The sequence below is a fragment of the Arenibacter algicola genome (genome assembly GCF_018860365.1).
GTDB classification, from domain to species: domain Bacteria; phylum Bacteroidota; class Bacteroidia; order Flavobacteriales; family Flavobacteriaceae; genus Arenibacter; species Arenibacter algicola_B.
The window spans coordinates 57672-115342 of record NZ_JAHKPO010000029.1 but is presented as its reverse complement, the minus strand read 5'-3'; the positions used below and the strand labels follow the sequence as shown (position 1 = coordinate 115342).

60 protein-coding genes (2 of these 60 cut by a window edge) are annotated in these 57671 nt (G+C 36.7%); 16 read left to right on the top strand and 44 right to left on the bottom strand.

Translation table 11 applies throughout. The features are described 5' to 3' along the window. The 8 genes from gapS4b to mobC form a co-directional block, all read right to left on the bottom strand. A protein-coding gene (gapS4b, locus tag KO529_RS22425; RefSeq protein WP_215950090.1) for a GapS4b family protein crosses the window boundary here: on the bottom strand, window positions 1-1069 show its 5' portion. Its footprint begins 53 nt before the window's first position; the window shows 1069 of its 1122 coding nt (coding positions 1-1069); its start codon is at window positions 1067-1069; its stop codon lies beyond the left edge, outside the window. 3 nt (window positions 1070-1072) lie between these two features. Further along, window positions 1073-2017, bottom strand: a complete 945-nt coding sequence (gene gapS4a, locus KO529_RS22420; protein ID WP_215950089.1) for a GapS4a family protein — start codon at window positions 2015-2017, stop codon at window positions 1073-1075. 150 nt (window positions 2018-2167) lie between these two features. Further along, the gene (locus KO529_RS22415; protein WP_215950088.1) at window positions 2168-2845 is read right to left on the bottom strand and encodes an SLATT domain-containing protein; all 678 of its coding nucleotides are present in this window, start codon (window positions 2843-2845) and stop codon (window positions 2168-2170) included. A gap of 60 nt (window positions 2846-2905) precedes the next feature. Beyond that, window positions 2906-4711 carry a hypothetical protein gene (locus tag KO529_RS22410; RefSeq protein WP_215950087.1) on the bottom strand — a complete coding sequence of 602 codons (1806 nt, stop codon included), beginning with the start codon at window positions 4709-4711 and terminating at the stop codon, window positions 2906-2908. Between the two features lie 19 nt (window positions 4712-4730). Beyond that, entirely contained in the window at window positions 4731-7874 is a 3144-nt protein-coding gene (locus KO529_RS22405) for an Eco57I restriction-modification methylase domain-containing protein (protein WP_215950086.1), read from the bottom strand. 274 nt (window positions 7875-8148) lie between these two features. Beyond that, window positions 8149-9225 (bottom strand): Fic family protein, encoded by a 1077-nt coding sequence (locus tag KO529_RS22400; RefSeq protein ID WP_215950085.1) that lies wholly within the window; start codon window positions 9223-9225, stop codon window positions 8149-8151. A gap of 179 nt (window positions 9226-9404) precedes the next feature. Further along, the gene (locus tag KO529_RS22395; RefSeq protein ID WP_215950084.1) at window positions 9405-11699 is read right to left on the bottom strand and encodes a relaxase/mobilization nuclease domain-containing protein; all 2295 of its coding nucleotides are present in this window, start codon (window positions 11697-11699) and stop codon (window positions 9405-9407) included. A 1-nt stretch (window position 11700) separates the two neighbouring features. Further along, window positions 11701-12084 (bottom strand): plasmid mobilization relaxosome protein MobC, encoded by a 384-nt coding sequence (gene mobC / locus KO529_RS22390; RefSeq protein ID WP_215950083.1) that lies wholly within the window; start codon window positions 12082-12084, stop codon window positions 11701-11703. Between the two features lie 163 nt (window positions 12085-12247). Between mobC and KO529_RS22385 the strand changes: the two genes are divergently transcribed. The 14 genes from KO529_RS22385 to KO529_RS22320 all read left to right on the top strand — a co-directional run bounded on the left by KO529_RS22385 (window position 12248) and on the right by KO529_RS22320 (window position 25532). Then, the gene (locus KO529_RS22385; protein ID WP_215950082.1) at window positions 12248-12475 is read left to right on the top strand and encodes a hypothetical protein; all 228 of its coding nucleotides are present in this window, start codon (window positions 12248-12250) and stop codon (window positions 12473-12475) included. A gap of 607 nt (window positions 12476-13082) precedes the next feature. After that, the gene (locus KO529_RS22380; protein WP_215950081.1) at window positions 13083-13766 is read left to right on the top strand and encodes a ParA family protein; all 684 of its coding nucleotides are present in this window, start codon (window positions 13083-13085) and stop codon (window positions 13764-13766) included. An 11-nt stretch (window positions 13767-13777) separates the two neighbouring features. Further along, on the top strand, window positions 13778-14224 hold the full coding sequence (locus tag KO529_RS22375; RefSeq protein WP_215950080.1) for a hypothetical protein: 447 nt from the start codon (window positions 13778-13780) through the stop codon (window positions 14222-14224). 9 nt (window positions 14225-14233) lie between these two features. Then, window positions 14234-14584: a hypothetical protein gene (locus KO529_RS22370; protein ID WP_215950079.1), complete on the top strand. Its 351-nt coding sequence runs from the start codon at window positions 14234-14236 to the stop codon at window positions 14582-14584. Then, entirely contained in the window at window positions 14517-14876 is a 360-nt protein-coding gene (locus KO529_RS22365) for a TrbC/VirB2 family protein (RefSeq protein ID WP_110357174.1), read from the top strand. Before KO529_RS22370 ends, KO529_RS22365 begins: the two co-directional genes overlap by 68 nt. Before the next feature lie 12 nt (window positions 14877-14888). Next, window positions 14889-15212, top strand: a complete 324-nt coding sequence (locus KO529_RS22360) for a DUF4133 domain-containing protein (protein WP_215950078.1) — start codon at window positions 14889-14891, stop codon at window positions 15210-15212. Continuing rightward, window positions 15197-17731: a TraG family conjugative transposon ATPase gene (locus tag KO529_RS22355; RefSeq protein ID WP_215950077.1), complete on the top strand. Its 2535-nt coding sequence runs from the start codon at window positions 15197-15199 to the stop codon at window positions 17729-17731. Before KO529_RS22360 ends, KO529_RS22355 begins: the two co-directional genes overlap by 16 nt. Window positions 17732-17741: 10 nt before the next feature. After that, window positions 17742-18359: a hypothetical protein gene (locus tag KO529_RS22350; protein ID WP_215950076.1), complete on the top strand. Its 618-nt coding sequence runs from the start codon at window positions 17742-17744 to the stop codon at window positions 18357-18359. A 7-nt stretch (window positions 18360-18366) separates the two neighbouring features. Further along, complete coding sequence (locus tag KO529_RS22345; RefSeq protein ID WP_215950075.1) at window positions 18367-19278, top strand: type IV secretion system protein; 912 nt, start codon at window positions 18367-18369, stop codon at window positions 19276-19278. A gap of 46 nt (window positions 19279-19324) precedes the next feature. Next, window positions 19325-19942 carry a hypothetical protein gene (locus KO529_RS22340; protein ID WP_103441834.1) on the top strand — a complete coding sequence of 206 codons (618 nt, stop codon included), beginning with the start codon at window positions 19325-19327 and terminating at the stop codon, window positions 19940-19942. Window positions 19943-19952: 10 nt separating this feature from the next. Next, window positions 19953-20963, top strand: coding sequence for a conjugative transposon protein TraM (gene traM / locus KO529_RS22335; RefSeq protein WP_215950074.1), 1011 nt, complete (start codon window positions 19953-19955; stop codon window positions 20961-20963). A gap of 2 nt (window positions 20964-20965) precedes the next feature. After that, window positions 20966-21940 carry a DUF4138 domain-containing protein gene (locus tag KO529_RS22330; RefSeq protein ID WP_215950073.1) on the top strand — a complete coding sequence of 325 codons (975 nt, stop codon included), beginning with the start codon at window positions 20966-20968 and terminating at the stop codon, window positions 21938-21940. Between the two features lie 2 nt (window positions 21941-21942). Continuing rightward, window positions 21943-22482 (top strand): conjugal transfer protein TraO, encoded by a 540-nt coding sequence (locus tag KO529_RS22325; protein WP_215950072.1) that lies wholly within the window; start codon window positions 21943-21945, stop codon window positions 22480-22482. 11 nt (window positions 22483-22493) lie between these two features. Then, a complete protein-coding gene (locus tag KO529_RS22320; RefSeq protein WP_215950071.1) occupies window positions 22494-25532 on the top strand; it encodes a TraQ conjugal transfer family protein in 3039 nt (1012 codons plus the stop codon). Window positions 25533-25564: 32 nt separating this feature from the next. Here the strand turns inward: KO529_RS22320 and KO529_RS22315 are convergent, their stop codons facing one another. The 16 genes from KO529_RS22315 to KO529_RS22240 all read right to left on the bottom strand — a co-directional run bounded on the left by KO529_RS22315 (window position 25565) and on the right by KO529_RS22240 (window position 35953). Then, on the bottom strand, window positions 25565-26050 hold the full coding sequence (locus KO529_RS22315; RefSeq protein ID WP_117018614.1) for a hypothetical protein: 486 nt from the start codon (window positions 26048-26050) through the stop codon (window positions 25565-25567). A gap of 360 nt (window positions 26051-26410) precedes the next feature. After that, window positions 26411-26605, bottom strand: coding sequence for a hypothetical protein (locus tag KO529_RS22310; RefSeq protein WP_215950070.1), 195 nt, complete (start codon window positions 26603-26605; stop codon window positions 26411-26413). A gap of 82 nt (window positions 26606-26687) precedes the next feature. Further along, window positions 26688-27149, bottom strand: a complete 462-nt coding sequence (locus tag KO529_RS22305) for a JAB domain-containing protein (protein WP_215950069.1) — start codon at window positions 27147-27149, stop codon at window positions 26688-26690. Window positions 27150-27796: 647 nt separating this feature from the next. Further along, window positions 27797-28132: a DNA-directed RNA polymerase subunit alpha C-terminal domain-containing protein gene (locus KO529_RS22300; RefSeq protein ID WP_215950068.1), complete on the bottom strand. Its 336-nt coding sequence runs from the start codon at window positions 28130-28132 to the stop codon at window positions 27797-27799. Between the two features lie 7 nt (window positions 28133-28139). Continuing rightward, window positions 28140-28295 (bottom strand): hypothetical protein, encoded by a 156-nt coding sequence (locus KO529_RS22295; protein WP_215950067.1) that lies wholly within the window; start codon window positions 28293-28295, stop codon window positions 28140-28142. Window positions 28296-28401: 106 nt separating this feature from the next. After that, entirely contained in the window at window positions 28402-28695 is a 294-nt protein-coding gene (locus tag KO529_RS22290) for a type II toxin-antitoxin system RelE/ParE family toxin (RefSeq protein ID WP_215950066.1), read from the bottom strand. Beyond that, a complete protein-coding gene (locus KO529_RS22285) occupies window positions 28682-28924 on the bottom strand; it encodes a type II toxin-antitoxin system ParD family antitoxin (protein ID WP_103442986.1) in 243 nt (80 codons plus the stop codon). Before KO529_RS22285 ends, KO529_RS22290 begins: the two co-directional genes overlap by 14 nt. Before the next feature lie 82 nt (window positions 28925-29006). Further along, entirely contained in the window at window positions 29007-29318 is a 312-nt protein-coding gene (locus KO529_RS22280; RefSeq protein ID WP_215950065.1) for a hypothetical protein, read from the bottom strand. A 335-nt stretch (window positions 29319-29653) separates the two neighbouring features. Continuing rightward, entirely contained in the window at window positions 29654-30841 is a 1188-nt protein-coding gene (locus tag KO529_RS22275) for a Fic family protein (protein ID WP_215950064.1), read from the bottom strand. Window positions 30842-30920: 79 nt separating this feature from the next. Then, a complete protein-coding gene (locus KO529_RS22270) occupies window positions 30921-31358 on the bottom strand; it encodes an acyl-CoA thioesterase (protein ID WP_215950063.1) in 438 nt (145 codons plus the stop codon). A gap of 8 nt (window positions 31359-31366) precedes the next feature. Beyond that, on the bottom strand, window positions 31367-31576 hold the full coding sequence (locus KO529_RS22265) for a hypothetical protein (RefSeq protein ID WP_215950062.1): 210 nt from the start codon (window positions 31574-31576) through the stop codon (window positions 31367-31369). Between the two features lie 28 nt (window positions 31577-31604). Continuing rightward, the gene (locus KO529_RS22260) at window positions 31605-32123 is read right to left on the bottom strand and encodes a DinB family protein (RefSeq protein WP_215950061.1); all 519 of its coding nucleotides are present in this window, start codon (window positions 32121-32123) and stop codon (window positions 31605-31607) included. Between the two features lie 138 nt (window positions 32124-32261). Then, window positions 32262-32900: an FISUMP domain-containing protein gene (locus tag KO529_RS22255; protein ID WP_215950060.1), complete on the bottom strand. Its 639-nt coding sequence runs from the start codon at window positions 32898-32900 to the stop codon at window positions 32262-32264. Window positions 32901-33241: 341 nt separating this feature from the next. Then, window positions 33242-34321, bottom strand: coding sequence for a ligand-binding sensor domain-containing protein (locus KO529_RS22250; RefSeq protein WP_215950059.1), 1080 nt, complete (start codon window positions 34319-34321; stop codon window positions 33242-33244). Window positions 34322-34403: 82 nt separating this feature from the next. Further along, window positions 34404-35309, bottom strand: a complete 906-nt coding sequence (locus KO529_RS22245) for a WD40 repeat domain-containing protein (RefSeq protein ID WP_215950058.1) — start codon at window positions 35307-35309, stop codon at window positions 34404-34406. A 53-nt stretch (window positions 35310-35362) separates the two neighbouring features. Further along, window positions 35363-35953, bottom strand: a complete 591-nt coding sequence (locus KO529_RS22240) for a YceI family protein (RefSeq protein WP_215950057.1) — start codon at window positions 35951-35953, stop codon at window positions 35363-35365. A gap of 117 nt (window positions 35954-36070) precedes the next feature. Here KO529_RS22240 and KO529_RS22235 point away from each other — a divergent pair, with 117 nt between their 5' ends. Then, the gene (locus KO529_RS22235; protein WP_215950056.1) at window positions 36071-36934 is read left to right on the top strand and encodes a winged helix-turn-helix domain-containing protein; all 864 of its coding nucleotides are present in this window, start codon (window positions 36071-36073) and stop codon (window positions 36932-36934) included. A gap of 92 nt (window positions 36935-37026) precedes the next feature. On the opposite strand, the gene KO529_RS22230 is transcribed toward KO529_RS22235, so the two are convergent. Further along, on the bottom strand, window positions 37027-37518 hold the full coding sequence (locus KO529_RS22230) for a GIY-YIG nuclease family protein (protein WP_215950055.1): 492 nt from the start codon (window positions 37516-37518) through the stop codon (window positions 37027-37029). Between the two features lie 168 nt (window positions 37519-37686). Beyond that, on the bottom strand, window positions 37687-38469 hold the full coding sequence (locus tag KO529_RS22225; RefSeq protein WP_215950054.1) for a hypothetical protein: 783 nt from the start codon (window positions 38467-38469) through the stop codon (window positions 37687-37689). 536 nt (window positions 38470-39005) lie between these two features. On the opposite strand from KO529_RS22225, the gene KO529_RS22220 reads away from it, so the two are divergent. Continuing rightward, window positions 39006-39464 carry a hypothetical protein gene (locus KO529_RS22220; protein ID WP_215950053.1) on the top strand — a complete coding sequence of 153 codons (459 nt, stop codon included), beginning with the start codon at window positions 39006-39008 and terminating at the stop codon, window positions 39462-39464. 175 nt (window positions 39465-39639) lie between these two features. On the opposite strand, the gene KO529_RS22215 is transcribed toward KO529_RS22220, so the two are convergent. The 18 genes from KO529_RS22215 to KO529_RS22130 form a co-directional block, all read right to left on the bottom strand. Then, on the bottom strand, window positions 39640-40107 hold the full coding sequence (locus tag KO529_RS22215; RefSeq protein WP_215950052.1) for a DUF423 domain-containing protein: 468 nt from the start codon (window positions 40105-40107) through the stop codon (window positions 39640-39642). Window positions 40108-40241: 134 nt separating this feature from the next. Next, window positions 40242-40706, bottom strand: a complete 465-nt coding sequence (locus KO529_RS22210) for an N-acetyltransferase (RefSeq protein ID WP_215950051.1) — start codon at window positions 40704-40706, stop codon at window positions 40242-40244. Window positions 40707-40879: 173 nt separating this feature from the next. Beyond that, window positions 40880-41710: a dienelactone hydrolase family protein gene (locus tag KO529_RS22205; protein ID WP_215950050.1), complete on the bottom strand. Its 831-nt coding sequence runs from the start codon at window positions 41708-41710 to the stop codon at window positions 40880-40882. 695 nt (window positions 41711-42405) lie between these two features. Beyond that, window positions 42406-42762, bottom strand: a complete 357-nt coding sequence (locus KO529_RS22200; RefSeq protein ID WP_215950049.1) for a bleomycin resistance protein — start codon at window positions 42760-42762, stop codon at window positions 42406-42408. An 8-nt stretch (window positions 42763-42770) separates the two neighbouring features. After that, a complete protein-coding gene (locus KO529_RS22195) occupies window positions 42771-43421 on the bottom strand; it encodes a DUF4145 domain-containing protein (protein ID WP_215950048.1) in 651 nt (216 codons plus the stop codon). 14 nt (window positions 43422-43435) lie between these two features. Further along, the gene (locus KO529_RS22190; RefSeq protein WP_215950047.1) at window positions 43436-43690 is read right to left on the bottom strand and encodes a hypothetical protein; all 255 of its coding nucleotides are present in this window, start codon (window positions 43688-43690) and stop codon (window positions 43436-43438) included. Window positions 43691-44031: 341 nt separating this feature from the next. Continuing rightward, window positions 44032-45501 carry a tetratricopeptide repeat protein gene (locus KO529_RS22185; protein ID WP_215950046.1) on the bottom strand — a complete coding sequence of 490 codons (1470 nt, stop codon included), beginning with the start codon at window positions 45499-45501 and terminating at the stop codon, window positions 44032-44034. Between the two features lie 2 nt (window positions 45502-45503). Then, window positions 45504-46184 carry a recombinase family protein gene (locus tag KO529_RS22180; RefSeq protein ID WP_215950045.1) on the bottom strand — a complete coding sequence of 227 codons (681 nt, stop codon included), beginning with the start codon at window positions 46182-46184 and terminating at the stop codon, window positions 45504-45506. 261 nt (window positions 46185-46445) lie between these two features. Beyond that, entirely contained in the window at window positions 46446-48413 is a 1968-nt protein-coding gene (locus KO529_RS22175) for a heavy metal translocating P-type ATPase (protein WP_215950044.1), read from the bottom strand. A 41-nt stretch (window positions 48414-48454) separates the two neighbouring features. Continuing rightward, the gene (locus tag KO529_RS22170) at window positions 48455-48871 is read right to left on the bottom strand and encodes a Fur family transcriptional regulator (RefSeq protein WP_215950043.1); all 417 of its coding nucleotides are present in this window, start codon (window positions 48869-48871) and stop codon (window positions 48455-48457) included. Further along, window positions 48872-49258, bottom strand: coding sequence for a YkvA family protein (locus KO529_RS22165; RefSeq protein WP_354667790.1), 387 nt, complete (start codon window positions 49256-49258; stop codon window positions 48872-48874). It lies immediately after the preceding gene. A gap of 10 nt (window positions 49259-49268) precedes the next feature. Continuing rightward, window positions 49269-49988 (bottom strand): sulfite exporter TauE/SafE family protein, encoded by a 720-nt coding sequence (locus KO529_RS22160; protein ID WP_215950042.1) that lies wholly within the window; start codon window positions 49986-49988, stop codon window positions 49269-49271. 15 nt (window positions 49989-50003) lie between these two features. Continuing rightward, window positions 50004-51188, bottom strand: coding sequence for an efflux RND transporter periplasmic adaptor subunit (locus tag KO529_RS22155; RefSeq protein WP_215950041.1), 1185 nt, complete (start codon window positions 51186-51188; stop codon window positions 50004-50006). Between the two features lie 4 nt (window positions 51189-51192). Continuing rightward, window positions 51193-55557, bottom strand: coding sequence for a CusA/CzcA family heavy metal efflux RND transporter (locus tag KO529_RS22150; protein ID WP_215950040.1), 4365 nt, complete (start codon window positions 55555-55557; stop codon window positions 51193-51195). A 117-nt stretch (window positions 55558-55674) separates the two neighbouring features. Continuing rightward, on the bottom strand, window positions 55675-56070 hold the full coding sequence (locus KO529_RS22145) for a hypothetical protein (protein ID WP_252734521.1): 396 nt from the start codon (window positions 56068-56070) through the stop codon (window positions 55675-55677). A 364-nt stretch (window positions 56071-56434) separates the two neighbouring features. After that, window positions 56435-56692 (bottom strand): hypothetical protein, encoded by a 258-nt coding sequence (locus KO529_RS22140; RefSeq protein WP_215950039.1) that lies wholly within the window; start codon window positions 56690-56692, stop codon window positions 56435-56437. Between the two features lie 2 nt (window positions 56693-56694). After that, entirely contained in the window at window positions 56695-56964 is a 270-nt protein-coding gene (locus KO529_RS22135; RefSeq protein ID WP_215950038.1) for a helix-turn-helix domain-containing protein, read from the bottom strand. Window positions 56965-57093: 129 nt separating this feature from the next. Next, on the bottom strand, window positions 57094-57671 hold the end of the coding sequence (locus tag KO529_RS22130) for a tyrosine-type recombinase/integrase (protein WP_252734520.1). It continues 658 nt past the right edge of the window; the window shows 578 of its 1236 coding nt (coding positions 659-1236); its start codon lies beyond the right edge, outside the window — the gene reads right to left on this strand; it ends in the stop codon at window positions 57094-57096.

Here is a 57671-nt window from a genome sequence, read left to right as displayed (position 1 = left end):
TTAAAAACTTACGGACCTTTTGTTTATTGGCGTGCTGTCGGTAGGCTCTTTCTAGAGATATAGATTGAATATAAAACTGGAATTCTGCATCTTTATTTTGTTGATCTTCATAATCAGAAAAAACGAATTCTACTACGCAAGTGCCACGAGCTTCTGCAAACATGAATTTATATCTTATGGTTAAGGAGCTAAAAACTATTCTGTCATGATATTCTTTTTTTGATATCAACATATGTTGCTGTAGAGCTTCACCTTGTAGTCTTAGTTTGTTTATACCATCTAAAAATTCTTTAATTTCTTTAGGTGGGACTATTTTTGAATCTGGACTAACAGTCAAATCAGTAAGTTTGATAAAATCAATTGAACCGTGAAAAGGATTTGTAAAACCCACTAAAAATTGATATCTATTTTCATTAAGAAAATGATTGAATAGTATCCTTTCGAAATCATCCTCATTTGAAATATAATTTTCTTTTTTAAAATGAGATTTAAGATTTTTTAACACAGCCTCTCCTAATTCATTAGTCTCTTTAGCGGTATGAGTTTTTGTTAGAATAAGTTGAAGGCCACCATCTGAGGTTTTTTCAAGGGTAAGGCTTCCTTTATGTTGAGTTCGGAGCTCGTCCCACCCTTTGGTATTGTTTTGTCGTTCAACAATATATTCCAATAGTATCTTGTTTCTATCCCCATTAATTGGCTTAAATTGAGGTGAACCAATAACTTTAAATGTTGGACTATATGAAGTGCTTTCTTTAATTAGCTTATTTAGGTTAAAGTTTTCAGGGATATTCTCTAATAAATCAGTATTACTCTTCCACGGTAATTTTAAGGTTCTAAATTTTTCATTATCCTCTTTTGAGGATTGGAGGTCAATCAATTCTTGAAATTCTGAAGGATCCAGTAAAAGCTTCATTAGCGCCGGTACAGTATTATTCTTATCATAATCCCCTAAAAAGATTCCTTTATTGTTTAAAATTGATCTATGGTTGGAAGCAGACAATTCTGAGTGTGCAATTAATACTCTTAGACTATCTCCGTAAGGTAAAAATGTTCTGTTTTGAGATTCCATAAATTAAATATTTCTAAAGTCTGTATTGTAATTAATTACTTTTATTTGAGAATAAAAACTGCTATCAGCTAGTCCCATCAATACTGAATTAATTTCGTCTGAGTTATCAATTTTATTATAGTCTGGAAATCCAATGACAGTTTCAGATGTTGCTTCCAATTGATTAAAACTTTTTGCTAGACCAACAATTTGAACAAGTTCATTTTTATCGTATGGCTTTCTACAAATCAGAAATAAAGAAATTCTTTTGTTTTCATCAACAATCCTTAAAGGAAGAATATCGTAAGAGAAAAAATCCATTGGAAATTGTTTTCCGAAATTCTCATTATGCTCAGGATAAAGATTACGTCCTGTTTTTGGATAAATGAAGTCAATATTGCTTGGACCATATTTATCCTTAAATTTTTGAAGCACACCATAAATAAATGACATGCGACTATTGTCGACAAAAATAATTTTATCGAATTTTAAACCATCGCCTGCAAACTGAGATTTGGCGATGTCATGCAATAAATCTTTATCTTTAGAATCTTCGTTGTCAGATAGCCAAAAAAGTACACCTGTAATAATAGTATCATCAACATTAACAGACTTACTCTCTATTTCAGATTTAATATCTGTAAGTGCAAAACATTGTTGTGTCCATGCTAAATCCTCAAAGTAATTTTTAAATTTGGTTCTTGGGGCATTGGGGTATTTATCCTTGGTATACTTAACTGAAATAACCCCTATTTCTAAACACGTATTCTCAAGTGGAGTAGTATATGACACTAAACCATCAACACCATGGGTTGTCTTTATCTTATCTTTTATAGGGCTGTGTTCGCTACCGTAGGAACATGGAATAGAAATATTAGATCTATAATGTGGATATCCCAGTAATTCTTTAAAAAGATATTCAACAATGTCTTCTCCTCTTTCGCCTATTTCTTTAGAATACTCTCCCATTTTTTAAATAAAATTAATAAAGTGAATTACCACAGAAATATAATAATACAACAATTTCAGAAATTAATTTCTTCATTTTATATCTTATATAAATTTAATAGTCAAGTTTATTTTTGAAATATATGAACTGTCTGGATTGCTTTTTTATTATTAATATGTAGTCTGGGTAAACAACATTAATAATATAAATAAAATCGGGGGAGATATGATTAGCAGTAAATACCACCCGTATATATTCCAGTAGTAAAGAAACGCAATTTTATCCTTGTTAAGGTTTTTGATTTTATCTGGTTCATTTTTCTTCATCCATTCTATGTTTGTTATTAAGAATCTATCATAATCTATTCTTGAGTGATTACCAGATGTGCTTAATACATTTTCATATTTCCTTACTATTTCCCGAGCAAAATCTAAAATTTCTTCATCAGTAGGATTATTTTGCAATGTTTTAAATATCCTTAATTCATTATAAAGTTCAGAAATTTTTAAACCACTATCGTGATGAGTTTTTGCTACTAAATCGTATTTCTGTGCATTTTCAAACTGTGTAAATACTAAAACTAAAATAGATAAACCAGTAATTGTGAAGTTGAGTACTTCTTGACTAACACCGAACTCAATATTAAATACCGTTATTAAACTTGCTATTATCAAATACGCTGATATTATTGACAACCCACCGTTGGAAGCATTTCCTTTTGTGCGTAATCGCTTGTCACAATTGAAACGTGCACCCTTTGTAGACCACATTTTGAAATTTAACTCCTCTAGAAAACTTTTGCTTAAGTAACCGCCAGGTGCGTTTTTTTCTTTTTCCGATAATTTCATTTAATTAATATTTTGTAAGTCCCTAGATTAAACCCCATTTTTTAATTTGTGTAATATTATTTATTTTATTTTGTTATTCAACTTCCATTTCACGATACCAAAATCAATATCTTCTGAAACATTTTTAAAATCATTTTGGATCTTCCTCCACTTTTTTACCGGTTTTTCACATTCATTATTCCAATCACATCTTTCAGCAACATCCGCAAAATGTTTTATTCTACTTTTTATTGCCAAATAGTCATTTGAATTAATTGTTGACATGTCTTCCTCCGCTAATTCCTTTAAATGTCTTAAAACTTTAATTATGTATTTAACAGTTTGTTTGGCAATACTATTTTCTTTGTAATATTTCAATGAATAAATACCAATCATACAGAAGTCATTTAGGGTTCCGTAAGTTTTATTCATAAACAGCTTTTTTTCTTTAAATGCTAATATTATGTAATCTGCAAGCGTTTGGATAATTATTCTAATATCTCTATTATCAATATTTTCCTCTTCAATTAATCGCTTTATCAAATATTTAGGAATATTAAGACAATCTAAGGTACTCTCATACATTCCACTTTTCAGAGCATCATGACTATTACTAAACGATGCTGTAAGGCTTTGCAAAGTGATTATTCCTTTTTGATAATTACCAAGTGATGAAACATGAAAATTCAATTCAGCACAAACGTTTTGGATTCTTCTACTACTTTCTTCAAAAGCATCCTTATCTCCAATCTTAATTGCTGTTTCTTGTATTCTGCTTAAACAACCATTGATACTTATAATCTCATCCCATTGAGTATCGTTGTAAAAAACATTACCCTCAAAATTGACACCTTCATACATTTCAACTAAATCCCGAATATCTTCTTGTTTTGGACAATTATTGTTAAGATTAGCCTTAAAGGAAATTTCTATACAATCCAAAGCTGTAGAAAGCGGTATGGAATTACCAAGTTTTATATGCAATTTTAAAAAATCGAAAATTATAAAAAAATGCAAATCTTGTAAGTGTAAAAGAGGGGCTTTTTTATTTGCAAAATAAACATAAACATCCTTTAAGTAGTTCCAAACCAACTCGAAGTATTGATTGTCATTAACTCTAATAGCAGTTTTACAATTTTCTCTCCATAACCACACTAAACCGCTAATAATAACATCACAGCTATTTCTGTCTTGTCCATTGGAAATTAAAATAAGTGCTTTTGATAAAATATCCGTATTAATTTTTTCGTAAGAAGAAACATTGTTCGATAATATATAAGAGTCTAACTCCTTTTTAAGTGTTTTCAACACTTCATTTGTTTCTTCTGGTTTATTATGTCTATATCTTGAAGCCGTTTTAAACGAATTTAGGATTAAAGTGTTGGTTAAATCAATGTTGTTTTTTATTTGACTGCTTTTACCAATAATGTTTTTTAACACCGGAAAAACTGAATATATATAGGCTATGAACATTATACCTAGAAAATAGCCAATAGTTAGGCTTTTTGCGGTGTTGAAACTATCAACGAAAATGTAAGCTATAAAAGACAAACCAATAAGATTTACAGAATTATAAATTGAATTTCTTATTAGTTTGTTTTCTAATGGATTAACGTGTTCATTTTTGTTAAGCCTCTCTTTAAAAAATTCAAGGGTTATTATAATAACAGCCATAAGAATACCAAAAATGGATGCAATAGCTCCAATAATTAAGCCGAAATATTCTTTAGAGTTAACCTGAGATAGATTTAAGTAATCTGGTAAAAATGCTGTTATTCTTGCTAGAGGAGTAGCAACTAAAATTACAAATACAATTATAGTTATAAGGAACCATATCCTCTCTTCCGCCCAAGCTTTAATGATTGATATTAATTCAACTTTCACCATTACCCATGAGATTACTTTCTTAATTACTTTTCTCCACAATCCTAATTTCCTCCTCCGTCAGCCCATACAATTCATAAACCATCTTATCTATTTCTTTTTCTGTAGTGGCGATTTGCGTTTGCAGTTCTTGTGCTTTTTTCTTGTTCTCCTCAAAAAGTTCCATCCACTCAAATTCATCCTTTTTGGTCAATTCTGGAACAAGTGATAAATCTTCTACTGCTCTTAATTTATTAGTTGCTTTTATGGCTTTGTTGAGTTCTTTTATGAAGTCGCTGAAAGGGAGTTCGTGCCAGTTTTGGAGTTTTTTAGAAAGCCCATTTAATATGTGAGTATGAATTAAGAATTTTATGAAATCTTTTAGACTTTGGAATAGATTATCATTCAAATTATTTAGAATATTTGCTCGATCAAGCATCTTATCTTCTACAGATTTAAAATCTATATGTATCGGAAGATTTTTAATTTCTTTTGATTTAATTTTTGGAAATAATTGGTCAAATTCATTGTTTTCGTTTCGATAGTACCAAAAAATAAGTTTAGAATTTATTAATGGAAGTATAGATTTAATTTCGAATTCAGATTCTTTCTGAGGTTTTATTATGTATGCCGATTGGTCTACTACAAAGTCTTCATTGGTATAACAAGCATATAGTCTATTCCTTCCTGGGATTTGTCGCATAAATAGTCTTGTCCCCTTAAAGAATTCGGGGTTTCTTGGTTCTGCAAGCCATGGCCCATAACTTATGTACTCCTCATTCCAATCCAAATAATATGGATTTACATGTTTACCTCGTACTTCTTTAACATAGGTTTCATTAGTTTTATACGTAGAATTAAACCTAGACAACTCTCTATCTTCCTTTGTTTGTGGCGGTTTACCTTTTCCTACCTGATATTCCTTAATACCTCCCATTACGTCAGTTAAGTCTCCAAGTTTTAGAGATGCCTTTTTTATTTTTTGATGTAATTTCATCCCTATTTCTGATAGAGTTACAGTGAAATTAATATTGAAATTATCATAAAACAGTTTCGGATTGAAATAATTTGACCTCACGAATTGTGTATTTTCAAGAAAACCAAATTGAGCTACTTCAGCCTTACTATAAAAGATATATATAAGAACTTCTACTGAAGCATCTGGAAAAACCTTTGACCCACATTCAATTATAGTACTGATTGTGCAAAAATCCAATATGTATTTTCTTAGTTTCTTAGAATTTTCATTAGCTAAAAAAGCGTTTGGAAGAATATAAGAAACAATCCCATCCGGTTTCTTTATATTTTCAGCTTGTTCGATAAACAAATGGTATAGATCAAATTGGTTTTCCGCACAAATAAAATTTTTAATTAGCCATTCTTGTTGAATGAAATTGAGGCTTCTTGGCCGAACATAAGGCGGATTCCCGATCACCACATCAAAACCACCATCAGCAAAAACATCAGGAAACTCATTTTCCCACTTAAACGCTTTGTCACCAGCAACTTTTTTATCATCGATTAAACTGTTCCCACATTTGATATTGCTGCTTAAGTCGTTCAGTTTTCGGCGTGGCTGTGCAGTACGTAACCAAAGTGAAAGTTTGGCGATTTCCACGCTTTCTTCGTTCAAGTCTACACCATAAATGTTATTTTCAAGAATGGTGTTTTCAATATCTGGAAACTGCAAACCACCACCTAAAATTTTGGTTTTTAGTTCATCAATATAGGTATGTTCCTTAATCAAAAAATCAAGAGCTTGGTTTAAAAACGCTCCAGAACCACAAGCAGGGTCACAAATTGTTAATTGCAATAACCAATCTCGATATTCATCAAGAATTTTAACAAGCCTTTCTATGGTAGTTTTATTACGATTTTTACGACCTTTAAAATACTCTTCTTCGTGGAAGTCTAACTCAATTTTCTTTTCTTCACAAAGTTTACCAACCGTATTTTCTACTATATACTTGGTAATATACTTTGGTGTATAGAATACCCCATCTTTTTTACGCTTGCTGGTCTGTTTGTCAAAATTATCACCCTCTATCTCTGCGTTAACACTTTCAATTTCATTAAGAGAATTTTCGAAAATATGTCCTAGTATATTTACATCTACCTGACTTTCAAAATCATAAATAGATAATTTTGTTGTGTATTTGTACAAAAGGTCATTGTCGATTTCCAGTGCATCAAGAATGGTATCCGGTTTAAACAGACCGCCATTGTATGCGTAGATTTCCGCCCGTTTTTCTGTTCCTCTGCGGCCTATGTCCAGAAAATTGAAATACTGCTTAAAAAGATTGTATAACGGACGTTCATCGCCGAAATCCCAATCATCTTTCCACTTATTTAATATTTGAAGCGTAGAATTAGAAGGTAATAACATTCTATCTTCTGCAAAAAATACAAACAGGAAACGATCTATTAGTTTTTGAGACTTTTTGAACAAGGTTAATTTTACATTCTTCTCGAGGCGTGCAATATCTTCTTGATTTTCAATACCCTCTATTGCTCCTAACCTAATTCTTACGGTTTTAGCATTCCTCTTAACCAAATCGCGATATAGTTCACGCTTGAAGATTGAGTAATCCTTGTAAAAAGCTTTGGTAATTTCTTCTTCTACAACAATAGATGCCTCTTTAATTTTTAGGGATGTATTATTAAGAATGCTATCAATATGTAAACATAAATACAGTAGTTTAAATCTGTCTTGTAAAAGTGTGAATAAATCAAACTCTTCAAACTCCGTGGCATCGTTGATATAAAAACGTAGCTTTTCAAAATTTGATGTAATTACATAGACACATCCTCTTTGATTTGCTTTATAATCGAACGCTTGTCTACGGATACTCTCCAGGTCCTTCGTATTGGTTCCTTTTAATTCAATGACTCCAATAGCATTTCCATCCTTTAGAATTGCACCGTCTGCCTTACGTGCATTCTTTTCATTTTTAAACTCTGTAGTCAGGTTTGAGTTAGGGTTAGGAAATAACGTATAGCCTAATATATTAACGAATAATTCATTAAGAAATATTGCTTGATATTGTTCTTCTTTTGCACTTTTAATATTTTCCTGTATCGCAGTGTTCCAGAAGTATTTTTGATATTTTTTATATGCTTTATCGACTGCTGCTTCGTTTAGTAAAGCGAGATGTGATTTAAGTACGGATGTTTGGAATAATGCCATTAACTATCTTGAAGTATTATTAAGCCTCTAAAATAGTAAAACTTAATTAGCATTAACACTTTAAGTACCTATATGCTAATAGTCTTTTTTACAAAATTCTATTTTATTTATGACAATGTGTCCAACCAATATCAGTTTTTCTAAATGTCACCTTTTTGTATTCCCTCTAGATTGCGGTTTTGAGGTGAATCTTCAACAAATGGGCTTTCATAAAATTCTATAAATATCAATTATACGTTTCATTTCCTTAAACGATTTTAGACACCTAGGATGCCTATAAAACAGCCATTAACCTATGGTTGAGGTATAATTTTTCTTTACCTACTTTTTCAGATATTAAAAACCCAGCTTCTTCCAATGCTATTAGATAATTACCAACAGTTTTGGGTGTTCCTAATTTGGCATCGATTAAAAATTGTCTTTTAGTATATGGCAATCTAAATAATATTTCTACAAGCTCTTTAGTATATACTTTTGGCAAGGTTTCTTTAATTTCCGTGGTCATTATTTGCATTAAATCGGTTACGTCCTTTAAACGCTGTAATCCCTTTTTAGCAGTATATTCTACCATATCGAGCATATATAATATCCACGATTCCCATGCATTATTTTCGGTAACCTCACGTAGTTTGTTATAATAATCAGCTTTATTTTTTATAATATACTCACTTAAGTAAATAGCGGGTGTATCCAGCAATTTTTCAAGTTTTAAATAGAGTAACAACAAAATACGTCCTGTTCTCCCATTACCATCGTTAAAGGGGTGAATTGCTTCAAATTGATAATGCATTAATGCCATTTTTATTAATGGGTCCATAGCATCTTCACCATTAATAAAGGTTTCTAGATTTGCCAATTTCTCTCTTATCACATTTTCACCTATAGGTGGCGTGTAGATAGTTTCACCTTTTGGATTTTTTAAAGCAGTTCCTGGCGTTGTTCTAATGCCAGCGGTATTCTTTTTAATACTCTGAACAATTTCAATGCACAAATTTGTACTTATAAAAGGACGTTTTTCTATATCGCGCAAACCATTCCAAAGGGCTTCTTTATAGCTTATCACCTCTTTAGTTGCAGGGTTATCAAACTTTTTGTCCGCCACTATAGATTTGTACAGATCATCATTGGTAGTTATGATGTTCTCTATTTCGGAACTAGCCTTTGCTTCTTGTAAATGTATGGTGTCCAAAAACAGCGTAGGGTTAGGCAAATTGGTGAGCATACCGTTTAGCTGTGCCAGAGCCCTACTGGCATCAATGGTCTTTCGCAAGACATTAGTGGTTTCCAATGCCGTCTTTGGTGGTAATAACGGTAAATTATTGTAGGGCGTATTTCTATTAAATGCTGCCATTTTGAATGAGGGTAATAATTACTTACGTTTTATTAACGAGGGTAAATATAATAAAAAATTACCTTTGTTTTAACAAGAGAGGTAGAACCTACTCTTGTTCACAACACTAATCAATCTAATCTCACATAAATAATTTCCTATATTATGATTTAAATGTTTTCCGGAACAGAATCGACTAATCAATAAAGGTAAATTCCTTTACGTTTGGAATAATCTGTAAACTCGTCCTTAAATCCATTAAATACTTCTTCATCCTTATATGGTCTATTTCCTAAAAACGTACTGAAGACAAAGGCACTCCTACGCAAAGTAGTTGTCTGTTGCGCATTTAACTTTCGTTTGGATACTTGAAGTAACCGTTCACGCAATCCCTTTTCAAAATGGTATTCCATAACGTCCATATCCAAATTTGGACGTAATTTATCGTAGACCATCATAAAAGCAGCTTTACCGTATAATTCTTTTTCTATCAAATAGGAAAGCCATAAGTTTTTAAGCTGTCCCCTACCCTCATCCAATATGTTGGATATTGTTTTGGATTGCTCGTTCAACACTTGATCTAAATTCTTGATCGATTTAAGGTATGCCTGGGTTTTTAATGCTAACGGAATACTGACCCCATGTTTTGAATAAATAGAGGTGATGGAAATATCATTCCCTATTAGCTTAAAATTAAATCCCTTGGCGTTGAACAGTTTTATATAATCGATTGCGGATTTTTCGTAATGCCAATGAAGCCGTTCCGTTTTATGGAGATATGCCTTCAAACTATGTTCTTCATACCACTTTCCATAATCCGATCTCATTGAACCGTATAGTTGGGGTAATAGCATGGGAAGGAAAAAAGCGGTAGCGTTTAAATCGGCAGCCCTAGCTCTTTTTTCTTCCATTAACATTTCCAATACCCTTTCATTTTGATTGATACAACCAAAGGATATGTAGGCTTCATTCTCATTTGGTATATAATAATTGTCCAGGAACATCTTAACCGAATGGACATCAGAGTTGATATAGGATATAGCGCCATTACTATATTTGAGGCCCAAACCTTGTAACAAATAAAATAAGGTACTTTTACTCCCCGAAATATCGAATACATTGGCTTCCAATACCTTTTTTATAATTGAAACCCTATTTTCCAGTATTTTGAGTTCTTTCTTTGATTCCGTTATACCCAACATATCTCGCATGCTCTCAATTTCCTTTTGTACTGAAATCAACAAGGTACTACCATTATTTTCGGATATGTAATGGTTTAGAAATGCATATCGTTCCGAACTCGCCAAAAAGGGAAGCACCTCCTTAAAACTTATGAGCGATACAAATTCCGATAACAATATATCACGTTTATTGGCATCGAAATAGGCCTTGTATAAGGCATTTTTTATTAGTTTTTGTATTTCAAGAACAAACTGGTTGCTATCCACATCTATGCTGGTTTGCCCATTCACGGAATTGGTTAGATGTGGATGGTTTGCGAAATTTATCCTCGAACTTATTTCCGAAGTTCTACAAATAAATCCTGATTTATCATAGATAATAATGTCACTTAGTTGGCCTTTCCTTCCGTAAAGCAATTCACAATCCAGATTCTGATAGGATTTAAATACATCCGGCAGGTCTTCCATGTGAATGTTCTTGAACAATTTATATGTCGTTACTATTTGCTTTTCCAAACGCTTTTTGACCATAGGTAATAGCTTGGAACTTACGTTCCGTTCAAAAACCTTTTGCAGTTTTGGGCCGCTTAATTGAGGATGTACGTTAGAGCCGTTGATAAATCTTGAACTGTAGCCATTTTCTACATCGACCCCAAAAGATACGCCATCCCTGCCATTGTGGTCTACCATCCTTAAATGGATATGATGCGGACTCAATATTTCGGACAATTCTTTAAAGCTTCGCACCTTGTACTTCTGGAGCATATTGTTTGTGATATCCTGTATATAGAACCTGACCCCGTTAATGTCCTCGTTCTTGAATTGCGGGATCCGATAAATTGGGAGTTCCCTGTCCTGTCGTTTATCAGGAGACGGGGAAAGGCCGAACTGTTTTTCAAGGTATTTTTGGGTGGCTACATTCCTTTTAAAATCATTGGAAAGATTTATCTGCAGACAATCTTCCCTTATGGTGGTCGAGACTATGTGGACATGCTCGTGCTTGGTATCGTGGTGGCGTACCACCATATAAGGTTGTTCTCCATAGCCCATATGTTCCATATACGCTTTGGACAGTTCAAAAAAGTCGGTGTCTTCCAAATGTTCGCCGCGGGGAAGATTGATAGTCGCATGTACATATCGACTTTCAGAATCGTGCCGATTGCCGAGATAGCAAAGGACCCTACCGAAAAATGCTGTGTTGGTATCGGTTTCCGAATAGGTGTTCTGGAAGCCCAGTATAATGCTATCGGCCTTGCCCAATACATAATTCATTACCCCCTGCACATTATTCCGATATAGTATCCTTGCTATCATTTTAATTTCCGTTGTTGATCGTTTCTATAAGTTCTATCATCAGTTCGCTAACCTTTTGCATCTCCCGCTCTAGACTAGCATTTGGGCTTCGCATACTCTTGTAGTTGGCCACCTTTACCAGTTGGTTGATGTTGGATCCTATTTTGTTCAATTGGTAACTGAGGTTCGATATTTCATCTGGAACTCGTTTCTCTTTTATGGTTTCCCTGTTTAGGATAAGCTTTCTTAGGAAAGGCCCGACGGTTCCCCGTTTCCGAAAATCAAGATTATAGGATTGCAGGATGGCCTTTACCTTTTCCAGTTCCGTGCGATTGAACCTAAGCGTTATGGCATGCTCTCGCTTCCTGTCCCCCAAATGTTTTCTCCCGCCTCTGTTACTAACCATTTTTTGAATCGATTTTATCGTTTTTCACTTCGTAAGAAGTAGGCGTTTTAAGATGCTTAAAACATAACTTGCTATCCGTCTACACGGATAAATATAGCAGAATAAAATTGATTACAACAATCTAATAATCAGTATTTTACATCTCAAATGCATATCAGTCCATATGGATATAAACGGGTACAGGCATAAGAATTATATGGTCTTATTTGATGCATTGGAAATGTTGAGAAACAATGAAATACAACTATTTTTTGTGGGTTGGGCGAAGAAAGGTCAAGCGACTTTTTGGGCGCTTGTACTTTTGTGCGGTCCCGAGGAGGTCGTGGAAAACTGGAGGGGAAAGACTTCCCAAGTGGACCGTCGAAGCGTGTCCGCATGGGGAGGGTTGTAGTGGAAGTGTTGCTCGACTTCCGGAGGGATTTGGAAATATACAGAAACCAGCATTATATTAATTCCCGTCCCTTCAAAAACTTAATTAAAAGGTATTAAACCTCAGGGCTTGCCCTGAATCCCATAATAGGAATCGCCCCCAGGGTCAAGGCATTGAACTTAGATCCCGCCGAAAATGGCGGGATTAGTTCAACTTTCAATTTTCATTGCGTCTTACTGACTTCTCAAAATTGAGTTTCACTAATAAACCATATTGAGGTGATGAAAAAAAACCAAAACTCTATCCAGGCGTAAAAAGTGGTAATAATATCCTCTACATGATTAGTAAAAAGTTCAAAAATCCTCAGCAAAAATCAATGCATAAAACCATATGGAACCTCCCACTGTACCTATCTGTTTTGATATGGTTTTATATGATCCTACATTAAATTATTTATTATAAAAACCTGATTATTAATTAATTATATACATATATTTAAATATAAATATAGGTGCATATTCAAATATATTTATATGTAAATATATCCCTATAAATATATATTCATATTCCAATATATGATTATAACGGCTCAATAATATATGTACATATCAAAATATATATCTAGATTATGGAAACAAAAATTATAAGTATCGTAGGTGAAAAAGGTGGTATAGGAAAAACGACCCTAAACCTTATCCTTGCTTCCAATCTTCATTATGCAAAAGGAAAAAAGGTAGTGCTCCTTGATGGTGACAATCCACAGTATTCGATCTATAAAAAAAGACAGCGTGAACTTAGTTTCTTGGATGCTTCGGAAATTAAGGAATTGGAGCCTTACACTATAGAACGGGTAACAGTGGGATCTATCCAAGACACAATTATGAAATATTACGGTCTAATGGATTATATTATACTGGATCTACCCGGGAGTCTGAACATAGAAATGGTCAAGGGCCTGTTATATGTGGAACATATTTTCATCCCATTTACCCACGACGAATTGGAAATAGACAGCACCTCCAATTTCTATTTTACCTTAAAGAACAACTTTCTGGACAATGAGGAGCGGGTACTCAAAAGTGTCAACTTATTTTTCAACAAGTATAAATTGGTAAGGAAAAACAAGTTTTCATTGCTCCGTCAACAGTTCGAAGAAGCCGGCATCCCTATAATGCGAAGTGTGGTCAAGGACAGGACTATATACAAGGAACAATACAGGAATACCCTATACCCTATTCCCGAAAATAAGGAAGAAGGGGATATGGATATTAAAAAATTCCTCGAAGAATTAGAACAGTTATCGAATTTATAAACTAGATTTCAATGGGAAAACAGAAAAAAATCACCACACTTGATCTGCTGGAGCAAATGGCAAATAAAAACCAGGAGACATCAAGTACGCTAGAACAGCTCAAACTAGATCGTATGGGCCTAAAACAACAAACCACTTCCCTCAACGTTAGAAAGGAGGATGCTATTAACAAGTTGGAGAAAAATAGGAAACCGAAGGAAGATAGTCCTTCTGAAAATAACCATAATATGGGAAAACAGTTGGATGTGTTATTGCAAACCGATAAATTGAAAAATAAAAAAGAAACCTTTTTTATGACCATCAACAGCGATTGTGCAATGAAGTACGAAAAACTGGCAATGGGTATTTCCTACAAAATGGGTGTCAAAACCTCAAGGAACGATTTGATCCGAAAGGTTTTGATGGATTTTACGAATAGAAATTATGAAAAATTAATTACGCTCATTGAGCAAAAATAAAACTGAAATTTGAGCAGTTACTGGTACATATTGTTCGGTCTTGCCATTGTTTGGTACGGGTATATCATGTGGGTGCTATTATCCAAAAAAAGCACAAAAACAAAAAAACATTCAAAAAAATTAGATTATTTGCGTTTAAATGATAAATTTGTATATAAATCAGATAATGATAAGACCGATTTAAACGCTGTACTCGACCAGATAAACGAAGTGGAAGACACTTCTAAACTTTTGGAAGCTTTTAGAGAGGGTTCATTTGAAGATGATTCAAATTCCATAACTCGCAAAAAGCATGAAAAACTCAAAGTCATCCGCAACAAGGATACGGCCAATGAAATACCGCCGGAATCCGAAAATTGAAACATTTCTTCTATTTTTAATTCTGTTATCCATAACCGTGTGCTCCTATGGTCAATTCGATCAACTGCTTCAGGAAGCACAGGATTTCAAGAACGATTCGAAAAACCTCTCCAGGGAAATTGTCGATATTATTAAGGTTATTGCTGGTGTGGCCATTGCCATAACCGGTTTGACCTATCTATATATTCGAGATCAGCAGACGGACCTGGCCAATAAATTGGGCAAGATTATTATTGGTATCGCCATTTTTTTTGCTCTGATCGCCATAGGTGAGGAAATAGCTAACATCTAAATTTCCCGTATTATGGAAAACTGCCACATTCCTATAAAGAAAGGGCTGCAAAAAGATGTCTATTACAAAGGTCTCAACGCAAAATACATTTATTACTGTATATACCTTGGTACAGCAGCCATTATAACTGGTCTTATTCTATCCACCTTTATTTCTATGTTGCTTGCCATGCTAATTACTGGTATAGCAATTGTCGTCGTATTCATGATCTTGCTATTTTACTCCAGGACCTATGGTGCCAATGGCTTTGTCAAAAAACTTGCAGATGCTTCCAAACCTGATTCCATCAAAATAGGCAATGACTATAAAAATCTATTGTTATGGGAAAACAGGTAGCTCTTTGGGATGCATTCCCTATATACGGATATGAACGGCAGGCATTAATATCAAAAGAAAGGGGATGTTTAACAATTCCATTACAGCTTATTCTACCCGAAGTGTTCACATTGGACACCAAAGACTATGGTACCCTTCAAGAACTTTTCTTGAACATCATAAATATTTTAGGCCCAAATAGACTCTTGCATAGGCAAGATTTCTTCCTCCAGGAAAACTATACGCCCATATCAGAAAGACTGCAGGGCGATATGATGGAAAGGGCAAACGAAAAACATTTTCAAGATCGTCCCTATTTAGTTGGAACGCATTATTTATATATCAGTGTTGTTCCAGAAAACTATATCAAATACAATTCCAAACGGGCGAACTCCTTTTTAGAGAAAAACCGGGATTTCTATCTGACCCAAACCGTTCCCGATGAATTCATCAATAGTAGTTTGCTAGCAGATTTTGAAGCTCAGGTACAGAACGTGAACAATCTGATCAATTCCTCCGGACTCATAGCATCGCATATTCTTGAATACAACGACTTATTTTCCCAAAATGGACTTTACGCAAAATATTTTGGCCTTAAGGAAAATAACACAAATCTGGTGGATGTAGATTTTGACAACAACACCATACATGTGGGTAATAAACAAGGACAGTTTTTTACCCTTGAAAACTTGGACCAGTTTAATAAGGACCATATCGGTACCTACGAATTTTATGGAAAGTTCACTACCCGACAAAACCGGTTTCCTATAGGCAATCTTTTTTCTTTAGGTTTCAAAGTTCCCCATGAGCACGTTATTAACCAATATATCTATATTCCAAATCAAGAAAAAGTCCTCACAAGCTTAAGAAAAAAAGCCAAAAGCTTTCTACGGTTCGGTAATGGCAAAAAAGATGACAGCAATGCCATCTATGCGGACCAGATTTATGATTATACCAAAGAAATTTTGGAAAATCATAAGGAATCTGTTTTTTACCATCTCAATGTTTTTGGTTTTGATGAAGTAGGGAATCAGCCCAAGCAAATGGAAAACTCCATTACAAGCGCTTTCAAAAAACTAAGGATAAATGCCAAACACAACACCATAGACCGTAAGAACCTTTTCTTTGCAGGTGTAGCCGGAAACGCAATCGGGATATCTTCCGATATGTACATGCCCATGCCCAGTGATATGGCCACTGCCCTACTCTATTTTGAAGGTGGTTATAAAGATGCAACCAGGGCTGTTGATGGATTGCGGTTGGTTGACCGAATATCTGGTCAACCGCTTTCAGTATCTGTGTACAGGGAACCGGAAAAAAAAGATTGGATCTTCAATCGGGGCATGTTGGTCGCCTCGGGATCAGGTGGTGGCAAGTCTTATTTAGCCAATCATTATTTTGCTTCCGAACTAAGACAGGGCGCGGAGGCCATAATTATGGAAGATGGCAACTCATACGATAGACTTACTGAAGTATTTGGCGGTGTAACGTTGCAGCACGATGATGAAAAGCCGTTTACATTCAACCCCTTTTTATTGGACAAATATGATTCTCTTGAAAGTGACGTCAAGGGCAAAACGTTGGCTCAAGGAAAGCTAGTTTACCTTGTAACCCTTCTAAAATTGATTATTGGTCAGGATGGGAATATAGGCGGATCAGAAATAACGAATACCGTTTTGGAATTTTTGATTACCGACTATTACGAATGGATGTGGAAAAATGAAGACAAAAATTATAAGTTCGATACCTTTTTTGAATACTGCAAAATCTACATTGCAACCTATATTAAAACTAAAAAGGTCCCAAAGGAAAAGTTCGATCCTGATGTGTTCATGTTCCTTTTGGAAAAATACTATGCCAATGGCACAAGGGGAAGCTTACTGAACAAATTGGACGATCGGATTTCCAGCCTAAGTGATGAAAAGATTATTTATTTCAAATTGGGCAAATTGATTGATAACGAACTGCTATTTCCTATTACCGCCTTGATGATTATGGAAATATTCAACAAGAAGATGCACGACCCTTCTAAATTATCCATTAATAAAATACTGGCCGTCGACGAAGCCTGGAAGGCTCTAGTAAGACCGGAACTTGTACACTACTTTAACAACCAGTCCAGAATGGCCAGAAAGTTGGGCGGCCAGCCAATCTTCATTTCCCAAAAAGTTGATGATTTTATATCCTCTGAAATCATCAAAAATGCTATTGTGGTCAATTCGCATATAAAAGTGTTTTTGGATATGCGCGACTTTGCCAGATCCTTTGATAAAATACAGTCCTTAATGGGATTGGGTGAAAAACAGAAACAACTCATTCTTTCTCTCAACAAAGACCTACCAAAAGACAGGAAATTCCGTGAGGTTGCATTTTGTTGGATGGACAAGGTAAAGGTGTATGGTGTGGAAACATCTTTGGAAGAAAAGTGTATTTATGAAACCAACCCCACCGAAAGTGCCAAGATCAAACAACTATACAATAAAAATCATAAAAATTGGGAATTGACGGCTAAGGCATATGCCTTTGACAATAACCTATAAAACCAAAAAAATGAAACTAACCCCAGTAATTCTGAGTCTAATGCTCCACCTAGCAATTTTTTCCCAGATTCCAGTTACAGATGTTGCCACCAACACTAGCGTTGGGATGGTCAACAGCCAGCTCATGAATATCAACCTAGAGCTAAAAGCTGTAAATAAAAACTTGTCCCAGTTGATTAATCTAATGGAGAAAAACAATAATGAAACCTCTAAATCCAGAGAAATTCTGAAAGAAGAGCTAGAAGCTAAGAAACAGGCACCCAAATATGTGACCGGATCGACCGATGTGAGTTTGGCCATAGAACTAAAAATGAAGATTCTCGAAGCATATAGAACTTCCAAACAGACCGTCCAAGAATTGGAATATTTGGAGCGAAAGGAAATCGATGAATTTATTGGTTATGCCACCAACGCTCTTTTGGAGACTAAAAATCTATTTCAACAATGCAATGAAATTATAAATACCAAAGCCATCATTTTGCCCGAGGAACGGCTAAAGAAGGTCGATGCCATTAACCTTAAACTGGAAACCATTTTGGACAACCTAATTGTTTATAATCATAAACTATCACAAATCAATTCCCTCCGAGAATCTCGCCGCACATTGATCAATATGAATCAAAACTAATCATGGTATGAACATCACTGACAAAGGAATACGGGAATCGGTCAATGAACTTTTTGATCAATATATTTTAGATGCCTACGAAATTGTAGACCCGATGATAGAAATCGGTCAGGTTTTCGCATGTATTGGTATCTCGGTTTTTGCCATTCTAGTGTTTCTCAATAAGGATAAGCGAGCTGATATTTTCGAACATCTCAAATGGATGCCATTGGCCTTTGTCCTTTTTAATTATCGGGCCCTGACAAGGACCATTCTTGAATTCTACCAAGGAATTGGAATGTCCCTAAAGGCTAATGATATTTCATGGGACGTCCTCCATATTAAAATTTTGGTGGCCCAGACAACAGCTATGGTAGATTTTGGTGTTTCCTGGGTACTTCTACAAGGAGATCCGGAGGCTATACAAGTACTTGTTCTCGGGGCTTTCACTTCCGGTGTTACTGCCATTGCATCCGTTATTTCCGCCGTTGTATTCGTGGGAATAAAAGCAATGTCCGTAGTCTATTTGTTCGTGTTGATAATATTTGGGCCATTAAATATAGGGTTATCCTTCATCCCTGTATTTTCAGGTATGTGGAAGGCATGGCTACAAAAATTCATGAGTGTCTGCCTATGGATACCCATGCTTCACCTTATCGATAACTTCATGTTGCACGTGTTGGATAAGCTCATAGACTCACTACTATCAGAAAGAGATGCGAACTTAGGTTTAGTGCTCACCTGTGGTATATTGATGTTGATGAACGTTTTTGTTTATCTAAAGGCCCCAATATTATCCAACTTCATCGTCCAGGGAATGAGCGTTAGTGCCGGCCATTTGAAGGATCAGGCAAAACACTATGTGAAAAAAGTAGTACAAACGACAGTTGATGCAAACACGGGAGGAGCTACAAAGGGAGTAAGAACCTTAATACAATAAGCGGTTTAACGATAAAAATTGACTTTAAACGATATCAAAAAAACAGATGGACGGTAATTATAAGATTTTCAACGATTTAAGCAAGATTGGTAGTAGGAGTAATAAAGTGCTATATGTATCTTTAATTCTCACGTTCGTAACCACTATCCTCAATATCTTTTATACCTACAAGACGAACGAGAGCGCCAAAAACAATTTCTATCTGCTCGATAACGGCCAGAAGCTGGCTGCCGTCAGGATAAAGGACTACAAGCGGGCAATAGATATTTTATGTGAAGGCCATATTGCCAATTTCCATGAATTGTTTTTTGCGTTGGAACCCGATTTACGCCATATCAAGAGAAATATCGAAGATAAGGCGCTGTATATGGCCGATCATTCGGTACAAAGGCTGTACAATCGTTTGATCGATCAAAACTATTACGAGGATATCGCCAAAAGTGGCTATTCGATAGAGATAGAAAAGGATTCAATTTTCGTGGATTACTCCGAATATCCATTTCCATTTCGATTCGTTGGAAAACAAAGGATTTTAAAGAGTGGCAATGTGGAATATCGGAATATGATAACCAAAGGGTACTTGGTAGAGACCAACTCAACTCCAAATAATTTGAACGGACTTAAGATTATAAAGTTCGACGTTTTAAACAACCAAGATTTGTAATTACGAACCTATGAATCGCAAAATTGACCAATTCAATCTTTGGATAAAACGGCATAGACTGTTCGCTTTCTTTGCCCCTATTATAGTTCTTCTGGCAGTATTCTTTGTAATGACCAGTATCAGTACTATGGGCAAGGACAAGCACAAAAGTAACAATGACGATGCGTACAACAATAATTTGCCGGACCATAACAAACAACTCGATGCTACGAAACCTAACGATATTTACAAAAAGTTACAACAAGATTCACTTGATCAATTGAGGTCAAAAGGACTCTTCAAGAGCATTTTAGAAACCAAGAATGAGAAAGATTCCTTAGAACGTATTTTAGAGGAACTCAATAACTTTTCTTTGGATGAAAAGGAAAACAGTAGCAATAGGAGTGTCAAGGACACTTCATATCCCGAAACAATTATTCCCGAGTACACTTCCAAAACCACGGATGCACAAAAAAAACTGGAATACAGAAATCTATTGATGCAAGCAAGGGATCAAAGGCTTGCCCGTAGTCAGGATTATTCCGCTCCATATACAGAACCATCCACCGACTCAAAGACAAATACAATAGCATTCGATGCAGCAATTTACCGTGACCAGTTTATTTTACCTGGTAACCGTGTTACCCTGATCTTAAAGGATGATATCTATTACAAGGGTAGGCGATTCCCTAGGAATACATTTGTATACGCAACAGCCAACGTGAAAGGATCAAGGGTTTTATTGGAAATAACCAATATTGACAATTTAGCAATGGAATTGACCGCAATTGATCAGGAAGATGGCATGGTCGGACTGCACAATGAGCGAGCTGGTCAATTGTTGCAGGAATTCACAGCCGATATTCAACAACAAAGTGTAAACGAATTATCGGAGGCTGTCGGCGAAACAGTAGAAATTCCATTGGCACAAAACCTGGTACGCTCCTTTGGCAATTTTTTCCAAAAGAAAAAATACAAACAGAAAGACAAGATACTTTTGGTAAATGGAGACCGTGTAATTCTAAAACCAAAAAAAATATAGTGATGATGAAGGCACTATTGCTCATATCGGTCCTATTTTCAGGGTGTGCGTTGGTTGGCCAAGCCTCTAGCGATACCTTGCAAATATCAAAGGACTTCAAGACCATTCTTATTTTTCCTGAAAACATTTCCGAAAGTAGTATCGGCAACGATTTCGGTTTTATTGTGGACTTACCAAAACCGGAAGGCGGCAAATTTAGTGGCCGAATAATAAAACTCTATTACGATGAACTCGCCATCGAAAAAGAAAATGTAACCAACTATTTGGTCATTACTGATACTGGAAACGTTTACGATTTTGTATTGGAATTGGTTGCGGTTCCGGAAAAAACGACATGGTACATCACTCAAGAAATGGCCGTTGCCAACATTGAGGGAAAACCAATTGAAAAAAGGAATGAAAATCAGCGGCAGATAGCAACACCTGAGAAGCTTAACAATGAAATGGAGAAAATGGACACTATTTCTCATATTAAAAACTCCGACAAAATAGTTGCTGGTAATTTTAAAGATAGTGCTACCAAAGAATTGTACCTATCCGACCCCTTGGAATATTATCGCCTTCGATGTTATTATATGCAATTCGACAAGCCTAAAATCAGTCGGTATTTTTCTAGATTGGACAATGTTTTCCTATGGCTAAAAGGTGTCTACTATAACGAGGACGAGCTTTATTTTCAATATAGAATAGAAAACAAGGAAGGCCTTGATATGGATATCAATTTTATAAAGCATCAAATTGCAACCAACTATAAAAATAGCAGTAGTAACCAAAAAATGGAGCTCAAACCGGTTTTTGTATATAAACAACCTAAAACCATTGCAGGAAAAAGCGAGAACCATTTTGTTGTGGTATTTAAAAAGTTTGCCTTGGATGAGAAAAAAGAGGTTCTGGTGGAATTGGACGAAGAGTCCGGCAACCGCAATCTTTCATTGCGCATTGGCCATGAAATTATCAATAATCCCATAAACTTTTAAAAATGAGGAACTCTATAGCCGTTTTGGCACTTTTCATTACGACAACGGCATATACGCAAAGCGGTAATTATGCCTCATCGGTCGGAATAAGCGGGGGTTACGCGGAGGATGGCTATGGTATAATGGCCACGTTCAATTACCACGTAAACAGAGAGCGTTATGTGCAATTAAGCATATTCGCCGCCATTGCAGAGGATAAAGGTACGTTTGATATTCCTTATAACATTTTCACTGTACAGCCCGGATACTTCATCAAGATTTGGGAACAGAAAAATTTTAAACGGTATGCCGTCAATTTTGGCGGTGGGGCAATTATCGGATACGAGGTCATTAACAATGGCAGCAACTTGCTTGAGAACGGAGCGATCATAGATGCTAAAAGTCAATTTATATATGGAGCCTATTTGGGACTGGAAGGGGAAATAACCCTCAGCAATGATTTCTCCTTTTTACTAAAGGCCAACGAATACTATCACGTCAATAGCGATATAGGAAATTTTTATCCTTATGTCGGAATCGGTCTTCGCTATTTTCTGTTCTAAACTCATTGAAGATGAAAAACTACAAAAGAGTAACTAAAGTAGTGCTGGGGCTTGTCGCCTTAATATCAGTGCTTATCATTGCTTGTAGCAAGGATTTTGAGGATATAATTTTGGATGATTTTGATTTTGATTTCTCCATTGAACAGCCTGAAACCAGTTTCGTTTTTGAAAGTGCCAAAACTTTATTTTCAATTGTTCCTGAAAAAGAAATAAGTACTGTTCATTATTATGCGCGATTTACGACTTTGAATGGCAAAGGATACTTCATGAACATGTTAGGCGATACTATCCTTGAGAATGATACGCTGAACATTATAGACAAGCAGTGGTCATATAATTATGTAGCCATCGATACTGGCATGCATAAAATTAACTTCATTGCTTGGGATTCAAATGCCAGGGAGAAAAAATTGGAACTATTGCACTATGCCAAATACGCCAGTTTTAGCTTTTTGCTAAACAAAGGGGTCAACGATTTTATCATCAATTCCAAGAATCCTGTGAACGTTACACTACTTAGGGATAAGGAAACTGAAAACCCCGATAATAAAGGGGAATTTGAAATAAGGTATCAGATAGAAAATGGAACCGGGAAACTCTATTTGAAAGAAGAAGCCTTTGACGCTGGAAAGCCATTTAACTTACCAAAAGGAATTTCAGAGATGGGATACCTTCCAGATACCTTGGGCGAACATAAATTAATCGTTACGGCCAAAGCTCCTGATGGTGCTACCTTGACCGAGGTTCTTCTTATTACTGTACTTAACCTCGGCTTTACAATTAATGCCACTGCTGCATCGACCCAAGTGGAATTGAATACTAATTTGGCCGTCGCCATAGATCTGAGGACCCAAGACGAAGAATCTGACGTAGCATATGAAATTACCCATTCCTTTTCATCTACTAGCGAAGGTGCAGGTATCGTGCGCGACCAGAACGGTGGCGTAATGGATCCAGGTAAATTTAGGCCTATAATTCCCAATTCCTACAATTTCACTTTTACGAGTACTGAACTGGGAAAACGGACAATATTCTTTGATGTGAGGGATTCCAACGGACAGATAAAACAGGACAGCGTTGAAATCGAGGTGGCGAACATCCCATTTACTTTTTCCGGTAATTCAGAAAGCAATTCAGTTTTTTTAAATGAGCGTACTCAACTCAATTTTAATATTAAATCCAATGGCAACACAGAGAATATAGATTACAATATTTCCTATGAAATTGTGGAGGGCAACGGAAGGCTGACCGGGATCCATGACAACACCCTACAGAACTCAACAGGCTATCCAGTGGAACTTGGCAACTTTTCACTTTTTTATTATCCAGAAAGTTTAGGTTCGCACCAAATTTCATTTATTGTAACCGACAATTACGGTCAGGAAGTGGGGCCGGTCAATATTGACCTTGAAACTAAACAGAACGATTTTACATTGAGTATGACCCCGTCAAAGACTTCCGAGTTTGCAAATTTACCAGTAGATATAATTATTGACATCAATGAAATACCTGAAGGAACCAATGATACTTATGAAGCCTTTTATTCATCCGGCAGAAATAGTTCACTTCGAGTAAACGGAATAGAATACGGACCAGGCGAAAAATTTCAACTTGTACCAAATAACAATAATGTAGTCTATACTGGTACCCAAGCTGGTCAGCATGATATAGTTCTGAGTGTAGAGTCAAGTGCAAATGTGACTCATACTGCGAATACTATGGTGAACTACAACCAAGTGGATTTTCTGTTCACAGGTGGAAGTCAAAAAACAGATATTTCAGTCGGGGAGATCACCTCGCTTAACTTCAACATTTCGGAAAGTATTGGTTCTTCAGAATATAATATCAGATATAGCTCAAACGGCAATGCCCTTATTAGGAATGAAAATGGCACAGAAGTGAGTGCAGGAAATATTTATGATATTCCCAAAGGAAATTTCAACTGGAGTCTGGAAGGTACCGACGAGAGCAATATCAATTTAACCTTTTATGTTCAAAACGATACCGGTCTGGAAAAAACGGTTACCATATCCATCGGCGTAACGCCAAAGAATTATAATTTTACAGCAAATGCGACACAATCACAGGTTTATATTGGAGAAACTGTAGATATTAATTTCAATATTACCGAATTGGGCATCGGAGGAGATAGCTATGTGATGTATTTTTCATCCGGAGGCAGCAACGGTAGCTTTGAATTTCAAGGCAATACTTATGCGGCAGGTGAAAGTTTTAACGTTCCAGTTGGCTCTTTCCAGGGAAGGTATACTGGTATATCTGAATCCAACCATAATATTGAGTTTACGGTCAGATCATCTTCAGAGGTTGAAAAAACAGCAGATGTAAATATCAATTTTGAAAAGTATGAAGAATTTTTTGATCTTACTATCGGCCAATCAACCCAAGATAAATATGAAAATCAACCCTTCCTATTGAATGTGGTCACAAATGCCGCCTCTGGACACGATACAACTGTCATGTACCAAATGACATTTGAATTCGCCGATATGAATGGGGGTTATATAAACCATCAGGGAAAGATATATAGGGAAGGTGAGGTTATTCCCCTGGAGTACGGGTCTGTTGCGATGCAGTTTTATCCACAAATCGACGACAGTTTTACTATTAATTTCCGTGTCGAGAATTCAACCGGCATATCACAGACCACCAGTGAATCGATATTAATGCTTAAAAAGCCCACAGCAGCCGTCAAAGGAGAGAAGCATAATATACGATGTGGTGGTCTAAATGGCTGTGACTACGTGGTTCGGATATATACCTGTTTTGCTGCAAATTGTTCCGAAGCGTACAACGGTGCTACTTTACAACAGGTGGAGGTTCGTATTTACAACATTGATGATAGAAGATGGGATACAATGCTATTCAATTACAATGACGCCAGAGGAACGGGTGTTGAACGTTATTTTGAACTAGAGGAAGAACCCAGAGAGAATAGACTTAAGTATCTAGACCAAGATTATGAGGTTAGGGTACAGGACAGTAATGGACAATGGAGTAATACCGTAAGGGGGTCAATAATAAGAGTCTAAAGGAAAAGGTAACATAAGAACCATTATGGGAATTAACTTTTTTTGAGAATAATGGTTACCAAAACATCGGTGCCGCCAAGATTATCCTGGGTCTCTACCACAAGTTTATTTTTGGTAAACTCCATTATCTTCATTTCATTTCGTGTTTCAAAAACGATACGATTATTGTTTACGAGTTGATAAGTGTCGGTTTCTATCGTAGTAAAAGCTTGATTTCCATCACAAGCAAGCCCGTTCTCGTTAATGTTATAAACACCTTTCTCGCCTTCTCCCCTTTCAGCAAAAAAGGTCAAATTATCTTTGATACATTGTTTGATTTCCTGTGTATTGAACAAATCTATATTTGAGGTGCCGTCGCCATTGATATCCACTGCCCTATCGGTCATAATAGATTGATATTCCCATTGGCCCAGTAAGGCTTGAGCCTTGTCCGATTCTGAAAGATTATCATTATCATTACTACATGCAAAAAATATCAAAATAGAAAAAATGAGAAAAACATTAGTAATAATTTTCATCTGTTATTTTTTTGTTTTTAAAAGGTCAGACCTGCCCGACTACTTCATTCAGGCGGGTGTAATTCGCCAATAATCATGTACTCACGAGTTTTTATTTTAAATTTTGGAGTTCGTGAATCTTCGATTTCGGTTGATATCAAGAATTTTCATGGCTCATTTCATAAGAACATGTTTTAGACCTTTGCATAAAGATAAATATTATGAGCGTAGGTATGGCAATCATTAAAACACTAATTATATCTTCATTTAATTAAACTTCCATAAATTTACAAAAACCCTTTAGTGTAACACCTGTTGCCCTGTTTGGCCTCATGGCTCTGGCTTTAGGGTTTTGTTTCTTTAAATTCTTAAGTAGAGGATTTAATCCCGATGAAACCCATACTTTACCAACTCTTTTAATAAAGATTCATAATGCCTTTCCGGAAAGTCCCTTCGTTCATTCAGGAAATGGCGTAGGGTATCCCTTGGCATTTTACAGTTGTCCTCCAACTTCCTAATAGAGAGAGCTTCCCGTTCCAACAACCAATTTCTTAGGGGTACAAACTTATAATCCATAGTGGTATAGATTTTTGAACTTATTACAAAAGTACTTAAAAGCGTACAATTTAAATTATATATTTTAATCAAAATGAAGGACTTAAAAAAGCCCTTCATCTGCGAAGGAGTAATATCCCTCCCTGGTGATTATTATACTGTCAAGGGTTGATATGTCCACCAACTTAGAGGCTTCCCTCAATTTGTTGGAGATCTGTTTATCTGCTTCTGAAGGTTTCAGATTGCCAGATGGATGGTTGTGAACCAGGATCAGGGAGCTTGTTTTGATCAGGATGGCATGTCGCAGCACATCCTTTGTCGAAATGAGACAACCGTTATCGGTGCCAGATGTTAGATGGTGTATGTTCACCACCTGATTTTTACGGTTCAAATGTATGACCTTCACTTCTTCGTGATCGTCCATTACATCGTCAAAATATGGATAAATGAACTCTCTCACGGAACTCGAAGAGGTTATTTGAAAAGTGGGTAGTTCTGTTCTCCTGTAAATGGCCGTTAGCTCTCCAACGAAATCTTTAAAGGTTGCGATTCGAATGTCTTTCATAATAGTATGTTTTTAAGATTATGCGGCGAAAAAAATCAACAGGAGCGTAGCGGTGGGGATAAGTCCATGTGGAGATTTTAAAAAATTGTGGTGGGCTCCCCCGACAGGAGGGATACCCCATTTTTTCAAATACTACATGGACAGGGCAAATGCGGCTTGATTAAATTGCGGCATAAGTATGAAAAATGAATTTTTAGGCTGGCACCTACCCTAATAAATAAGAAACTCCCAGATCATTTTGGAAGAGTTCGATTCCCTTTTTAAAACGAACCCAGTTAGATCGGTATAGAAATTAATTGTAACCATAAAATATTGATATTAGGACGATTCCGCCCATAGTCGATCCCTTAGTCCTGAAAAATTACGCAAGTGCGGAATCCCAATGTTCATGTTACACGCTAACTCGAACCGATGTCCTTTTTTTGCATATATCAAATGGATATCTTGCTAGTAGAGGGTCAAAATGGTTGTCTTTTTAATGGAAAAAATGATAAGAATAAAAAAAATAGAGATAAAGTTTCCTAAATGGAAATGATGGCAAGTAAGTTTGGGATTGGGAATAATTTACATATTTACAAATGTAAATTCAATAGAACTATTACATGTAGCAAAAGAACTGCTGAAAGTTTGGCTAGAAGGTTAATGTGCTAAGGTTTCATTTGCAGATTGGCGAACAGACAAAGTTCCTTTATCTCGTCGACAGTTCTTCTTCCTGCATTCTTGGTGCCCAAAAGTTTCTTCATCGAGAGCTTGGCCAAGTCCTGGGTCGTTCCTTCCCATATGTCGATATGGTCTATTGCTTTCAATACGTTCAATGCCCGGGTGGACAACGGCAATTGGCAGATCTTGGTGTTCTTGTCAACGTTGACAAATTTGGATATCAAGTTGACCTCCTCTTCCATTTCCTTATAAAGGAGAGGAACTTGTTTCTTGAATTTTCTTATGGTGGATAGGGCTTCCAAAAATTCATAGTAAGTGATCATGTTCTTTTTATTTTTCGATCTCGAACGCTTTTAGCTTGGGTATGCGTACCCTATCCGGTTCCTGCTTTTGAAAATCTTTTATTTCTTGTACGACAAGATTCATGTCCTTCAAAAACTCGGTATCCGCCCCGTTTTCCTTTGCGACCTGATAATAGGCCTCCAAGTTGGCACGGTAAATAAATCGTGACCGACAGTCACGAACGCCGGGACATCATTTTTGATGCATTTTATCAATATGCCCTTTTGGTCTTTCATCATTTTATTAAACTTTATAAATGTTCAATGAAGTTCATGCGTTTGCCCAAAATCCTGATAATAAAAATTTCGTTTGCATTGTGAAATTGATAAAAAATTACATGGGCTTTATAACTGAAATATTTTAAGGAATCGGCAATTGTCGAGGCATCTTTGGCCAATTCTGGTCGTTCAGCTAGTTCTTCCAAAAAACCTTCCAGATCGAGTAAGTACTTGGTCGCCTGGTCAGGGCCAAAAAACTTTATTCCGTACTTATACATACCCACTAGGTCATATTGTGCCCTTGCAGATAAACTATAATTCCCCATTATCCACTTTTGCGATAATGTCGCTTATTTTCAGATTGCTTCTTCCGCTTTGCAACCCTTCATCTATGGCAGTTTTAAGTTCTAGGAGCTTCATATTCTGTTCTTGATCCTTTCTTACCAAATCTCTTATGTATTCACTATCATTGGTAAAGTCCCCCGCCTGAACCCTAAGCTTTATCCAACCATCCTGTTGATCGGTAAAAGTGATTGATTTTCTTACTGTTTCCATAATTTTAAATTATGGTGCAATATAGTTCTTTTTTGCACCATATTCAAAAATACTTGTTTTCTAACCACCCTTTATTTGAATTTTAAGCTTTGTTTAATTTTCTGATTCGGTTTGCGATTTTCTCGATGCCCTTGCGCTCTCCCGTCTCGATATATCTTGCGGCAAAGGTATTGCAAGAATTGCACAACCCTTTTAAAATAACGTCATTAAGGTTATTTAGATAACTTTTATAGTTGACCAACTTTTTACTTTGGGCACCACAATTACAAAATATAGAGTTCACCGCAATTTCTATGTCCTCTTTATATGAAGGACCAAACATTATTTGCAATTGAAAGGAATCTATTTCAACTTCATCATCATGAATTATATGATTGGTTCTTTTTATGGTCATGTAATATCGTTTATTTAGACTTTATGTTTCGGGATTACTTCACCCCAATTTAGATTTTTTGATTTGGAAGCGTGCCTAAGGGTTTGGGCTCCGGAAAATCGCATGGGACTTCAATTTCCTGTTCGTGCAATAATCCACCACCAATTTTATCAATCCTTGTACATTCTTCCTCTTTTGTGCAACCAACTAATGTAAGAATAACAAAGCTTATTATGCCTTGAGCAACTTTATATCTCATGTTCTTGATAATCCTTTTTTTAAACTTTCAACGTATCGGTGATATGTAGTGGACGCAGCGATAGCAAGTCTGATCTTATATCACTTGTTACACCTCGTTATTCAAGTGTTTCCATTCCAAATAGGGCTTGAGTTATTAACCGATTTAAAGATTCCAAATTTCCTTTATGCCCTTCGTTCAGAGCTAAATAATATAAATCAGTGTCATCAATTATAATCTTGTGTTCAATTTCAAATAGTTCAGATGCTTGTTGATTTAGAATGAATCTTGCGACTCTCCCGTTACCATCAAGAAAAGGGTGAATTCTTAAAAATTGGTGATGAAAATGGACTAATGCACTTATTTTGTTAGTTGGACTATCTTTCTTAATCTCTGTATAATTAGTTCTCCACCATTCCAGAAGTCCAGTTGTTTCATCAGCTACTATTTCTGGTTCTGGCGGTATAAAAGTGGCATTTTCTATTCCAGTTGCAGTTGGACTTCCAATCCAAACTTTTTGTGTCCTTAATTCTCCTAATTGTGTTCCTTGTTCTCCAAATAGAAGTAATTTATGGAGTGAGCAAAGTTCCGCTAAATCTAATTCACTCGAATTTATGTCACCTTTAGGAAATACTACTTTAATTTTATCTCTTCCACTTCTATCATTCTTCTTCACTAAGTCACTTGTACTTAGAGTGGTTTCATATGTCATGTTTGCGACTCGCTCAATTCTTTTAAGAGGAGACTTTATTGAGCTGAATCTTTTTCCAATTTCATCTAAAAGATATTCAGATTGTTTGTCAAGTAACTTTTTCAAAAAGTTGTTTTGTTGCGAGAAAAAACTTGTTTGTTCTTCCTTATTCATTTCAATTCCAAAAAGTTCAAGCCTAATCCCGTACCCCATTGGACTATTTAAGAGAGCTACTATTCTTTCTTTATGGTATATTATGGCTTTCTTATCTTGCTGTGATGCTAATTCAATTAATTCTGTTCGTTCTCCTGGAGTAATATGTTGGTTAGCTATAAATACTATTCCATCTGCATCGTTTTTGTGGACTCCTTCCAAGTCATGGTTGAATTTATCTTTAATATCCTTAAATGCCTTTTGATCAATCCCAAAATAGCATGCAGCAACATAGTCCCATCCATTCTTTTCACAAATTATATCCTTAAGACCGTCTGGACCTCCTAATGGACATTGAGGATCGACAGATTCAAAGCCTTCCATGATTAGAATTTTGGCTCCCAATCTCTCAGCTTGGACATTTCCTCCTCTCCAGTTTATTAAATGTATTTCAGTACTCATATTTATTTTCTAATGAGGTGTATCAACGGGATAGCATCATTGATGCTATCCTTTATTTGAACTTTTTAGGGCATATGAATTATTTTAAAATCGATTCCCCATAAAAATCTATGAATGTTTTTCTCCAAGTCTGAGGAAAGGGGTATTTTTTTAATTCCTTCATATCATAGGCCATTAACAACGATTGAGATATTGCAACAATTCCCTTATGTTTTTTGCTATAGATTTTACCTTCGCAAAGCACTCTATCTTCCAACAATTCAATTATATCCAAAGAAATGACAACTTGATCTGGATAGGTCACGGGAAAGATATATTTACAATCCTGCCAAGCCAATATAGGAACTATCCTATTAGAATCGAACTCGCCTTCATGCATTTTTTGAAACATCTCAATACGTGCCGATTCTATCCAGCGAAGGTAAACTGTGTTGTTCACGTGTTGTGCAGCATCCATATCACCCCATTGTACGGGAAGTTCAAGAGCTACATAACTATTGGAAATATTATCTCTCACGCCAATGATTATTTAGACTTTTGTCGATTATAGTTATCAATCAATGCTTCTGAAACTATTTTGGCTTTTTCATTGCTTATGCAAGCAAAAGTAATTTTTTTTGTACTTGTAAATTCTTTTAGCAGCTTACTAACATCCTCAACGTTCAGAAAACCATTCTCCCTTAAGTTGCCCAATATATCGCTATATCTATGCGACCTAAAACCATCTTCTAACATACCATTTATTTAAACTTTGGTTTAGTGGTCATTCCATTTTTCGCCACCATCCATTTCTCTTTCTAATATAGATTATTTGCCCTGTATGATAGGCGTTATGGGAACAAACATTCACAATGTTCGAGCTCCATTCATTTAGTTGTTCCTCTGTGGCCGCAATTACTTTCTGTTCCCATTCAGTTTGAATGCTATCCAACTTTCTGATTGCTAGAGGCCATTGCTCACCTTTAAACTGTTTAAAAGTAGTATTATTGTCATCATTAAAATCGGGGAGGGTATTTCCTTCAAAGGCATTGAGTACTCGTTCGTTCCAAAATATCAAGTGCGACACCAATTGCCCTATTGAATGGTTTTCCGAATTATCTCTCCAATTTGATTGTTCGGCCGTAACACCGTCCAAGGCCATATTTATCGGAGCGAACCAGTCTTCTTTGTTATGCGTATGCTTCAATTGCTCAAGAAGTAAGTTTCTTATTGACGGATTCTCATTTTGAGCATGACAATTCAATACTAATAATCCAATACTTATAGCTAATATTATTCTCATCCCTTACTTGAATTTTCAATTCTATTACGTTTTTCCGAGAAAGTGTCTAACTCATCCCTTATTTGAACATTTCTAAATTAAACAATTTTGAAGTGTGCTTTGTTCGAAAATTTGGGAAACTTACTTAAATAAAATAAGTCAATTCCGAACGCAACGGACCGATAGTCCGCCAAGAATATCAGCATCGAAACGGAACACTTTTGATTTATTTGATTTAAGTGGTTCAACATTGGATGGGCCACCATAATGCAAGTTCCATTCCCAGGCTTTGCCCTCTTCACCGGTATGCGTGGACGACCACCATAAACCGAGGATACCAAGGACGCGATAACTACCACCGGCCATGCGCTGACCTCCTGGAAGCGCATTAAACCCGCTGCTGTTAGTGCCGTTGCCGTCTTCTTTCCAGCCATTTACGCTTTTGAGGGCTTCACCTGCCTTGTCGGTTCCGCCAAATTCACTCACAAGTATAGACCATTCGCTATCCGTTGCCAAATGCCAACCGTTTGGGCAAGCTTTTTTTGCTGCTTCCCAGGTGTATAGCAAGCCTAGCTCTTTTCGATTGTTCTCATTGTCATCATACGCGTAACTGCCCTGTACTTTATAGTTCAGGTTTTGGGCCATCCATGTAAATGTAGTGCCCGTCAAAGCGTTTTTAAAGCTGATGGTTTTATACGTTTGTCTATCGCGATAATCAGTAAAGGCGCCAGTGGATTGGGCAATTCCTACCTGTGTAAAAAGCAAGGTAGAAAGTAGGGCAAAGAGGTGCTGTTTCATCATAGTTGGTTCGAATTTACTTTTACGGTTGTAGCTGTTTCAGCAGAGTCCATTTCAATTGAGAAGTCCTAGTCATGGTTGTAGAAGGCAAATCAGTGTCTCAGAATTGCCCTGTCAAATATGTCCTTTAACTTTTTATTGTTTACTGTCCTAAAAGGCTTGCCCCCAACAAATGAATATCACTATTGATGATACCCTGCATATAGACCTAAGCATGCCTACGTATGAATAGCAGTGAAAGTTCCGTTACGGACTTTAAATGATTCTTTATTAGAACTTTAGAGAACTAGACTAATACTTCTCTTAAGATACATTGTTATGGGTTTTTTTTCTCAAGTATATTACTTCCAAGGTCCATTCTTTGTGACATTAAAAAAGGATTTACCATCGTACCGATAAAGTCCGCCTCCGCCACCAACCCAAAGTCGACCTTCTTTATCTTCAAAAATTGTTTGTACAGCCCTAACATCGAGACCTTGCTTTTGACTGTAATTGGTAAAGCTGGCCTTACCGTTCGGAAGAGATTCCCCATTATAACGATATACACCATAGCCTTCAGAGCTAAACCAGATATTTCCCTTCTTATCTTCATAAATGACACAAACTTCATTGTTACCAATACTATTCTTTTCGGTGTAATTGGTAAAGGTTAAACCATCATATCGACTTACCCCACCAAATCTTGTTCCGAACCATATATTCCCCTTGCTATCTTCCATTATATTGTCAACGCTGTTATCCGTTAGCCCATCTTTTTCAGAATATTGTGTAAATGATCGGCCATCAAATTTAAAGCCACCAAAACCATTTGTGCTAAACCACATATTACCTGCCCTATCCTCTGTTATAGACCAGCTTGTTCCCTTGGTGATAAATTCGCCCGTCACTTTCTCAGGATAGGGAAGTTCAAATGGCGCCCAGTTTGTGCCATCAAATAGAAATATACCTGTTTCTGAACCTGCCCAAATATTATTTTTACGGTCCGCAAATATGCTCCAGAATCCTTGACCTCTAAAATATTTCCAATCAGTATAATTGGTGAACCGTTTGCCACCTTCATTATTACTTGACCAGTCGTATTTCACAACACCATGGTCCGTAGCGAACCATATATTTTTCTCCCTATCTTCTGTGATGCCAGTAATTTGTTGCCCATCAAATCCCTGTGCATTGGAGAAATAAGAAATGCTATCTCCATCATAGTGCGCTACGCCATACCCATTAGTGCCAAACCATAGGTTTCCATTTTTATCCTGAAATATTTGTCTTATATATTCGGATATTTGTGAATTTTTTTTTGGGGTTGCTTCTGATTCATTTGTAGTGTTTTCTGATCTGGCTGGTTTGTCCTTAGCACCACAGGAAGTAATAAGAACAACAGAAAATAGGAGAAGATAAATTTGAGTATTCAGTATAGTCATTTTTATGTATTTGATTTGTAGTTTGATTTCAAAGATGTTTTGTCCTAGACCATTGTTTAATTGAACTTTATCAATATTATTTTTAATTTAATTTTCGTACAACATTAGCATTCCTATCCCAAACAATAACTTTTCCAAAATGGCTAGAGGTAACAATATACTTTCCGTCAGGACTCCAATCAACTCCCCACAAATTATCATCTGAGAATCCCGTTTTTAATAATTTCCCTTTTTTGGACCATATTCTTAAAGCGTCGCTCGCAGTTGCCAACCTGTTACCTGTTTTATTCCAACTTATATTTCTGTATTCCGTCTTACTTACCTCAATTTGCCGGATCAATGTTCCGCTAGGATTCCAAAATTGCAGTAATGGTTTATAGGGGACCTTATTATCTCCATAATCTCCTGTTACAAAGAACTTTCCCGATTTGTGCCATTTCACACAAAGCATCAATACTTTCTCGTCACGATGTTTAATTTTTTTCAGGAGATCCCCATTTTCGTTATAGATCCACATGTCGTCACCTAGAACAATAATTTCGTTTTTAAAAGGGTGCCAATCAACTGCAACATAACTTTTCGTATCTTCTTTTTTTATAGTGTTAGTGAGCTGTCCATCTTTTGTCCAAATAGTTAGAACCCCTTCATAATCTGCAATCGCAATCAATTCTCCATTGAAATTCCAGGCTATCGATCTACCACCAATATTATCTCCACTTTCAAATTGAATAGTCCTGTCATTTTCAACGTCCAAGATTTTCGAACCATTGTCAATAGCGGCTATCGCCAAAATATTTTTTATAGGATGCCATCTAACCCGTTTGACTTCAGATTCATTCTTATAGATTCTAAGTAGTTCAAAAGTGTGGCCATTATATATTCTAATTCTTTTGTCATCACCCCCTACAGCAATAAAATTACCATCGTTGCTCCAATTGGCTGTCCAAAGAATTCTGTTTTCATCCTGTTCTTGCGAATAACAATCCATTATACCCATTATAAGAAGGCAGTATATTATAATCACTTTTCTTATTTCCATGTTCACAATTTTTCGTTTTTGGCGACAACAGTAACCTCGAATTCGATTGCATCGGAAATGGTATCGTCCTTTAAGCTACTTAGCAAACTCTTGGATTCATAGTTCACTTTCCACCGTGTTCGATCAATAATAAATTTAGTTGTCATTACCAACTTGCCCTTATCATGTTTTAAAATAGCCTTGTATGCTATTGGCTCGGTTATATTTTTGATGGTCAAATTCGCTTCAATATCCAAATTGATGCTGTCGGAATATTTTATTCCCGTAATTTCTAATTTGGCATTTGGATATTTTTCTACATTGAAAAAGTCTTCATTTTTAAGGTGCCATACCAACATTTCATTATATTTTCCATCGGTATTTATAATAGAATTCATGTCTATCTCAAATCGTCCTCCTGATAAAGAATCCTTATCTTTAAGAATCACACCACTCTTAAAGTTTACAGTACCGTGGTGTTTGTTAAACTTAAAAAGATTGGAGCCAGTCCACTTAATTAAACTTTCGCTTGTGTTCATTTTAATCTCCTCTTGTGCCCTTGCCAAACCTACTGAACATAGGATGAATAATAATAATAATATACCTTTTTTCATGATTACTATTTATATCAAAACTATGGTCACGTTTCCCAAATCATGTCAAAAAAATGTAAAACAAGTGTAAAAAATTGTAACTTTTTACCTAATTGAATCTTGGTAATGATTATTATAATGAAGTACAGAATTTTGATTTCAGGTTTTTTGCTGGTTCTATCTTCTTTTGCCTTATTGGCTTATGTAGGCATTGATGAAAATGACAATTTTTCGGAGCGGGTAAAAATTGCTTTAAGGGATTCGGGAAACAGGTTGCTATTGTCGAACGATGACTCCACATCACTGATATTGCCTATAGTTGAATTGGACAAGAATAATTTTGAACTATCATTTCAAAACAAGTTGTCGATTCTACCCGACAGCTTGGTAACTATTATTGGCCATAGTTTTGAGACTGCACATTTGCCCATTAACTATATCGTAGAAGTTATCAACCTTGATAGTGGGGAAGTCTCTTATAGCTATGAAATCAAAAAGGACATGGAAAAAAACATTATTCCTTGCATTGGGCGAAACCTGCCCAAGGATAATTATAAAATTAAAATTCTTTTTACAGAGCAGCAATCGTTATTAATACAAAATAAGAACTCTTCCATAATTTCTTTGATTGGAATAGGATTCTTAGGTTTTGGATTGCTGTATTGGAAGAAAGAGAAAATGAGTTATTCCGAGGAAGGCCTTTCACCGTTTTCGAAAATTGGTAATTATGAATTTCATAAAGAACAGAATAAATTGGTAAGAGGTAGTTCCACTATTAAACTTAGTATGAAGGAATGTGAATTGATTTCAATATTTGCTGAAAAACCAAATCAAATTATTAGACGCGACTTCCTCATTAAAGCGGTTTGGGAAGATAATGGGGTTTTTGTTGGCCGGAGCCTGGACACCTTCATTTCGAAAATCCGGAAAAAATTTGAAGACGATGATTCCATAAATATTATCAATATCCATGGCGTGGGATATAAACTTGAAATTTCTTAAGGCACCTTCTTTATTTTCCTCCTATATAATTAGACCAATAAATGGGCGATTTTACAACATATTCTCCTTATTCATCCTTTATTTAAACTTTTTTATTGACTACAAAGTATTGGCCAGCCAATTTCTGCTCTATATTTTTGTTCAAGAAAAGTACGCTGTAGTTTACTGTCAAAGTAACCATCATATTTTCCTAATTCAATAAATTGAAAATCCCACTGAAAACTTCTTAGTTTTTCTATTTGAAAAAGAGCAAGACAACCTGTTCCTTTGGAACCTTTGAAATGCTCTTTAAATCTTTGTCTTAGGTTATAGCTATGCCCGGTGTAAACAATATATTTGTTAGAACCCTGCTGAAGAATTTTAAATTCTTCTGGCAACTTATCTGATTCTCTGATTTTCTTTTCTAAGTTATAGTGTTTTTTGTCAGTTCTGCTGCCAAATTGAACAAATAATTCTTTAGGTACATTGGTTAAAATTTGATAAATACCCGGTTTTCTTGGAACTTCTAGAGCTAGATGTTCAAGGTCTTCGTAGTTAACCGGTAGCTCCTCCCAGTTTTGCGATATATTTTCTATTAAATTCACTATCCTTTATTTGAACTTTAGAGAACTGGACTAGTGCTTTTCATAGGAGCAAGGTGTTGTGCGTTCGTGCTTATTATTATTTAGTCTGCAAGGAGGTAAGTATATCCCTTTTCTTGCATTAAGATATAAGCTTTATTCATACAGGCTCAGTACTTAATTAAAGTGCAGTTATGTCATAAGGAACACAATTATCATAAAAATAGTAACTATTACGCCCAAACCCCATAAACACCCTGCATATTGCTTGTTTTTTCTATGATTTTCTGCATCTTTAAAATTTGTAAATTGAATCACACCACCATCAGTAATATTTTCAAATTCATATTGCCTTAATTTATTATTCCAATTTCTTGCTTTAATTAAGATAAAAACACCTAACAACAATCCAATTACAAAAATAGTCAGTCGTATGTATCGGTCAGTTATTTTTTGTTCCTCTTTATCTTTTGCTTCTTGTACTTTTCTTTCTTCAGCTCTCATTTTATCGTATTCATTTCCAGATATAATGTTTTGTTCTTTAACTCTGGCATTGTAGTTTACTTTTGCATTCTCGCTTAAAAGTAATTCACGCATCTCTTCGGGGAACTCAGGAGTATGGTAATAATAATTTTTCCATAATCCTGACCATTTATCTGGGGCATTCGTTTCATTTAAATAATTACTATAAACGTTTCTCACTGCATTGCTATATTCTTCAAGTTGCATGGCGACAATTTTAGACTTACCATTTTTAAACTGATATAATCTTGAAATATCCTGCATAACCACTAAAGCCGCACATTGTTTAGCATAAGTATCTACCATATTCTTACCCTTAACATTTTTAAGAACATTTTCAGCAGTTGGGACATCAAATAACGATTGGTTGGTTTGAGCACTAATGACACTTGTTAAGACTATAAAAAAAACGAAGACTACTAAACTTATGTGATGATTTAAATTTATTTTCATGCCTTTAACAGTTAAGGGTATAGATATTTTTTTGCTGTTTTTTCATTTCTCAATTTAAGCATTTTTCATATAATTATTTTCAATCGTAGATATTTGTGTTGGCAAAACGAAATTTATAATATATGTTTTTGGTTTTTTGGGTATGTTCGTTAAGGCACATAGTTTACAAAAGTTAAAGATTAGCCTTTACACTAAATTAGTCTCTAACCTTGTTGCTTGTTCTTTATTTCTTAAATACTTGTAATACGTATCTAGAATTATTTACACTCTCGCAGATTTCAGAAACAGTTAATTTACCCTTTTGTCAGCAGTAGCCTGGTTATTTTTAAACAAAGGAAAAAAATTAGAATAGTAAAGAATAATTTGAATGGAATTTTTTATATTTGTGTCAGGTGTTTTTGGTATGCCTGCTCGTTCGTGCGAAGATTTCATCAACCAATAACTAGATAATATAACCCCTTCAGAGCTTATTATCCAACCACAGTATACGAACGCAAAATTTCAGGATAATAGTCTTTGAACTAAAGGATTATATTATGAACACTATTGACTACTTCAAACTTCAAGCAAAAAATCTACACAGGGACTTCAAGACCCAAACTCCTCTTGTTGACAAAACGATAGGCCGTTTTCAGTACGAGTATTCGCCGAAGTATTTTCAAATTTATGATATTATTTCGGACTTTGATATCGACGAGCAAAATTTTAGCCTCATGAACGCACAGCATGTAATCGCCAATATTGCAGGCTTTGATAAATGGGGTACTCTGATAAAAGTATCGGCGTCAAAATTGGAACTTGCCAAATTATTATTTGAGCATCAAGATAAAATTGATTTGATTTCATGGAATTTTTATATTGCTGACGCACAATCTATGAATGAAGACGAGGTCGACGCAGGGATGCAAGTAGAAATATTCAAACAAGTTGTTATTGAAGATAATATTTTTGACATGGTAATAGATAGTTATCTTATAAAGGATGACTATCTATAATTGCTCCGATTTAATGGTTTGCTCAATGTTATCGTAGTAGTAGTAGTAGTAGTAGTAGTAGTAGTAGGGTTACTGCTAACGACGGGATAGCATCATTGATGCTATCCTTTATTTGAACTTTAGAGAACTGGTCTAGGCTTTTCATAGGAGGTTTTGTTACGGAATGATAACTCTTTCAAGACTCTAATATTTCAGAAATTAATGTCTTATATTCTTGAATATCCTTTTCAAATTTTTTCTGTATGGCAATCCATAATACAATTCCTACTGCTAATAGTATTCCTCCAAGTATGTACATGGAAGCACTGCTACTCATTCCTGAAATTATTGCGATTAAGAAACCCAAACCTAAGAACATATGTGTAAATATTATCAATGTTATTAGAAAGTGTTGAGTAAAAGAAATTTCTACGTAGGTCTCATATTCCGTATCCGTTTTAAATAATTTTCCGTTAACAATAGTCCAATTATGGAATACCATGTACCATGCGTACAGAATTCGTTTACGCATTTTAAATGTTATTGAATTGTGTTTATCATTATCCATATCAAAAACAAATCCATTAAGGGACCCAAGCGCGGATTCTAATTTCTTACTAATCTCTAAAAGATTACTTTTTACTTTAAAATTCCATGCTTTCATATTATCATTTTAATTGTTTGTAACAATGTGATAGTATCCTTGAATATCTCGCTTATAAGACTAAGTTAATCAATAATATTTCGATTATATTTTTAATCCTTTATTTGAACTTTACTAAATGTCGCAGAAAGTTTTTATTTTTTCCATTTAATTTTTACCGCGGATATTTTCGCCGACTCTAATCTATCGGTTGTCAATATTTCAAATCCATTTTGGAGATAAAAATTCAAAGGTGAACTGTAAAATTCTCCGTTATTCTTTTTGTCTTTGTTGTGGTCAATTACCCATCCACTTAATTCATTTTCTTTTTGTTTTGCAAGTTCTAATATTTTATTTCCAAATCCTTTTCCGTGAATGTCCGAGTCTAAGATTATCGCGAACCACTTTTCATTATCTCTTTTAAAGTCAAAATACCACCCTTCAATTTTTTCGCTTGAATCAATTAACAAAATATGAGACTGGCTAGTCAGCTTGTTAAGATATTCGTCAAGCTCTTTTAGTGTCTTGTAGGATAGTTTTTCAGGGTATTCATTATTCCATAGCTCAAAAATCTCAAGTTTTTCAGAATCAGATAAAATTGAACGCCTAATGAATTCCATTCTTAAGAATTTGTTTATAATTGGCTACAACCTATGAATATAGATTATTAATAATCTATACATCCTTTATGTGCGGAACTTTTATATACCTGAAAAACAGAAAACTCATTACAAAATCCGCTTTTTGTAAAGAATATCCTTTATTTGAACTTTGTAATTTGATACATTTTTACTTATTCAAGTTTTTGTTCAAAAAACCAATCCAGTAAACCTTCGGTACTATTAACCTGATTCCAAATGTCATGACCTGCACTTGAAAACTCAGTGTACTGCGGATTTCCGCCGGCATCTCTAATAGCCTTGATCATATCACGTGACAAACTCACAGGGACACTTCTATCTTTTTCGCCATGGAAGGCCCAAATTGGAACGTCGATTATGCTTTGTGCTAGATCAGGATTACCACCTCCACAAATAGGAATTGCTGCAGCAAACATTTTTGGACGGACCGAAATGAAATGCCATGAACCATAACCGCCCATAGAAAGTCCAATAACATAACGCCTTTTTTCATCAATCCTGAATTCTTTTTCCAATTCATCTACAGCCTCAAAAACTAGTGTGGCCACGTCCGATTGATTTGGAATCCCTCCCCATGTGAATCCAGGTGGACATTGTGGCACAAAAATAAAGGCAGGATAATTTCTTCTATTTTCATTTTTGGATAGCATTTGAGCATAGGGAGATGATTCTATCTGCAAGGCATTATCCGTTCCGTGACCCCCTCCATGATGAAGGCCAATAACCAACGGATATGCTTTATTAGGGTCATAATCCACAGGTTTGAGCAATCGATATGGTATCTTTACCCCTTGGCTGCCTACGTGGGTTCTAGCCTCAAAGGGCTGGGCCAGCACCTTTGCTCTTTCAAGTCTATTATTTAGGTTATCAGAAAATCTGTAACTATTGTTTATTAGAACAAAAGATGTTGTTGTAACGGCTATTCCGGCAATAAGCAAGAAGCCTTTAAGGACATTTGACAGTATTGGACTCCCGTTTTTCATTTCCAGTTTTCTCTTCTCACTCAAAAAATTCAAAAGGAAAGGAATGGGAAGTAAGCTCTCAGCTAATAAATTCCATGAACGAACTTTCTGCAAAGCTATTATGACCTGTACATTTTCAGTATTTACGTTCCAAATGTATGATAGTAATTGGATTGACCCAAGGACAAAAATAAAGAGACCGGCTGTTTTTAGCCAGGGTCTTCTACCCGCATTTGAAAATATAAGGCTTATCGAATATAGAAGTACAGAAATTAAGACCAGTGGGTATGTATATCTGAATAATCCTTCTAATAACCTTGCCGACGACATAGTATAGATAACTATAAAATGACAAACCAATAATATTACATAAACAAGTCCTAACTTAAATGTGATAGAGTACCTTTTATGTTGATAGTATTTAAGCAATACAAATAACCCTAATATATTAACTATAACCATTACAACGAACCAGACTGAAAAAGTTGGCAGATAAAAAACCCTTTCCCCTATTTTGAAATGAACTACGCCAAGTACCAATCCCATTGCAGCGCAAAGCACAAATAGCAAAGTTCCAAAAAAGTAAAAATCTCGATTTATTGAAAATGGTCTCATAAGGGTTAAATAATTCTATTCAGGTCATTATATTTGGTATAAATTATACTCCAATCTCAATAGGTTCCTCCTATCCTTTATCTGAACTTTAACCGACTATTTTAAATACTCTCTCCGAAAGTTAGCAAATTATTGTCTGGGTCAAGAATTGAAAATTCCCTTTGTCCCCAAGGTTTTATTTGAAGACTTCCATTTGGATGAATACTCGTTCCGTTGTCCAACAATAATTGGTGAAATTTTTCAATGCCATCTACTCTTATATAAACTTGCCCGTAATTTTCTTTCGGATTCAGTGCTTTGAACTCAAAAAAGTGGATTTGAATATTGTCTTTTTTAAGCATCAAGTAACCATCATAGTCTGCACTTCCAAATTCTTGAAAATCTAATCTGTTTAAATAGAAATTCTTGGTAATCGTTTTATTGCGCATTGGTAATTTTGGATTGATGTCTGTAAACATAATATCCTTTATTTAGACTTTTCAATTTCTTTTAATTTCCTCTCGGCTAACTCGGCCAAATGAGGGGCCGTATATATATACTCCAAAATCGATTTAATCATGTTGGTTAGAATAGGTATTTCTTTTTCACTTAAGCTACCACCACGCTCGTGTGCTCCAATATTGCCAAATAGCCTAAGTCCTTTTGCAACCTTAACAAGTTTTTCGGGTATTTCTCCCTTATCAGCAAGATGTTTTAATTTTTTAGACAAAAACGATCCCTCAGCTTCTCTATCAAAACAAATAAGTTCCAAGAGTCTTCTAATTAATAAGGCATAAGAGTTTGGATCTATAAGCTTAACTTTTTGCGCAGCTTTATACGCCAGTTTAATCTCATTTGGTAGTCCTAAGGGAATATCATTATCTATAGGATATAAATATTCATAACTAACATCTTCCTCAGATTCCATGAAGTCATGCCAGAAGTATTTTACAATATTTTCACGGGTACATGCAGGGCAAATTAGAACATCATAATAATATCCTTCTTCAGGTGCCGGATATGGATCATGGCTATCTTCTTTTTTGGAGTCTTTAAATATATGACCAATACTTTCCATAGCGGCAATATTTGAACAGTGCCCACAAGAAAATGTTTGAGATAATCTTTTGCTTTCCATCGTTTATTTAAACTTTATTGAAGAAGCACACTTTGAAGTTTCCCGCGTTGCAACTTATCAAAGAGTTTAGGTTCATGCCTAAAATACTTAATACTTTCCTGATACTCTATAAAATACAAAATTTCACAATTGATTTGATCTTCACTTTTGGCTGAATCATATTCGACCTCATTAACTAAATAAAAATTCTCTTGCTTTCTATCCATAACTAAATTTTCTCCCTTTTCAATAAACTCAGTTGGAGTAAAATCTTTTGGTTTGTTTTCCATCTTCCTTGTATTTATATAACCTTAATTTGAACTTTAGTTTTTATACAGTTTTCCTTAATCTAGAATTTGAATTTCTATTAATCCTCCATCATTCAAATTAACAGTCAATAATTGGTTTTCCTCATAATGGGGGTTATCATTCAATAAACATTTGACCTTTATTTTAGCCAAACTGCCATTTTCTTGAATTTTTTCAACTAGAAGTGCTTTGAAAACACCCTGGAACTGTACTAACTGTAATTTAGTTATACCGTCCTCTGTATTTTTAAGTATTCCCTAAAGCAACGCTAATTTATTTGACAAATTTTATATCATATATTTGAAAATCTAATAAACAATGGTTAGCGTTTCCGCCTTTTCTTCTTGTTCCCACTATGTTTTTTGTTCAAATGATGATTAGTTTCCATTTTGAGATATGGTTGCGAAAGCACATGTAATCCAAGTTTAAAAATACACGCATATTCGTCGTTTTCTTTGTATTCAGCAACTGTATTTTTAAATTTTGATTTATTCGATTCATCAATGAAAATATATTCTATAAATGAAATTGAGAAATTAAAAAAAGGCAATTTAGTAGGCATTTTTTCTTGCTCTTTCAATTGAAAATCAATTACGTCAACCCAGTTGATCACTGGATTATTTCGCATTTCGAATAGCTTCTTAAAATTAATGCAAAAATCAGTTACGTTGTTTTGAAGTATTGCGAAAAAACCCAAATTTAAATAGATTTGAATTGCTTTAGGGTCAATGAGTTTTGCTTGTTCGGTGTAATTGACAGCTTTATCAACGTTTCCCAATTCATAATTCCATCTCGCCATATTGATAAATAAATCAAACTTTTGGTTGTGAACTTTCACTAACTTTTCAAGTTGTTCAAGTCGACTAATAGCCTTTGGAATATCCTTTTGGTGATAACTCTTAATCGCAGAATCAAAGAACAAATCAACCAAAATTGTGGAAAGTCGTGCTTCTGCTAAATTAAAAGGTTGAAGTTCTAGGGTAACACTATTCTCCTCTTTTCTACTAATCTTAACTATTGTATTGTTGGGCTCAAATACTCTTGCCAGTATGTTGAGGGCATCTTCATATCTATCTGAGTATATAGCGTAAAACACGACATAATAAATTATTATATTATGAAAATTGGCCAAATATTTTTTCTTATCAATACCGCTATTTGAAATTAAATATTGCCAGTTTCGGGCCCCAACGAGTAAGTTCATATCTTGGGTTAAATCAATAGTATTATAAAGAATTCTCTTCTTCCATGTTGGAGATTTCCGTGTGAAAGTAACTGAAAACCTTTCCACAATGATCTTTTCTATTGATTCGTAATTTCCAGACTCTACAAAAACCCTAATAATCAAGTCGTACATGAAATAGAAATTATTATGATACCTGTTAATCTCAGATTCATGAACGCAAAAATTTGAGGGTAATAATTTCAATTGGATACCATCCTGGAATTCAGCAGATTTGTTAATCTGGTTTATCACTTTTCCGACTATTTTATTGACAACTAACCGATCTCTGTCATCATCTAGAACTACTATGACTCCTGTATAAATCTTATTAGAAAATTTTAGAAAAAAACGGTTGGTTGTACTAACCCAAAAAATAAATACCAATAGTGCAAGTATAAGGGGAAAGACTAAATACTTTAAAATTGGAATCATGAAAGATTCAATATCAAAATAATTTAAAACAGAGAAATACAAAAAAAATAATAAAATAAGGCCTATGCCAAATCCAGACTTGGTTTCCCATTTCCCTAATAATCTATCCCAGAGGAGAAGAATATCAAAACCCATAATTATTTTTTAAAGTCTGGTTTTATATTTAAATGCCTTTTACAAAATGCGCTTTCTAGTTCCTGTTTTTCGTCCCAAAACACCTCGCCACATACTTTGCAATTTCTCCTTCCCTGAATCGCCAAATACTTATAAAGGGTAGGTTTTGATTTTATTCCTACCAACTTCATAATATCTACTATCGGAAGTTTATTTTCTTGATAGTACGAGGCAGCTAACATGGCCTTTTGTTTAGATTCTTTACCTAAACCCTTTTTACGACCCAATTGTACACCTCTCCTGCGAGCACTTTTAAGACCTGAGGTAGTGCGCTCGATTATGATATCTCGTTCCAATTGAGCGACAGCTCCAAAAAGTGTAATTATAAATTTACCATGGGCAGATGTCGTGTCTATGAAGGGGTCATTAATGCTTTTGAATCTAACTCCTAGACTTTCAAACTGATCTACTAATTTTAATAAATGTGAAATACTCCTCGCTATACGATCTAGTTTCCAAACAATAACTGTATCTCCTTCTCTTAGTTTAGAAATCATCAAATCCAGATCATGGCGCTCGGCCTTGGCCCCAGAAGAAACATCTCGATAGATATTCCGCTCAGAAACTCCTTCTTTCAAAAGGGCATCAATCTGTAAATTGGGATTTTGGGTTTTAGTACTTACCCTTACGTAACCAAATAGCATAATGGTATAATTATACCTCTAAAATTAAACTAGAAAACTATACCGGAAAAATGAACTTACTAGGAGTTATTAACCAAGAAAAATGAAAGTTTAATAATACGGTCATTTAAATATACTTATGTAGTTCCGTAAAAGGTTAATTAGCGAAACTATTAAAAAGGACCAAGAATGGGACATTTAGATAAAAGAATATCAGGAGCCTCAAAACTGACCCATAAAAAGGCCGTTTAACGGAACTACCGATATAGTAGATGAATTGCTCTAGCCCCACTTCATCTTTTGTAACCGAACTGCATTCAATATCGCTAACAATGCCACGCCTACATCAGCAAAAACAGCTTCCCACATTGTAGCCAGACCACCTGCACCAAGAATAAGAACTATAATTTTTACACCGAATGCCAAACCGATATTCTGCCAAACAATTCTACGTGTAGAACGTCCTATTTTTATGGCACGTGCAATCTTTGATGGTTGGTCATTTTGAATGATAACGTCAGCTGTTTCAATAGCCACATCACTTCCTAGACCTCCCATTGCAATCCCTACATCACTTGTAGCTAACACGGGAGCATCATTGATACCATCTCCTATAAAGGCAACCTTCGTATCTGGTTGTGCTTTGAGTTTTTCGACTTCGTTCAATTTATCTTCCGGTAAAAGACCGCCCTTCGCCCAATCTATCCCTAATTCTTTTGCAACCTCTTGAGTTATGGAATCCTTATCGCCAGAAAGCATAATGATTTTGGAAATTCCCGATTCCCTAATTTGTTTTATGGCTTGATGGGAATCTTCCTTCAATTCATCGGCAATAGTTACATAACCTGCAAATTTTTCATCAATGGCGACCATTACAATTGATTCTACGATACTATCTGTTTCTGAAGGCACTTCTATTTTGTTCGATGTCATTAAGGCTTTGTTACCTACCAAAATGGTTTTCCCGTTGACCCTTCCATTCAATCCTTTTCCGGCAACTTCGGATACTTCGGTCGCTTCAAAATCTGCACCATCTGCCTTGTATTCCAATATCGCCTTGGCAATGGGATGGGTGGATTGTTCTTCCATTGCCATCAAGTACTGCATAAACTCCGCTTCCTCCAAAGCGGATTTATTGACTACTTCCTTAATCTTAAACACCCCTTTGGTTACCGTTCCCGTTTTGTCCATTACCACGGTATTTACCTTGGTCATGGCATCGAGAAAGGACGCGCCCTTGAACAGAATCCCGTTGCGCGATGCCGCACCAAGACCACCAAAATATCCTAACGGAATAGAAATGACCAATGCACAGGGACACGAAATCACTAGGAATATTAATGCTCTATACAGCCAATCCCTAAACACATAATCATCAACAAAAAAGTAGGGCAAGAATGTCAGACCGATAGCTAGGAAAACAACAATAGGTGTATAAATCCGTGCAAACTTTCTGATAAATAATTCCGTCTTAGATTTTCTGGCGGTCGCATTCTGTACCATATCAAGAATACGTGCGATGGAACTGTCCTTAAATTCTTTGGTGGTCTCGATTTCGATTACGCCATCAAGGTTGATACTACCCGCAAAAACCTTGTCATCCTTGGCAATGGTGTCGGGTTTGCTTTCGCCTGTCAATGCTGCGGTATTAAAAGAACCCTTTTCAGAAAGTAGAATACCATCGAGCGGTACTTTCTCGCCTACCCGTACCTGAATTTTTTCGCCTATCCGGACGGTCTCGGGATTGACCGAAACAAAGTCGCCATCACGATATACCAATGCTTCGTTCGGACGTACATCAAGTAACGCTTTTATGTTTCCTTTCGCTCGGTTAACCGCAGCATTTTGGAACAGTTCTCCCACGGCATAGAACAGCATCACGGCCACGCCTTCGGGATATTCGCCAATGGCGAACGCCCCCAAGGTTGCGATGGACATCAGCAAGAATTCGGTAAAGAAATCGCCTTTTTTGATACTTTCCCATCCTTCCTTTATAACGGGAAATCCAACTGGAATATAGGCTACCGTGTACCACAATATGCGAATCCATCCTTTGAAAAACGGGAATGCCTCAAAGTAATCAATGGCAATTCCCGCTATCAGCATCACGAAACTGATAATAGCTGGCAAATAGGTCCTAAAATTTGAAACTTCTTCAGGGTTGCTGTGGTTATGACCATCATCGTGAGAATGCCCGCCCGAATGTTCTTGGGTGTCTAAGTCCCGAAGGTTTATTTTTTTCTTTTTCATTGATGCAATATCTAAATATTCTTAGTGCAACGGAAGTGCATTTATTGTCCACTACACTTTTCGCAAATGCCCTTAATGACCAAATTCGCATCTTCAGCTATATAACCTTCCGGTAAATTGATATGCGGGATTTTATGTTCGGTCAGACAGACCGTTTCATCACAGTTACCGCAATGAAAATGCAAGTGCAGATCTTGGTCAAGTTCACAATTGCAACCTGGTTCGCAGAGCGCATATTTTGAAATTCCCGTGCCATCATCTATCTGATGTACGATTCCCTTTTCCTCAAAAGTTTTAAGGGTACGGTATAAAGTAGTTCTGTCCGCTTTCGCGAAAGCGTTCTCGATATCCGTAAGCGCGACCGCGATATCTTTTTCGGCCATATATTTATAAATCAATATGCGCATTGCCGTTGGGCGCACGCTTTTATTTTCCAAAGTTTTTTCTATTTCTGTCATTCAATTTTTATTTTGAGCTATACTATTAATTATGATGAAGGCGATGGCAATCCAAATAAGTGCGATTACGAAACCTACCACCACGTTTTTCTTTTTATTCCATTGATAGGTTTTGGCTTGAATCCGGCTTTCGTCGCGCACCTCTTTCGGAATCAGTCTGATCGCCCAATAGATTCCCAAAGGCAATAGGATGATATCATCCAATAAACCTAGCACAGGGATAAAATCCGGTATCAGGTCTATAGGACTCAAAGCATAACTTATAACCAAAACTATAAGTGCTTTTGCCGTCCACGGTGTTTTTGGATGGCCATAAGCAAGATGCAGCACGACAAGTTCCTGCTTCAGTTTTTTGGCCTTATTTTTAATGGTTTTAAATATCGACACCTGTCTGTTTTTAAAAAATTATCAATTGAACCGAACTGACCAATAGTAAGATTTCAATTATAAAGTCCACTCTTTTAGTTGAAATTTTTGTAATTATCCGTTTGCCCAAATAACTCCCGCCTACCATCGCAAATCCTGCAAGCGTGCCTGTAACAAAGGTGTCAATATTTAACAGTTCGTACTTGCCATAGACAAAAATCTTGGTAAGATGCATCGACAAAGCGGTAAAAGCTTCGCTGGAAATATAACTCAGAGGTGGAAGCTTAAGACCTAAAAAGAATACGGCACCTACCGGCCCAGCACTTCCTATAAGACCTGAGACGAAACCTGTTATCGCACCACCGGGAATTAACCAATATCGATTGAGACCGAAGTCTTTTTTGTTACAGCGTTTATAGATTACCACCAAGACCAAAAAGATACCAATACAAATTTTCAAAAGGCTGGAATCGATATTTACCATTAACCTGCTACCTAAAACAGCAAAGGGTATCGCACCCAATAGAAATAGAATAACAGGTCGCCACCTTAACTCTTTGTAACTAAAGTATACCCTTGAGCCATTCCCGAAAAGTTGGGCAACTGTAAGCAAAGGAACGGCAACATTTAGAGGCACAAAATATGTAAGCAAAGGCAAGAGAATGAGACCGCCACCAAACCCGGCAACCCCTGAAATGGTTGCTGCTAATAAACTCAATATCAGTATGACGATAATCTGTGTTGGTTCCATCCTTTTAAGTCATCTTTAATCCTGGTGCCCGCCTTCCGATTTGTTCATTACCGCTTTTAACGTAAATGCGCCTTTCACTACAATTGCAGTAGTGTCCTGTACTTTAGAATAGTTTTTTATTTGAACATAATCAGTGGATTTTATGCCCGGTTCAAAAGCCACTTTTTCAAAATTGATTTCACTTCCATTTGTTCCAGTTATGATAAAAAAGTAAGAAGTTCCTTTGTCCGAGACTATGGCCGACGTTGGCAATGTCCTTACCTTTTTGCTATCCTGCATAATCTTTGCTTCTGTGTACAGCCCTGGTATCAACAACTCATCTTCCTTGAAATGGGCGTGTACCCTAATGGTCTTGGAATCCAAATCCAGATTTCTGCCTACCAGGGAAACCTCGCCCTCAAAGACGGGACTGTCCTCAAAGGCGGGAATGGTAAACATTACTTTCTGGCCTTTTTTGACCTTGGGAATATCCTTTTGGAAGAGTTGAAGCTCCAGATGCATATGTTCCCGGTTGATGACCTGCATAATCTCTTGGCCGGACATAACTTTCTCCCCACTGTGGGCGGAAACCGATGTGACCGTACCTCCAAAAGGTGCACGTAGGTAAACACGGTTCTGAATCTTGCCGTTCTCAACCTCGGTCGCGCTTATACCTGCGTAATTCAATTGTTCTTTCAATGCAGCGAGTTCCGCTTTTTTTATGGAATATTCCGATTGGGCCTGTTGTAGGTTTTTCCTTGCCCCTACATCGGCATCGTTCAAAATCTGCTGACGTTCCAGTTCCTGCTCCAGATAGTTCAGACGCCCATAAACACCTATATATTCTTGTTGTAAGCGGACGTAGGCCGGGTCTTTCATTTCCACCAACACCTGACCTTTTTTGACCACGTTGCCCTCCAAGAAGTTTATTTTGACCACAAACCCGTCCAATAGGGAAGAAATAGAAGCCATATTGTTGGGCGGGAGTTCTATGCTACCATTGGTCTCAATGGGTATTTTGATTTCCTCTTGACCAAATGTGCCATAAGTAAGTCCGGCATCTTCCGCCTGTGACTGCGTTAGGCTAATATGATCTTCTTCATGATGTCCTGTTTCAGGATTTTCCGCATTTATTCCAGCACTATCGATCCGATTGTCCTTACAGGCGGTCAACGAAAAAATCGTAAATCCCAAGACCGCTATTTTTGATATATAGTTCATTTTATTAATTTTTTGCAGTTAGGTATTCGAGGTCGATTACCGACAGATTGTAATTGAGCAGGGCATCGAACCAATTGGTTTTTATATTGGTCGCCTCGGAAAGACTCTGGATGTATTCAATATAATCGATACCCCCAACACGAAAGGAAAGCGAAGCCCCGTTAAGCAGTTCCTCGCTCATAGGTAGTCCGGTTTCCACATAATACGCCACTTGCTGTAACCATTGTCCGTAATTTGCGGTGGCCGTTGAAACCCTTTTGTTCATGGTCAGCCTTTCGCTTTCCAACAGCTCTTCCTGGCGCATCCTATCGATTTTCAGGGCCTGGACGTTCGCTTTCTGGGAATTGAAAAACAATGGAACACTGATTCCCGCCTGAAAACCATAAAATCCGCTCGTCCCATCCACGGTCTGTAACGAATATTGTAGATTGATATCCGGTAACCATTGGGACTGTTGGACATCGGTTTCTTCCTCGGCCAGGTTTACCAGCTCGTTTCGATAGGAAAGAAATGCATTGTTCTCCATCAGTTCGTCATCGTTCCCAGAACTTAAAATGGGGGTATGTTGTATCCCTAAAGGATAATTCTCATTGGAAATTTCCGAGGCCGTCAACTGTTCCAGTTCCAAAATTGCGGAACTGTATAGAACCCGGGATTCCTTCAGTTTCAGTTCGATTTGCTTTCGCTTGCTACTGGCGTTCAACTGTTCAAGTTTGGAGGTCTCGCCCGTCTCGTAGCGAAGTTTGGCCGCCTTTTCAAAATTGGCATATAGACTGTCCAGTTGGTTATAAAATTCGACTTTCTGCCATCCATTTACCCATTTGTAATAAGCCGTTGCCACCTGTCTTTCAAGTTCGTTCTGTTGCAATCGATAGCTTTTTTCGGCCACAAGCGTGCGCTGTTTCAATAGTTGGGAACGTTGGATATAGGTCGTTGGGAAATCAAAACTTTGGCCAATGCCATAACTATTGATCCCGGTACCGAGGTTGGATCGGTCGGCACCGTTGCCCGGCACTTCTTCCTCAGAATAAAAAAAACTGGTATTCGAGGGATTGAAGGCCGAGCCCTGTAATTTCCTGTTTTTATAAATGTTGAGGCTGTCCGCCCTCAGCATTGGGTTGTTGTTCATCGCCCGTTCCTGAAGTTGGGCCAGGGAAATTCCAATGCTGTCCATTGGGTTCTGTGCCTTCGTGGAAAGGGAAAAAACCAAGAACACCAAGACCGTTGCAATTGCGGGATTTATTTTCATCCTTTTCGGTTTTTCAAACCAGTTGTATAAAACCGGTAATACGATTAATGTGAGCAAGGTCGCCGTAAAGAGCCCGCCTATGACGACCGTCGCCAAAGGTCGCTGCACTTCAGCGCCCGAAGAACCGGAAAGTGCCATGGGCAAGAATCCAACGATATCGGTTACGGCGGTCAGAAAAATGGGTCGCAAACGCGATTTGGTCGCTTTTCTGATTCGCGTCCTCAAGTCGGTCACACCATCGGCTTTCAGTTCGTTAAGACTGCTTATCAATACCAGACCGTTGAGCACCGCAACCCCGAACAAGGCAATAAAACCCACCCCGGCAGAAATACTGAAAGGCATACCGCGCAGCCAGAGCGCAAAAACGCCGCCCACAGCCGCAAAGGGAATGGCGGTATAGATCAAAAGGGACTGCTTTAAAGAGCGAAGGCTGATAAAAAGGACGACAAATATGAGCACCAGAGCCAAGGGAACGACCAATGAAAGTCTTTTCTGCGCCCGTTGCAAGTTCTCGAACTCCCCACCATACGTAACCGAATAGCCCGGTGGAAGATCCAGTTTTTGCCGTATCGTGTTCTGCATTTCCTCGACAAGGGATCGGGTGTCCCTATTCCGCACGTTGACCCCGATAACAATGCGCCTACTGGTATCATCACGGGAAATCTGGGCGGGTGCATCCTCAAAACTGATGTCGGCCACTTCCCTTAGCGGAATTTTTTGCCCGTTGGCAAGCGGTACATAAAGGTTTCGGATGGATGCGATGCCATTTCGGGATTTTTCCTGAAGTCTGACTGTAAGGTCGAACCTTCTTTCGCCCTCGAATACCTTTCCGGTGGTTGCCCCGGCAAAAGCGGTACTGACTATTTGGTTGAGTTCCGAAATGGTAAGTCCGTACTCGGCCATTCGGCCACGTTTAAAGTCGATAACGATCTGCGGCAGGCCAACAACCTGTTCTACACGAACATCGGCCGCACCAGCGATAGCCCTGATAATTTCCGCAGCTTGGTTTCCTTTTTCCTGCAACAGTTCCAAGTCCTCGCCATAGATTTTTACCGCTATGTCCTGTTTAATTCCGGTCATTAGTTCATTGAAACGCATTTCGATGGGCTGGGAAAATTCGACATCCACGCCAGGTAGTTCGGACAGTGCTTCTTCCATTAGTTCTGCGAGTTCCTCCTTGCTATCAGCAGACACCCATTCATCCTTATTTTTTAGGCTGACCATAATATCGGCACCTTCGATGGGCATCGGGTCGGTAGGAATTTCTCCGGCCCCGATTTTCGTGACCACGGTCTTGACCTCAGGAAATCTGTCCAATAGGATGGTTTCCAGCTTGGTCATATTCTTCGTCATTTCAGAAAGGGAAGTACCAGGTGCCATACGTGTTTCCAAAGCAAAGTCGCCTTCGTCCAGTTTTGGTATGAATTCCCCGCCGAGTGTCGAGAATATGAAAATGGCAATGCCCATAAGGACGACTGCACCGATAACCACGATTTTTTTTGCGGACAATGCCCAATCCAGAACGGGACGGTATTTGCGCTCCAACCATCCCATGAATTTATCGCCGTATGTCTTTTTGTCCAGTTTTTTGGAATAGAGCAAGCTGGATGCGATCATTGGCACGTAGGTAAGACATAATATCATCGCACCGATTATCGCAAACCCGAATACAAGTGCCATCGGACGGAACATTTTACCTTCGATGCCTGTTAGCGTTAGGATGGGGATAAAAACGATCAGAATGATTATCTGGCCGAAAATAGCGGCGTTCATCATCTGGGAGGATGATTTGAACGCCAATCGGTTTACCTCGGATATCCGTTCTTCCTTGGAAAGCCTTTTGAGTTTGACAAGCCTTGTGGTTAAAAGGACGACCATTGCTTCGATAATAATGACCGCACCATCGACGATTATCCCAAAATCAATGGCTCCCAGGCTCATAAGGTTGGCGGAAACGCCGAAGGTGTCCATCATGCCCAATGCGAACAACATCGAAAGCGGAATCACCGAGGCCACAATAAGGCCGGAACGCCAGGTTCCCAGCAGGAATACCAAGAAAAATATCACGATAAGCCCACCGATTATCAGGTTTTCCGAAATTGTAGATGTCGTTTTTTCCACCAGTCGGGTCCTATCAAGAAAAGGCTTGATGCTAATCCCTTTCGGTAAGGTCTGCTGGATTTTGGATACATTTTCTTTTACTCGGGAAATGACATCGGCGGAGTTGGCGTCCTTTAACATCATCACGATGCCTACGACCGTTTCTCCCTTTCCGTCCTTTGTAGCCGCTCCGTAACGGGGCGCTTTACCAACACCCACTTTTCCGATTTGCCCCACGGTAAGCGGTACGCCGTTCCGATTCGTGATTACGGTCTGGCGTATATCATCAAAATCCTTGGCCAGTCCCTTGCTTCGTATGTAAAAAAGCTCTGGACCTTTTTCAATGTAGCTGCCACCCGTATTGCCATTGTTCTGTTGCAGGGCATTGAACACTTCAGGTAAGGTCAGGTTATATGAATTTAGAACGGAAGGATCAATCGCCACTTCATACTGCTTGATATAACCGCCCCAACTACTGATTTCAACGACTCCGGGGGTCATACTCAATTGGCGTTTAACGATCCAGTCCTGAATGCTGCGCAGTTTTACGGCATCATACTGGGATTCATAGCCCGGTTCAACTTCCAAGGTGTACTGATAGATTTCCCCAAGACCTGTGGAAATAGGTCCGATGGAAGGCGTTCCCAGATCGGAGCCTATATTTTCTTCGGCCTCCTTTAATTTTTCGTTTACGAGCTGTCGGGGCAGATAGGTGCCCATATTTTCTTCGAAAACAACTGTAACGACGGAAAGTCCGAAACGCGATATGGAACGGATTTCCTCCACCCCGGGGATATTTGCCATCGCCAGTTCTATAGGATAGGTAATGAACTGCTCGACTTCTTGTGCGGCAAGGTTCTGGGAAGTCGTAATTACCTGTACCTGATTATTGGTAATATCGGGTACGGCATCAATCGGTATTTGATTGAGCGAGTAGATTCCCCAGCCGGCAATGAGCAGGGTAAAAAGCCCGATAATAAGTTTGTTATTGATTGAAAAATCAATGATTCTATTGATCATTAGCTAAAAGCGTTAATTCAGTTAATAATGGAAGTAAGTTTTCGCGATAGCGAAAACAATAGGACATTCCCCAAAGGAAACATCACAAAAGGATATAGTTATCCGATAAAAACTGAATTATGCCCGTGGGGGCTGGAAAAGAGATTCTAGATATCTGGAATCGAAATGGGAAGTATAATCGTTGTATAGTTTGTTGTCCTCTGAAAACCATCTCTTTATGGTTACAGTATTCGAGGATGGAACAAACACTATTGGATGGCAGCATTGATGCTGGTTATGGGAAGGGGCATTATCCTGATCGGGGCCATCGTGATGGCCCTCTTTATCGCCATCATCATTAAAATAGTCCTCGATTACGTAATCGAAAAATGAATCGCCGTCATACTCTTTATGATCTTGGTAATGGTTAACGAAATTTGATATTTTTTCGATTTGACTACATAAGTCCATATCCATCGCTACTCCTTGAAGAAGGAAAATAAATGACATTGATATGGAAACAAGTACTTTCATTTGAGTTACAAAGATAGCAGAATTTTGGTGCAACTGTGTTGCAAAGTTCCTCTATCCCATCGGTTTTGTAAAAGGAACCATTTTTGGGACACTACCCATACTTCAAACCAGTTCCAAAACAGCCATGAACGTTTTTTGGGGCACGCTCAATTCAACATCGTGTAATTATTCCCACCTTTTATATACTTCTCTGCCGCATAATTATAAAGTTAATTTTCCCATACCTATCTCTAAACTTTCTGAAAGTTCACTGAATCATCATTTTTAAGAAGGTTTATGGGTCGTGGTTGTTGCAGAAGTGGTCTAAGCGTAAGATATCGATTCAAAAAGACTGATTTAATGTACGAGCATTTTAGAATACTACTTAAAGGGAGAGTTCATTCCCATCTTGGTTATCTTTATTTTTTTGTTGAATGATTTTGCTGTCATCCAAAGTAATATTTTTATTTAAAGTAATTTCCTTACTGTATTCTTCCATACCCGTGTGCATTGCGTGCATACGTCTATTATCCGATTCAATGATTTTAAACATTGGAGACTTTAGCTTCAATTCTTTGGCAAGTTCATAGCCAAGATTGAATGCTTCCATGTAATCCTTATCAACTTTTAGATGTTCTTCCATAATTAAAAAGTTTCGCGGGCGTACCTTTCAATGTACTCATTAATGGAATCCCGATCATAAAGAATTATTTTCCTTTGCGGTTGTGAAAATCTAATCTTACCTTCATCTCTTAATTTCTGTAAGGTGGTTGTAGATTTTATATTAAGCAATAACATTGCTTCTTCACCATCAATCCATTTAGCCGGCTTATCTCCGCGTTTAGATTCTAAATGCTCTACTACCTTATCAAATAAAGCATAAAAAGCTTCTTCTTGTAGACATACTACCTGCATCGGATTAATTGTTAACAGTTAAATATATTATCATCTTCGTGATTTTTCATTCTATAATATACGTATTATGTCCATTCTTTACCAATTAATTAGGTATAAGCGTTAATGGAACGGTCAAACGGTATCATCTCAATCAAAGTTTATAACCTTTTCTAAAGCATCATCCGTTTCCTTGTGCATGAAATTCGACTGATAATTGACCGTGGTTGTAATAGAAGAATGCCGATATAATTTCTGAAGCATTTGAATTGGGATTTTATCCCCTGAAATATTACCGAAGCTGTGCCTGGCAATATGCATACTAAGTTTCTTTTCGATACCTAGTTTTTCGGCCACAATTTCCAATCGCCTATTTAAATTTCTTGTAATAGTCTTTACCCTGGTTGCAATTAGTTTTTCGTCTCCCATATTAATCCCTTTCAAATAGGGAAAAACCAAATCGTTTTTATGGTTTTTGATTGATATATAAGGGTGTAGTATTCTCTTTGCTTTATCAGGTACGGCTAGAGAAACAAGTTTTTTGTTTTTACCCATTCGATAATAGAGTCTATCATCTTTAAAATCCGAACATTTCAATTTTAGGATATCTCCTACCCTAATCCCAGCAAAATAGAAACTTGTTAGCCATATATTTACTGTGTGTTGTTGAGCCTGTGTTAAGCCGTTAGCCATTTCCAGCAACTGGATCTCATCTACATTCAATCCTA

Bases quoted from the DNA above. Each gene is read 5' to 3' on its own strand.
- KO529_RS22220 (WP_215950053.1), top strand. From the start codon at position 39,006: ATGAACACTATTGACTACTTCAAACTTCAAGCAAAAAATCTACACAGG.
- KO529_RS22175 (WP_215950044.1), bottom strand. From the start codon at position 48,413: ATGAAAAAGAAAAAAATAAACCTTCGGGACTTAGACACCCAAGAACAT.
- KO529_RS22265 (WP_215950062.1), bottom strand. From the start codon at position 31,576: ATGTTAGAAGATGGTTTTAGGTCGCATAGATATAGCGATATATTGGGC.
- KO529_RS22140 (WP_215950039.1), bottom strand. From the start codon at position 56,692: ATGGAAGAACATCTAAAAGTTGATAAGGATTACATGGAAGCATTCAAT.
- KO529_RS22285 (WP_103442986.1), bottom strand. From the start codon at position 28,924: ATGGAAACAGTAAGAAAATCAATCACTTTTACCGATCAACAGGATGGT.
- KO529_RS22280 (WP_215950065.1), bottom strand. From the start codon at position 29,318: ATGACCATAAAAAGAACCAATCATATAATTCATGATGATGAAGTTGAA.
- KO529_RS22330 (WP_215950073.1), top strand. From the start codon at position 20,966: ATGATGAAGGCACTATTGCTCATATCGGTCCTATTTTCAGGGTGTGCG.
- KO529_RS22240 (WP_215950057.1), bottom strand. From the start codon at position 35,953: ATGAAAAAAGGTATATTATTATTATTATTCATCCTATGTTCAGTAGGT.
- KO529_RS22260 (WP_215950061.1), bottom strand. From the start codon at position 32,123: ATGAGAATAATATTAGCTATAAGTATTGGATTATTAGTATTGAATTGT.
- KO529_RS22180 (WP_215950045.1), bottom strand. From the start codon at position 46,184: ATGCTATTTGGTTACGTAAGGGTAAGTACTAAAACCCAAAATCCCAAT.
- KO529_RS22235 (WP_215950056.1), top strand. From the start codon at position 36,071: ATGAAGTACAGAATTTTGATTTCAGGTTTTTTGCTGGTTCTATCTTCT.
- KO529_RS22250 (WP_215950059.1), bottom strand. From the start codon at position 34,321: ATGACTATACTGAATACTCAAATTTATCTTCTCCTATTTTCTGTTGTT.
- KO529_RS22345 (WP_215950075.1), top strand. From the start codon at position 18,367: ATGAACATCACTGACAAAGGAATACGGGAATCGGTCAATGAACTTTTT.
- KO529_RS22200 (WP_215950049.1), bottom strand. From the start codon at position 42,762: ATGTTTACAGACATCAATCCAAAATTACCAATGCGCAATAAAACGATT.
- KO529_RS22210 (WP_215950051.1), bottom strand. From the start codon at position 40,706: ATGGAATTCATTAGGCGTTCAATTTTATCTGATTCTGAAAAACTTGAG.
- KO529_RS22315 (WP_117018614.1), bottom strand. From the start codon at position 26,050: ATGAAAATTATTACTAATGTTTTTCTCATTTTTTCTATTTTGATATTT.
- KO529_RS22375 (WP_215950080.1), top strand. From the start codon at position 13,778: ATGGGAAAACAGAAAAAAATCACCACACTTGATCTGCTGGAGCAAATG.
- KO529_RS22290 (WP_215950066.1), bottom strand. From the start codon at position 28,695: ATGGGGAATTATAGTTTATCTGCAAGGGCACAATATGACCTAGTGGGT.
- KO529_RS22310 (WP_215950070.1), bottom strand. From the start codon at position 26,605: ATGGATTATAAGTTTGTACCCCTAAGAAATTGGTTGTTGGAACGGGAA.
- KO529_RS22155 (WP_215950041.1), bottom strand. From the start codon at position 51,188: ATGAACTATATATCAAAAATAGCGGTCTTGGGATTTACGATTTTTTCG.
- KO529_RS22170 (WP_215950043.1), bottom strand. From the start codon at position 48,871: ATGACAGAAATAGAAAAAACTTTGGAAAATAAAAGCGTGCGCCCAACG.
- KO529_RS22275 (WP_215950064.1), bottom strand. From the start codon at position 30,841: ATGAGTACTGAAATACATTTAATAAACTGGAGAGGAGGAAATGTCCAA.
- KO529_RS22245 (WP_215950058.1), bottom strand. From the start codon at position 35,309: ATGGATTGTTATTCGCAAGAACAGGATGAAAACAGAATTCTTTGGACA.
- KO529_RS22305 (WP_215950069.1), bottom strand. From the start codon at position 27,149: ATGAAAGACATTCGAATCGCAACCTTTAAAGATTTCGTTGGAGAGCTA.
- KO529_RS22355 (WP_215950077.1), top strand. From the start codon at position 15,197: ATGGGAAAACAGGTAGCTCTTTGGGATGCATTCCCTATATACGGATAT.
- KO529_RS22400 (WP_215950085.1), bottom strand. From the start codon at position 9,225: ATGGCAGCATTTAATAGAAATACGCCCTACAATAATTTACCGTTATTA.
- KO529_RS22190 (WP_215950047.1), bottom strand. From the start codon at position 43,690: ATGGAAAACAAACCAAAAGATTTTACTCCAACTGAGTTTATTGAAAAG.
- KO529_RS22320 (WP_215950071.1), top strand. From the start codon at position 22,494: ATGAAAAACTACAAAAGAGTAACTAAAGTAGTGCTGGGGCTTGTCGCC.
- KO529_RS22225 (WP_215950054.1), bottom strand. From the start codon at position 38,469: ATGAAAATAAATTTAAATCATCACATAAGTTTAGTAGTCTTCGTTTTT.
- traM (WP_215950074.1), top strand. From the start codon at position 19,953: ATGAATCGCAAAATTGACCAATTCAATCTTTGGATAAAACGGCATAGA.
- KO529_RS22215 (WP_215950052.1), bottom strand. From the start codon at position 40,107: ATGAAAGCATGGAATTTTAAAGTAAAAAGTAATCTTTTAGAGATTAGT.
- KO529_RS22205 (WP_215950050.1), bottom strand. From the start codon at position 41,710: ATGAAAAACGGGAGTCCAATACTGTCAAATGTCCTTAAAGGCTTCTTG.
- KO529_RS22145 (WP_252734521.1), bottom strand. From the start codon at position 56,070: ATGAAAGTACTTGTTTCCATATCAATGTCATTTATTTTCCTTCTTCAA.
- KO529_RS22365 (WP_110357174.1), top strand. From the start codon at position 14,517: ATGAAAAACTCAAAGTCATCCGCAACAAGGATACGGCCAATGAAATAC.
- KO529_RS22300 (WP_215950068.1), bottom strand. From the start codon at position 28,132: ATGATCACTTACTATGAATTTTTGGAAGCCCTATCCACCATAAGAAAA.
- KO529_RS22415 (WP_215950088.1), bottom strand. From the start codon at position 2,845: ATGAAATTATCGGAAAAAGAAAAAAACGCACCTGGCGGTTACTTAAGC.
- KO529_RS22340 (WP_103441834.1), top strand. From the start codon at position 19,325: ATGGACGGTAATTATAAGATTTTCAACGATTTAAGCAAGATTGGTAGT.
- mobC (WP_215950083.1), bottom strand. From the start codon at position 12,084: ATGGTTAGTAACAGAGGCGGGAGAAAACATTTGGGGGACAGGAAGCGA.
- KO529_RS22360 (WP_215950078.1), top strand. From the start codon at position 14,889: ATGGAAAACTGCCACATTCCTATAAAGAAAGGGCTGCAAAAAGATGTC.
- KO529_RS22385 (WP_215950082.1), top strand. From the start codon at position 12,248: ATGGATATAAACGGGTACAGGCATAAGAATTATATGGTCTTATTTGAT.
- KO529_RS22185 (WP_215950046.1), bottom strand. From the start codon at position 45,501: ATGGGTTTTGATATTCTTCTCCTCTGGGATAGATTATTAGGGAAATGG.
- KO529_RS22410 (WP_215950087.1), bottom strand. From the start codon at position 4,711: ATGGTGAAAGTTGAATTAATATCAATCATTAAAGCTTGGGCGGAAGAG.
- KO529_RS22150 (WP_215950040.1), bottom strand. From the start codon at position 55,557: ATGATCAATAGAATCATTGATTTTTCAATCAATAACAAACTTATTATC.
- KO529_RS22325 (WP_215950072.1), top strand. From the start codon at position 21,943: ATGAGGAACTCTATAGCCGTTTTGGCACTTTTCATTACGACAACGGCA.
- KO529_RS22405 (WP_215950086.1), bottom strand. From the start codon at position 7,874: ATGGCATTATTCCAAACATCCGTACTTAAATCACATCTCGCTTTACTA.
- KO529_RS22350 (WP_215950076.1), top strand. From the start codon at position 17,742: ATGAAACTAACCCCAGTAATTCTGAGTCTAATGCTCCACCTAGCAATT.
- KO529_RS22195 (WP_215950048.1), bottom strand. From the start codon at position 43,421: ATGGAAAGCAAAAGATTATCTCAAACATTTTCTTGTGGGCACTGTTCA.
- KO529_RS22380 (WP_215950081.1), top strand. From the start codon at position 13,083: ATGGAAACAAAAATTATAAGTATCGTAGGTGAAAAAGGTGGTATAGGA.
- gapS4a (WP_215950089.1), bottom strand. From the start codon at position 2,017: ATGGGAGAGTATTCTAAAGAAATAGGCGAAAGAGGAGAAGACATTGTT.
- KO529_RS22135 (WP_215950038.1), bottom strand. From the start codon at position 56,964: ATGCAGGTAGTATGTCTACAAGAAGAAGCTTTTTATGCTTTATTTGAT.
- KO529_RS22255 (WP_215950060.1), bottom strand. From the start codon at position 32,900: ATGAAACAGCACCTCTTTGCCCTACTTTCTACCTTGCTTTTTACACAG.
- KO529_RS22395 (WP_215950084.1), bottom strand. From the start codon at position 11,699: ATGATAGCAAGGATACTATATCGGAATAATGTGCAGGGGGTAATGAAT.
- KO529_RS22160 (WP_215950042.1), bottom strand. From the start codon at position 49,988: ATGGAACCAACACAGATTATCGTCATACTGATATTGAGTTTATTAGCA.